A 57,671-nucleotide genomic window follows, 5' to 3' on the forward strand; every position below is an offset into this window, starting at 1 on the left:
ATATAGGACGCATGATCAGGATCGACCACAACACTTCCCGCTGGGGTATATACAGCACAGGCAGATAAAGACAAAGTGAATATCACACCTAAACCGAAAGGTATTTGTTTTATTTACCTAGCCTTTTGATATTTTATTTTTATGTGATGTAATATTTACTCATAATAATCAGTATTATTTCGTTACTTATCTAAATCTTAGGTATTACAGAACTACAAATCGCTACGGTTTTCAGCAGATTCAACTGCATAAATAATCATGAAACCCTATAATAAAAAATGTTTGTATAACACAGTGAATAGAATGTCATTAATTATTGGTATCGATCCTGGTTCTCGCCTAACTGGTTATGGAATTATTGAACATCAGGGTAGCCAGCTAAAATTTGTCGATGCGGGAACGATTCGCACAGAAACCCAAGAAATGCCCGAACGTCTAAAAAGAATTTTTGCAGGGGTTGAACGTATTGTAAAATTTCATGGCCCAACTGAAGCTGCTGTTGAACAAGTTTTTATGGCACAAAATCCTGATTCAGCACTCAAACTTGGGCAAGCGCGTGGTGCAGCCATTGCCGCTCTCGTCAATCTTGATTTGCAAGTTGCCGAATATACTGCCCGCCAAATCAAACAATCTGTGGTTGGTTATGGTGCTGCGGACAAAGAACAAGTGCAAATGATGGTCATGAGACTTTTAAAACTCGAAATTAAACCTCAAGCTGATGCTGCCGATGCACTTGCCGCAGCAATTTGCCATGCTCACGCTTCAGGTAGCATGAGCAAACTTGCAGTACTGAATGCTTTAGGGGGCATGGCTCGTGGGCGTAGCCGCTATAGTTCTCGTCGCCGCTAAATCGTTTATAGTTACTGAGCAACATTAACAACCTGATACACAGCCTGTGGCATGTGAGAGGCTTGAATCCCTCGCATGCCCTGTTTTGCAAGTAGATCTCCCGCCTGCGCATGCAAAGTCACCACTTGATGTAAAGCAACCTGCTCATGTAACTGTGCTTTTAGCCCTACGATCATGCCTGCTAACGTATCACCCATTCCACCTGTTCCCATGCCTGCATTACCTGCGGTACATACCCAGAGTTGCTGTTTTTCCAACACCAAACTTCCTGAACCTTTGAGTAACCATTGCCCTGAGAATTTGGCAGCTAATGCCTGGATTGCAGCTACTCGATCCAACTCTACCTCTGCACTACGACAACCCAACAAACGCGCAGCCTCACCAGAATGTGGAGTCAAATAGACCCGTTCAGACAGCCTGATTGGTTGTTCTGCCAAGAACCATAAAGCATCTGCATCCAAAACTACTTCTAAATGCGTATGTTGTAGCAAAGGCTTAAACCATGCCTGAAATATCTGCCTTGACCAATCATCTCGCCCAAGCCCCATCCCCAAACAAACGGCATCAACAGCTTGTAAAGTTTCATTAATTTTCTCAGCAGTAAAAGCCTCAATATCTCGTACCATTACATTTGGAGCACGTGCCAGTATGGCTGAATGATGTCGCCGATGACAAATTACACTCACCTTGCCTGCACCCACCGCAAAAGCAGCTTCGGCCGCCATAATGACTGCGCCGCCCATATCAGCATGCCCACCAATCACCAAAGCATGCCCATAAGTGCCTTTATGCCCAAAAGCCTGTCGCGAAGGTAAATTAATGATTGTTGGTGATAACTGCGCTAAAGCATTTAACTGTGAATCGGGTGGAATCAGGGAGAGTAATTGTACCTGCCCTGAAAATTCTTTGCCCTGCCCTGTAAACAATCCAATTTTATAACCTAAAGCAGTCAAGGTCAGATCGGCTTTAATGGCACAAGGTAAAGGCTGACCTGTATTGGCATGTAAACCACTGGGGATGTCGATACTGATTTTTAGCCCAGAGCATTGATTAAACCGCTGAATAGCCTGCTGCCAATTCTGATTTAGCTCACGATTTAGTCCGATACCAAACAAAGCATCGATATGAGCATCATAATGATTTGCTACATTAAAATGTGTATATAAGTTTTCAACTTTATCTTGTGCATACAAAAATGCCTGTTGCAATGCTGGAGAGTCACCACGTTCAGCCGCATAAATATCAACCTGATATCCCTGCTCTGCCAAGTAAGCAGCAATAAAATAACCATCTCCTGCATTATTGCCTGTACCGCACCAGACTGCGATACGTTTTATCATCTTAGACTGCTGTGCAAAATAACCCAGTAACTGTAAATGGCTCTGCCATGCAACCTGTTTCATCAAGCCCAATGCGCTATTATTCTGAGCAAACCAGCGTTGCTCCCATGCTTGAATTTCACGGCTATGGTACACTTGCTGCTGCATGTTTATTCCCCTTGTTGTTATGTCATCCACCATACCACTTCAACAATTTGATCCACAAGAATTAAAAGCATGGATTAAAGCTGAAGCTTTAGCACTTGGCTTTGCTGATTGTGTTATTGCCAAACCTACTCGCCAAGACAAAGAAATGCCGCGGTTTTTAGAGTATCTGGAGCGTGGCTATCATGGGGATATGCACTATTTAAACGACAATTTAGATAAACGCGCAGACCCGATCTTATTGGTACCTGGTACACAAAGCATTATTTGTGTACGTATGAATTATTTGGTTGAAACCCCGAAACCTCGTTATGTGCCTTTTGCCCCCAACAGTGCCATTATTGCCCGTTATGCACGTGGGCGTGATTATCACAAAGTCATGCGTGGGCGACTCAAGACTTTGACACAAAAAATCCGTGATCGTGTCGGTGACTTTGAAGCCCGACCTTTTGCTGACTCTGCCCCGATTTTTGAAAAGGCTATTCATGGAAGTGCAGGTATGGGCTGGACTGGCAAACACACACTACTGATTCAAAAAAAATCAGGGTCTTTTTTTGTGTTGGGTGAATTATTCACTTCACTCGACTTACCTGCTGATCCACCGACAACTGCTCATTGCGGCTCATGTTCAGCTTGCATCGACATTTGCCCAACGCGAGCGATTGTTGAACCTTATATGCTTGATGCACGTCGTTGTATCGCTTATTTAACCATTGAGTATAAAGGGATTATTCCTGAAGAATTTCGTGAAGGCATTGGTAACCGTATTTTTGGTTGTGATGACTGCCAACTTATTTGCCCGTGGAATAGTTTTGCCAAAATTACTCCAATTGAGGACTTTCATCCACGGCATGGACTTGATCAAGCATCCTTACTTGACCTTTGGCTATGGGATGAAGCTACATTTTTACAATGTACAGAAGGTAGCCCTATTCGGCGGACAGGATTCCAAAGTTTTAAACGCAATGTGGCGATTGGTTTAGGTAATGCACCTTATGATTCTGAAATTATTCAAGCTCTAGAACAAGGTAAAAACCTGCATGATGACATTGTCAATGTACATATCGACTGGGCAATTCAGCAACAACTTAAAAAAGCCACTTCAACGCATTTTTTTAAATAACAAAATATAAGATGAATAAACTTCTTCATTCCAGATTGGATCATTTTTCATCAAAATAAAAAATCCAACAGGTAAATTCGAGGTTTTTGCAATGATCTTGCAATCAATCGCTTTAAATTCACAAAAGATAAGCAATCAAATTTTTTAACAAATTTTGGAAAGTTTTGCCCTGTTGTTTTTATATGAACGAGTTAATATCATGTTATTAACTTGATGCACAACAGGGCGATTATGCACGTGAGAAACGATTGGACTCGTGAAGAAATCCAAAAGCTATATGAACAACCTTTTCTAGACTTGGTGTTTGAAGCTCAGCGTGTTCACCGCGAGAATTTTTCTGCCAATACTATTCAAGTCAGCACTTTACTTTCAATTAAAACAGGGAAATGCCCTGAAGACTGTAAATACTGCTCTCAGTCTGCACATTATGATTCTAAATTAGAAGCTGAAAAACGTATTGCTGTTGATAAAGTGATTGCTGAAGCTAAAGAAGCTAAAGAATCTGGTTCTTCACGTTTTTGTATGGGTGCAGCATGGCGTAACCCACATGAACGTGACATGCCTTATGTGTTAGAAATGGTTAAAGAAGTGAAAGCGCTTGGCATGGAAACATGTATGACTTTAGGTATGCTCAACCAGTCACAAGCTGAACGCTTACGAGATGCAGGTTTAGACTACTATAACCACAACCTAGACACGTCTCGCGAATACTATAGCAATATCATCAGTACACGCACCTTTGATGACCGTCTCAACACGTTAGACCACGTACGCAACGCAGGTTTAAAAGTATGTAGTGGTGGTATCGTTGGTCTAGGCGAACAAAAACAAGACCGTATTGGTTTGCTGCATGAATTAGCAACCCTGCCAATCCACCCTGAATCTGTGCCAATCAACATGCTTGTTCCAATTGAAGGCACACCACTTGAAGAAGTTGAAAAACTTGAAGTGACTGAATGGATTCGTACCATTGCGGTTGCACGTATTATCATGCCAAAAAGTTATATTCGCCTATCAGCAGGCCGTGAGTCACTGTCTGACACTGATCAAGCAATGGCATTTATGGCAGGTGCAAATTCACTGTTCTCTGGTGAAAAACTACTGACCACACCAAATGCAGGCGAAGGTCGCGACAAGGTCTTGTTCAGTAAATTAGGTTTAGTTGCGGAAAAACCAAAACTTACTGCGGCTGAACTTTCTGTCGATGCAATGACTGAATCAGCTTAAAATTCAAAAATAATTTAAAGAGGTGATTTATACGTATAAATCACCTCTTTTTTTCGCTTGTCAGGAAGTTACTAAAATTCCATACTTTGCGGTTAAATACATTCCTACACGAATCTGATCAACACCCGCTGCATGCGTCACAGTTAGTTCTTGCTGTTGTACATCAAAATGTAATTCATCAAAACATTCCTGATGCTGCAATAACCACAACATCGTGTCTGTAATATTTTCATCGACAATATATGTATCTGCCTGAAAATCTTTCATCATTTTTTCTCTTTTACCCAACGACACTACAACCGTATTTTATCGGATGATTCTCACAAGAAATCAATCTCATTTTTTAAATATCACACATAAAAAAACACCATCGGTAAAGATGGCGTTGGAAAACTGATATAATCTTAAAATATATTTTATATATATGTTAAATTGTATTAATATTTTAATTTCAAATATATTTTCAATAAAATATCCATAGACATAAAAGTAGCATGGGTTTTTTATAAAAACAATACAACTTAATAATAAACTTAAGATAACACATACTAAATTTTATATTTTAGCACCTAAAATAATCTTGTATCAGAACCAAATATTAAAAACAAAGTATTGATATTAAATAATATTATAAAAAATAAAAGTTAAGACTAATCATCAAAATAACACTTTTCAATATATTTGTAACAAAAAAATATCCTTGTTTGCTTCGTATTAATAAATACCATCACAATATTATTTATCTTTATAAAAATGCTAAAAAATCAAATCATTAACTACAAAAACACAATACAATGCACATAAATTATTACAGATAACAATATAATCACACTCTTCCTAATATTTTATTATTTTTATTTATTTCATAAAAAAGCCCACCAAAGTGAGCTTTTTTAAAACAGCAAAATTAATTAATAGATTGCCATATGGTTACGATGAATCATTTCCAAAGAACGTGCTTCACCCAGAACTTGAAAAACCTTATCCGATGCTAGGCCTTTGACAATATCTGCAGAACGAGAACTAAAATTCACACGACCTACAGCAACACGCTGCCCATTCGTATCGACGCATTCAACCACATCACCACGGTCGAAATGCCCTTCGATAGCTTTAACACCTACAGGCAACAAACTACGATGTTTTTTCTTAATCGCTTCTATCGCGCCATCATCAATCACTAGACGGCCTGCGGTTTGTAGATGTGCCGCAAGCCATTGTTGATGAGCGGTCATGCGGTCATTGTCTGTCACAAACAATGTTCCCAACATTTCACCAGACATAAGGCGCGACAACACCAGATCACTGTCACCACTTGCAATCAGCGTTGGACAACCTGATTTTGCTGCTAAACGTGCTGCACGAACTTTGGTGACCATACCACCACGCCCAAGCAAACCACCACCACCTGCCATTTCAAACAAGCTGTCGTCTAACGCACGGACGCTCGAGAGCAACTTAGCATTTGGATTGGAACGAGGATCTGCATCGAACATGCCTTGCTGATCTGTCAAGATAATCAATAAATCAGCATGCACCTGACCTGCAACCATAGCGGCCAAAGTATCGTTATCACCAAAACGGATTTCATCGGTAGATACCGTGTCATTTTCATTAATGACTGGAATCACGCGCCATTCGATCAAGTGTTGCAATGCATCACATGAGTTTAGATAACGACGGCGATCTGCCAAATCATCATGAGTCAATAACACCTGTGCCGTCTGAATGTGGTGTTTTTCAAGAACACTTGACCAAGTCTGAATCAAACCCATCTGCCCAATAGCAGCGCAGGCTTGTAGACTTGGCAAATCTGTGGGTCGTGCGGCAAGTTTCATGCGTACCATGCCTTCTGCTACAGCACCAGATGAAACCAGAATGATTTCATGCCCAGAACGATGCAAATCGGCAATTTGACTTGCCCAATGAGAAATTGCATCGAGGTCCAAGCCCTGACCATTTGCTGTAAGTAAAGAAGAGCCGATTTTCACAACGATACGTTTACAGCCAGTTAGCTGACGTTGCCCATTCACCACTTCAATCATTATGTCCTCAGTCGTACTTATCGTACGTATATCACTTCTACTTCGTCGTCTTCTTCATCGTCATCATCAAAGTCATCATCATCACCTTGACGTTGTGCTCTACGCATCGCACGATATGCTTCTTTAGCAGCCAATGTTTGCTCACGTGTTTCAGCTTCAAGCTGATCACGAAAGGCTTTCATTTCTGCTGCATACTCAGGATCTTCAACTTCACGCTCACGCTGTTGTTCAATCTGATCCATCAAATAGTACACAACTTCTTTGGTACCTTCCTCAAGCAACCCTGATGTTCTAAATACAGGTCCGTGCCAGTCCAGCTCAGTCAAAATATGCTGACACCATTCTTCACGGTTTTCTTCATCGATCTGATCAAGTTTGTTCAATACAAGAACGACTGGCAACTTAGCCAAAGTTGGAGAGAATTTTTTCAACTCAGCCGTAATCGCTTTGGCATTATGCGCAGGATCTGAGCCATCAATCGGTTGTACATCAACAATATGCAACAGGATACGCGTACGTGCCAAATGTTTCAGGAAGCGAATCCCCAAACCTGCGCCTTCTGCTGCGCCTTCGATCAACCCTGGAATATCAGCCATAACAAATGAGCGATGACGGTCAGCATCAACCACACCCAAGTTTGGCACCATCGTGGTAAATGGATAATCAGCCACTTTTGGTTTTGCTGCAGATACTGCTCGAATAAAAGTTGATTTTCCTGCATTTGGCATACCGAGTAAGCCAACGTCAGCAAGGACTTTCAACTCTAGGCGAATTTCACGGAATTCGCCTTTAATTCCTGTGGTAAATTTACGTGGGGAACGGTTGGTTGATGATTTAAAATGGGTATTCCCTAAACCACCATCACCACCTTGTGCAACAAGCACACGCTGACCATTTTCAATAAGGTCACCAATAATGTCACCAGACTCTGTATCTACAATAGTTGTTCCAACAGGAACCTTTAAAATAACGTCGGGCGCGCCACGACCAGCACAGTTTGCACCAGAACCATTTTTTCCACGTTCAGCGCGGAATTTACGGGTATATCGATAATCGACCAAGGTACTGGTGTCAGTATCAGCCTGAATATACACGCTGCCTCCACGACCACCATCCCCACCATCTGGACCACCAAATGGGACAAATTTTTCACGGCGAAAACTGGCTACGCCATTGCCACCGTCGCCAGCATCTACGGTAATGACTGCTTCATCAACAAAGCGCATTGGCCAATCCTCTAAATCTCTAAAACCGTCTATTCTGCCATATTTTAATAAATTTCTCGAATAGAAAAATGACACAATTGGTTTTTATCGTTATTACAACTCAAATTTTCTTATGTTGAAGAATAAATTCAAGATTTTGTTCAATTCACAATAAAAGAACATCGGAAAACTGAAGCTTCAATTAAACATGGTGATTTAAATTACATCTGCCTGCATTACAATTAGTACAGGATAAATTATTTGGCGAATCTGCCACAGATTAATAAGTAAGGTATTTTATATCGCGCAGCAGACAACAATAAAACTCGCTCAACTTCACACATCACTAACCTAAAATCGCAAATAAAAACCCAGTCAAAAGACTGGGTTTTTGTACAATAACAACAATTATGCTTGAGTTGTACTTGGAACTTTAGGGTAGCTAATACCACTCATTTGTTCAGCAATACGTAACACTTGGCAACTATAACCCACTTCGTTGTCATACCATACATAAGCAGTTAAACGGTTGCCAGAAACGATTGTTGCTTGCGCATCAAAAATACCTGCGCTGCGTGAACCGATAAAGTCGCTTGAAACCACTTCAGTCGAGTTGGTATAACCAATTTGACCTTGTAAGTTTGAATTGATGGAAATTTGGCGAACATATTCGTTCACTTCGTCACGATCAATTTCTTTATCTAATGTCAAGTTCAAGATTGCTAAAGATACGTTTGGTGTTGGAACGCGTACTGAGTTACCAGTCAACTTACCTTTCAATGCAGGCAATGCTTTCGCAACTGCTTTTGCTGCACCTGTTTCAGTAATAACCATGTTCAGCGTCGCAGCACGACCGCGGCGATCTGCTTTATGATAGTTATCAATCAGGTTTTGGTCATTGGTAAATGAGTGAACAGTTTCAACATGACCATTAAGAACTTTATATTTGTCGTCTAATACTTTCAACAACGGCGTGATCGCATTAGTTGTACAGCTTGCAGCAGAGATGATTTTGTCTTCATCTAGGATGTCTGCTTGGTTTACACCAAACACCACGTTTTTCATCTCGCCTTTACTTGGTGCAGTCAATACAACACGTGCAACACCTGCACATTTCAAGTGTTGAGCAAGACCTTCTGCATCACGCCATTTACCTGTATTGTCAATTAACAATGCATTTTCAATACCGTATTGTGTGTAATCAACTTCTGCTGGGTTAGATGCATAAATTACTTTAATGAAGTTACCATTGGCAATAATTGCTTCGTTTTCTTCATCAACTGAAATTGTGCCAGCAAAAGAACCGTGAATTGAATCACGACGCAACAAAGATGCACGTTTTGCTAAATCACCATCTGAAGTTTTACGTACAACAATCGCTTTTAGGCTTAAACCACGACCAATACCAGTTTGTTCGATGATTAAGCGTGCCAAGATACGACCAATGCGACCAAAACCATAAAGAACAACATCTTTAGGTTCAACTTCAGTAGCACGGTTTTGAATTGCCTGTACAGCATTTGCAACAAAGGCGTCTACATCACCACCTTTTTCTTTGTATTCTACAGCGAGTTTACCAAGATCAACTTCGGCAGAACCAATATTGTCGATTTTTGCTAATGCTTCTAAAATCGGGAAAGTATTAACAACAGACAATTCAACATCTACAATACGAGTACGACGATGTGCTTTTAAAATCTGAATCACTGAACGGTTAACTAAAGCGCGACCATATACAGAAGTGACGATGTTTTTTTCACGGTACAATTGACCGATTAAAACAATCATTTTTTCTGCGATTTCTTCGCGGTTCTTCCAGCGACCCTGATGTTCTGCATGTAGAGCGACAATCGTTTCTTTGCTCACAAGTACGTCCTCAAATTATAGAAGTGTTTATCGCGGATAATTTTAAAGGAAAACTGAGCAAGTTTAAATTAAAATAACGATAGTATTATCATAAAAAGATTATACTATCGTCATATTCATAAAAAAATATTATATATTTACAAAAAAAATGAATATAAAACTCATCTAATTAGTTGAATTTAATTATTTTTCTCGATTACTTCCAACACGTTCAGAGAATTTTTCAATATTGGTAATCAATGCATACCGTTTACGCTGTTGCAAGTAAATATGCCACATTCCTTCCAAAACTAAAATACCAACAGCACACCAAATTGGAATATAAGTAAACCATTCTTCTGCATGGATCTTCTCTCCTAAAATGACAGCAGAAATGGCTAAAAGCACAGGTTCAAGATAACTAAGCAACCCAAATAACACCATAGGCAAATAACGGCTTGCCAAAATATAGCTTCCAAGACCTATCGCACTCAAGATTCCCAAACCAATGATTGCAGCAATTAAATGGGGCTGCTCAAGAAATGTGCCCCAAGGTAAAGTCCATGTCTGCACAAAATAAATCGCGATAGGCAACATAAGCATGTTGTCCCACCAAAAACCACCCAGATGGTCGGTTTTAATAACTTTGCGTAAAAAGAAATAGGCTGAATAACCCAAGGCGACCAACAAGGTTTCCCATGGAATACTACCAACACGCCAAAATTCATGTGCTACACCCAGTACAGCACATAAAACAGCAATTTTTTGAAACCAAGACAGCTTTTCTTTGTAAAAAATACTACCAACCGAAACCAAGACTAAAGGCAATAAAAAATAACCCAAAGACACCTGCATGCCTCGCCCATGCATCGGCGCCCAGAGAAATAACCAAAGCTGCACAGCAGCCAGCATCGCTGTCAACAACAGTAATAAGAAAAATGTCGGTTTTTGTTTGACACGTTCATACACCTGACGAATCAGATGAAGATCACCACTCAACCACATAAACAGGGTTAAAAATGGCAATAATGCAATCATTCTCCAGCCAAAGGTTTGTGAACCATCAAAAATTTTAAGGAACTGACTGTAAAAATACAAAATCCCGAAAACTGTAGAGGCTAAAACAGAAAAAAATATGCCTTTAACCATCTACACCCCCGAGTGAAATATCACAAGAAAACATAGAATAACCAAATACTTTTAGAACAACGAACAGGGAGAAAGAGCACGGCTTAGATTTTTTAAAAATTTATACCGTTTACTCAAAAAAACACCAGCTAATTATATCGGGGTTTGGTTATTTTCTGTTGGTTTTTTAATTATTTTTTTCAGTTTGTAGCGTACGAATCAAATCGTTAGTGTTATAGCCAAGGCTTTGTGCATACTTGATATATTCCTGTACAACATCCTCCGACAAATGTGGTTCACGTGACAAAATCCAGAGGTATTTTCGCTTCGGTTCCCCCACAAGCACAGTATGGTAATTCGCATCAAGTTTCAAAATCCAGTAATCCCCTCGCCCTACAGGTAGCCAACGTAGCGATTCTGGCAAAAAACTCACACGCAATTTGCTGTTATGTGGCGCATTGACCACATAAGCCTCACCCTGCGCCTGCTCCAAGTGCCCATCCATATTGACGCAGCTATTTTCAACACTGATATTGCCATTCACATTCAGCGTATAAACCGCCTGCACATTACGCGCACATTGATTTTGGTAATACATTGGTTTTCGTGCAATTTCATACCAAACACCCAAGTATTTTGCCAAATCAACCTGCGCAATGGTCGGCATTGGCTTTTGTGCGTGTGTCATCACTGATGTACCGACGCCAAGCAGTACGGTTGCGACCACCAGTTTTTTGAACCATGATTTTGTTTTCAGTTTTTTATTCACTTTTGCCCATCCTCATCGATCCTCAAAAAGGATTTTTACTTTTTAAAACATAACTATAATCCAGCAACCACACTGTAAGAATTCTGTAAAACCCATTACATGATCAAATGACTTTTTAACCGTATAATTTCATCACGTAAACGAGCGGCCTGCTCAAACTGCAATTCTTTGGATGCTTTGAGCATTTCTTTTTCCAGTTTTGCCAAATGTTTAGTCAACAATTTTGGATCAGCAATCAAGTGTTGCTCATCAGCACTTAAACTTTGTAGTTGTTGATATTGCTGTTCAGCAGGTTCATCAGCAATGATTTCACCTGTATCGATTTCCTTAATAATCTGCCGTACAGCACTACGTGGCGTAATACCATGCATTTGGTTAAATTCAATTTGCTTATTGCGACGGCGGTCGGTTTCATCAATGGCTTTTTGCATCGAATCGGTGACGCGGTCAGCATATAAAATGGCTTTACCTTTTAAATGTCGTGCAGCACGCCCAATGGTTTGAATCAACGAGCGTTCTGAACGTAAAAAACCTTCTTTGTCCGCATCCAAAATGGCAACCAGTGATACTTCTGGCATATCCAGACCCTCACGCAACAGGTTAATGCCGACCAAAACATCATGCACACCTGTACGCAATTCATGAATAATTTTGACCCGTTCGACCGTATCGATATCCGAATGCAAATATGCAACCTTGATGCCGTATTCTTTTAAATAAGAGGTCAGGTCTTCTGCCATGCGTTTGGTTAATGTGGTGACCAAAACCCGCTCATTGAGTTGCTTACGAATGTTGATTTCAGACAAAACATCATCGACCTGAGTCAGGACAGGACGGATCTCGATTTCGGGGTCAATCAACCCTGTTGGACGCACCACCTGTTCAACCACTTGCTGTGATTTTTCAAGCTCATAATGGGCAGGTGTTGCAGTAACAAAAATGGTCGAAGGAACAATCCGTTCCCATTCTTCAAATTTCATCGGGCGATTGTCGAGTGCACTTGGCAAGCGAAAACCATAATTCACCAAGTTTTCTTTACGCGAACGGTCACCTTTATACATTGCGCCGATTTGTGGCACAGTTACATGGGATTCATCTATCAGCAATAACGCATCTTCAGGAATATAATCAAACAAGGTTGGTGGTGCTTCGCCTGCCTGTCGCCCTGACAAATGTCGTGAATAGTTTTCAATGCCGTTGGTATAACCCAGCTGTTGCATCATTTCCAGATCATAGCGCGTGCGCTGTTCAATGCGTTGAGCTTCGAGCAATTTGTCATTGGTTTTAAAAAATTCGATTTGCTGTTTGAGTTCGGTTTTGATCGTACCAATCGCGCGCTGCAAATGGTCTTGCGGTGTCACATAGTGGCTTTTTGGATAAATAGTCACACGTGGTACTTTACGCAGCATTTTCCCTGTCAGGGGATCAAACCAGCGAATCGAGTCGACTTCATCATCAAACAGTTCGATACGTATGGCTTGTTGTTCCGATTCCGCAGGGAAAATATCAATAATTTCACCACGAATACGGTATGTGCCTCGTACAAATTCCAGTTCATTACGACTGTACTGCATTTCAACCAGACGGCGAATAATTTCATCGCGATGAATGACATCGCCTTCGACCACATGCAGTAACATTTGCATATAGGCATTTGGGTCACCCAAACCATAAATCGCCGAGACCGATGCCACAATAATCGCGTCACGACGTTCTAGTAATGAACGTGTTGCGGAAAGGCGCATCTGGTCAATGTGGTCATTGATTGCCGCATCTTTTTCAATAAAGGTATCTGATGATGGAACATAGGCTTCAGGCTGATAGTAGTCATAATAACTGACAAAATATTCAACCGCATTGTTAGGAAAAAATGCCTTAAATTCACCATATAGCTGTGCAGCCAGTGTTTTGTTATGTGCCATGACAATGGTCGGGCGTTGCAACTGGGCAATCACATTTGCCATGGTGTAGGTTTTTCCCGACCCAGTAACACCCAGTAAAAGCTGATTCTTCAGCCCTTGCTGAACCCCCGTGACCAACTTTTCAATTGCTTGAGGCTGATCACCCGCAGGTGCATATTGGGTGACCAAATCAAAAGGCTGACTACTCACACTCTTCTCTCATTATTCATTTATAAATATAAATTGGACTGAACACAGATTATTCAAGTATTTTTTACTTGACCGCCTTGCCAATCAATTGCAACATGACAAACAAGAGCATAGCAAAAAACACAACGACGATGACTTACCAGTATCATGATGAAAGCATAATTAAAAGTTTACCTGAAGACACTGTTTTTGTTTTTGGCAGCAATCTTGCGGGTCAACACAATGATGGCGCAGCTCGTATCGCGCAACTGTTTTTTGGTGCAATGACAGGCATAGGGCGTGGCTGGTCAGGTCAGAGCTTTGCCATTCCAACCCTAAATGAACATTTGCAGCAAATGCCGATTTCACAAATTGCGCATTATATTGAAGATTTTAAAATCTATGCCCAAAATCACCTGACCACCCAATATTTTATTACCGCACTCGGCTGTGGTATTGCAGGTTATCAGGTGTCTGAGATTGCCCCACTGTTTCAGGGTATTTCCTCTAATGTCATTTTTCCTGAATCTTTCCGTCCATATGTGGAAAAAAATGCCAGCCGTTTGTTTCCGAACCTGACCAGTAAATTACTGCATAGCATTTTTAGTGAAGAAGTCATTTTGGCCGATGACTATGCTGAAGCACTCAAACATACAACGTTAAGCCGTGAACAAAAACAAATTGCGCTCAAAGTACTAGAAGAAAAAATGTATCCAGAAGACCAGTACGGACGCAACCGCAACTATGAAATTGAAGATATTTTAAAGCAGATCAACGGGAAGATTTTTCATTTGCCACCTCAATCTGATGAAAGCTATATCTATGGTGGTGTAATCCTCGCCTTGATGGAACTTTACGATTTCAATGAGCAAGATTTTATTCACGTCTGGAACGGCGAAATTGAAATTAAACATCCAATTAAACGCCATCACTAATTTTTGTATATTTTCTGACTTTTAAACTGCATTTGGGGATTGATTTAAGCCATGCCACATTTTGATTCTTCAATTTTTGATTTAGCGCCCATTCCCATGTGGCTTGAAGATTTTAGTGAGGTCAAACAGCAGTTTGATGCGTGGCGAGCACAAGGCGTTGAAGATATTGTGAGTTTTCTACAAGAAGACTTACAACGGGTAGTCGAGTCCACACAAAAGATTAAAGTACTCAAAGTCAATCAAAAAACCCTTGAAGTTTTTGAAGCAGAAAACCAAGAGCATTTGTGTGCCAATCTGGCGTTAATTTTTAAAGCAGACATGCTCGACACACATGTTTATGAACTGGCAGCGCTTTGGAATGGTGAAACCGAATTTTCCAGTACAGGCGTCAACTATACCCTTTCGGGTAAGCGTCTAGATGTTCAACTGCGTGCATCGGTTTTACCAGGCTTTGAACATGACTTATCTCGCGTGCTGTTTACTACCGAAGATATTACCGCTTATCAGGATGCACAGCGCCTTGAAGCCAAAAACCGTATTTTGGCAGAGTCGATGTTTACTTACTCTCCCGCTTCTTTGTGGGTTGAAGATTTCAGTCGCATCAAACGCCGCATTGACCAGATTCGTCAGCTTGGTATCGAAGACTTTCGGACGTTTCTGGATGTTCATCCCGATTTTATTCAGCAATGTATTGAAGACATTATTTTGCTTGATGTTAATCAAGCGACGCTGACACTGTTTAAAGCACCCGATAAACCGACATTGTTTAAAAATTTGCACAAAGTCTTTACGCAAGAAATGCAAAATACGTTTCGTGAACAACTCATCGAGTTATGGAAAGGCAATATTCATCATCAACGTGAAGCGGTCAACTATGCCCTCGATGGCACCATTCGTAATGTCCTGCTGCAATTTACGGTATTTCCAGGATATGAGCATGACTGGGGACTGGTACAAGTTGCACTGACCGATATTACCGCACGTAAAAAAGCTGAAAATTATCTGGAATATTTAGGCAAGCATGATGTGCTGACCAAGCTGTATAATCGTTCATTTTATACAGAAGAAATTAACCGCTTAGAGCGTAGTTTTGCTCGTCCTGTGTCTTGTATTTATCTAGATATGAATGGCTTAAAACAGATTAATGATGAATTAGGACATGATGTCGGAGATGGTTTATTACGGCGCGTTGGTGCTGTCTTGGGTCAGGTGATTTTAAATACGCCCTATACTGCCTCACGTATTGGTGGTGATGAGTTTGTAATTTTAATGCCATCTGCAGATGAAGTCGCAACATTATCCACATTACAAACCATTCATGAACTGTTTAATATCGACAATCAGTATTATTCTAGCCAGCCTATTAGCATTTCGATCGGCCATGCCACCACTGCGCCCAACGAAAGCATAGAAGCATTGCTCAGACGGGCAGATCAAGACATGTATTTGAGAAAGAAAAACTTTTACTCTAATCAAAATGTAAACGCTTAAAATCCGCCAAGCCAGTTATTTTCCAAGCTGGCTTTTTTCTTGGTGATCTAGGGAAAATCTGACTGTGTCTTACAGCTTGGGATACACTAATGAGCATTACATCCATCATCACAAAAAAGGAAAGAACATGAGCACCCAGCTACAAGTGGTTGAGCGTTGTCGAGTATTTTTGACTGAACAGCAAATTGCGATGGGCGATACCATCAATATTCGTCACTATACCGACTGGAGTAATTACAAACGCATTCAACCCTATGCTGTGCTCTTTCCTAAAAATACCGAACAAGTCTCACAAATTCTTTCAATCTGTAATGAACTCAAACAGGCGGTTGTGCCTCAAGGTGGCATGACAGGCGTTGCAGGTGCAGGTATCGCCAGTGCTGATGAAATTGTAATTGCTCTGGATAAAATGCATAAAATCGAAGAAATAGACCAATATGCTTCAACCATTACTGTACAGGCAGGCGTGACGCTTGAAGAGGTACAAAATGCTGCACGTCAGGCAGGTTTGTTTTTCCCTGTCGATGTGGGTGGGCGTGGCTCTTGCCAGATTGGTGGAAATATTGCTACCAATGCTGGCGGATTATCGGTGATTCGTTATGGCATGATGCGTGAACATGTCTTGGGCATGGAAGTGGTGCTTGCTGATGGGCGTGTACTGAATCTGATGAATAAAATGATCAAGAGCAATGCAGGCTATGACCTGAAGCAGAATTTTATTGGTTCTGAAGGCACACTGGGTATTGTAACGCGAGCAGTCTTAAAACTCTCGGCACCACCAAGTGAACTCAGTACCTGCTTATGTGCTTTCCCAGATTTTTTATCAGCAGTGCATCTGTTACGTCGTTTGCAAAAAAACCTGACCACACCAAATGCTTTTGAAGTGATGTGGAACGAATACTATCAGCTCAGTTTGTCATGGATGCAAAACAGCAGCAATCCACTGACTCAGCCCTACCCCGTATATGCAGTCTTTGATGTTGAAGCCCCTGCTGAAAGCCTGGAAAATCTGCTGGCTGAAATGTTTGAAACAGGCGAAATTTTAGATGCCGTAATTGCACAAAATCAGGCGCAAGCGCAGCAACTGTGGTTGATTCGTGAAACTGTGCCTGCTGAAATTTCTAGTACGGGACGACCATTATGCTTCGATATCAGTTTACCTATCGGTGAATTAGGCGAATTTAAAGAAGTCTGTCAGGCACGCTTGGATCAGTACTTTCCAGATTTGGTCAGCCTGTTCTTTGGGCATATCGGCGACAGCAATATGCATATTATTTTGGATTTAAAACATCTACCAGAAGATCAGCTTGAGTCTGTGATGACAGGAATTGATGACGTTGTCTATGGCGTGGTCCGCGAATTTAAAGGCTGTATTTCAGCAGAACATGGTATTGGACTGCTTAAACGTGATTATTTACATTATTCAGTCGATGAAAATACCCTGAACATGATGCGACAACTCAAACAACTGTTTGACCCAAACAAGATTTTAAATCCAAATAAAATTTTTAAATAAAAAACAAAAAAGCACGTCATCTGACGTGCTTTTTTAGCTATTTCAAGGGTAAATTAGCGTTTACCCATAGAACGACGTGTGCCACGTGGTGGTGCCCAAGTCCGATCAGCATAACGCTGTGGTTTTGGACGAACATGGTTATGTATCGTGCTATCTTCCTGATCTTGCTGCGTTGGCAGCGGAAAAGGCAACTGGACTTGCGGTTTATTTTGACTCATACAACAAACAAAACTCGAAATTTTGTCTATTTTAAGCTTTTTCGAGTACCTTGACGAGTGTGAATGCTCAAATAGCTCTCTGTAAGTTGCATAATTTAAAATTCCTATGAATTTTTCTCATTTTGAATGATTTGTATCTAACATGTTGGGTTTTTTACGTTAAGATAGGATGCTTTTATTTTTAATCCCACTAAAGAAGGAATATCGCAGTGGACGTACGTCTGTCAGATCGTGTAAACGCTATCAAACCGTCTCCTACGCTTGCCGTAACAAATAAAGCTGCTGAACTTAAAGCTGCTGGTAAGAATGTGATTGGTTTGGGTGCAGGTGAACCTGATTTCGATACCCCGCAACACATCAAAGATGCAGCTATTCAAGCGATTAACAATGGCTTTACAAAATACACTGCTGTTGATGGTACGCCAAGCTTAAAAAAAGCAATTATTGCTAAGCTGAAACGCGACAATAACCTTGACTACCAAGCAAACCAGATCCTGGTTTCTTGTGGTGGTAAACAATCATTCTTTAACTTGGCGCTTGCTTTGTTAAACAAAGGTGATGAAGTGATTATTCCTGCACCGTTCTGGGTAAGCTATCCAGACATGGTGATTATCGCTGAAGGTACACCTGTGATTGTGAAATGTGGTGAAGAACAACGTTTCAAAATTACCCCTGAACAATTAGAAGCTGCGATCACTGAAAATACTCGTTTAGTGGTATTGAACAGCCCATCTAACCCAACAGGCATGATCTATACCAAAGCAGAGCTAGAAGCTTTGGCTGAAGTATTGCGTCGCCACCCACAAGTATTGGTTGCATCTGACGACATGTACGAACCAATCCGTTGGGACGACGAATTCTATAACATCGCAACTGTTGCACCAGACCTTTACGATCGCGTAATCGTATTGAACGGTGTATCTAAAGCGTATGCGATGACTGGCTGGCGTATTGGCTATGCAGCGGGTCCGGCAAAGCTGATCGGTGCAATGAAAAAAATCCAGTCTCAATCAACTTCAAACCCAACTTCAATTTCACAAGTTGCTGCTGAAGCTGCATTGAATGGTCCTCAAGACGTCCTTAAACCAATGATCGAAGCCTTCAAACGCCGCCATGACTTGGTTGTAAACGGTTTGAATGACATTAAAGGGATTACTTGTCTACCTGCTGACGGCGCGTTCTATGCGTATGCAAATATCCGTCCGTTGATTCGTGCGAAAGGTTTAAAATCTTGCACAGAGTTCTCTGCATGGTTACTTGAAGAAACTGGTGTTGCCGTTGTTCCTGGCGATGCATTTGGTTTAGGCGGTTACATGCGTATTTCTTACGCGACTGCTGACGAAGTACTTGTTGATGCACTTGCACGTATCAAAAAAGCTGCTGAATCAATTGACGGCGTAGATGCTGCAATTGCTTCAATCGAAGCTGAGAAAAAAGCGTAATTCATTACGCTAAAACAAAAAAACCCATCAGTTCACTGATGGGTTTTTTATGATCTAAAGAAAAATGTACAAATAAACAGGGTGATTTAAACCGTACTATATTTTGGGCGTTCTAACGCAATAAAATTAAAATAATAGGGCAAGACACGATCTAAATAAATTTCACGGATTTGTGCATCATGCTGCGACCACGCCAATGCTTTGGCATGTTTGCCAATGCCTTGACCTTGGATTGCAAACACAAAAATATCATTAATTGAAGAATCCTGCTGTACAGGCTGCCAGTAATTACCTTCACTTCTTTGTAATTGCTGAGCTTGATGCTCTGTCCATTTATCACCAAACCAAAGCTGCAGCAAATCACCCAGATAGACTTTTTGCTCACTTAAAATGGCAAAGTGAATACAGGCATCAGCAACAGGTTGATAATAGCTTTGCGGATTTTTTAAAATGGAAAGATAGTTTTCTTGATAAAACTGGAAGTTTGCGAAAATATCTTGAACACGAAGAACTGGCATGTTGCGCCTCCGATTTAGCCATTTGTTGTGCTGGCAAGTTGGGTTAAATCCACACTGTTTAAAGCGAAAATACTTTAAACGACCTATGTTTTTTAATTTAGCAAAAAAAATGCAGAAAAAATAATTTTTTTAGATTTGACCTGACTATTTGTTTAAATATACGACATCCAAAAACCATAGCTAGATTTTCACTTGACCCTTATTAAAATCACATTATAATCTCTGGCAGATTCTCCAATAGCTCAGTCGGTAGAGCGACGGACTGTTAATCCGCAGGTCCCTGGTTCGAGCCCAGGTTGGAGAGCCAAAATTTTAAAAAGCCCGCAGCATTAAAGCGGGCTTTTTTATGTCTGCTATTTCGCTTCAAACTCCGTAATTGCTTCTTTAGCAATGCGAAATACCTACTTACTACGCAAATAGATTGCCTATCGTCAAGCACGTGCAGGTTGTGCCGATGTCATGATCAGTATTATTGCGGGATAAAAAATCGTCATACATGAATGACTTTAGGTACAATGAAAATTGTAGAAACAAAAATGACAGCAAAGACCAGTGCTTGCTGTCATTTAGGTCAGATCGGGGGTTAACATAACACTTCGACTTTATGGAACTGTTTCAACTGCAATAACGCAATAAATGGATTTTCAGATTGGCACAACTGATTCAAATGCTCATAAAACTGGTTCGATAAAGTAGCATTACACTGAATCACCCAGCCTTTCACTGAAGCTGTATCATTATGTTGCATATACAGCTCACAAGTACGCGGATCGGTCAGGCGAATATTTTTTATTTTAAACATACTCTGTTCAGTCATGGCGTGTTCTCCTTTGCGGGTTGTATGATTTAAAATGCAAGGGATATGCCAAAATAATAAACCATTGTTTTATATCATTTTTATATTAAGATATTTTAATTATTCCCTTCAGGAATTTTTATTGCATTAATATTGTGCAGTTTTCGCACAATACAAACCCATTTCATATAAGCGTCCCTGCTTTAGAAATGGTGATTGAGGTTTTTAAGCTTTTTGGCTCAATTTGTATAAGAACATGCCAAGCAACATCGGAATAATAAAATACAGTGCTTCCCAATGCCCTAGTCCAAGCAAAGTTAAACCTGGTGCAGGACAAATACCAGACAAGCCCCAACCAATACCAAACAGAATTGAACCCATAATTAATCGTGAATCAATCATCTTGCTTGTTGGCAAATCAATCGGCTCATTAAAAATGGTCTTTGGGCGCTCTTGACGCATTGCACGCTGAAATGGATAGAATGAAATCAACACTGCTCCACCCATCACAAACATCAGACGTGGACTCCATGCACCAAACACATCGAAGAATGCCTGTACCACCGCAGGGTTCGACATGCCTGAGAGCATCAGCCCCAGTGCAAATACGCCACCACAAATAAATGCAATCAGATTTTTCATGTTAGCCACCCAAAAGATAACGCGTAACCAATACAGTTAAAAACGCACATGCCATAAAGCAGCCCACTGCAACAAAAGAACGTGTCGACAAACGACTTAACCCACAAATCCCATGCCCACTGGTACAGCCCGAACCTAGACGTGTTCCAACACCCACCAGCAATCCACTCAACATCAGCACCCAAGGTGATGCTTTAACCTGTACAGGCAAGTCTAAAAACTGATGATAAACAAATGGCATACCAATTAGCCCAAGTAAAAACCAAAATGCGGGCGTACTAAACCAGTTTTTGGGTGTCAGCATCTGGGCAATCAATCCACTGACTCCAGCGATTTTCCCGACACTATACAAGTAACTAATGGTTGCTATTCCAAGCAGTAGACCGCCAAAGAATGCCAAAGCATATTCATGCATATTGTAAGACTCCTATAAGGCAAAAATAGCTTTAAGTGATTTAAACAGCATCAGTACAGCCACTAGTATGACCGTAATTGCAAAAATTCGCTGCACATAATGCGTTGAAATACGTGTTACGATTTGCCGACCGACCAATAGTCCAACTATACATGCACCAGCAAACACAAGTGTCACCGCTGTCGGATAAACAAAACCATCCAACACATGCAAGCCAATGCTTAATCCACCCACCAAGAAAATAATCATGAGTGAAGTTGCAACAATGCTATGCAAATCCAGATTCGTGGTTTTCTTCAGTGCTGGGACAATCACAAAACCACCACCCACACCAAGCAACCCCGTCAGAAATCCTGCGATTATACCAATCCCCCCTAAAATCAGGGCAGTTGGAATATCCCACTGCAACTTACCCGTATAAGGGTTGATTCGGCAAGGCGGATTATGAAAATCTTCATGCGGATGACTAAATAGTCGATATGCCACTACAAACATCACTAAAGCAAACAGTAAACTCAACCACATCGGTGAAGTATGCTGACTCGCCCAGATTCCTAAATGTGATGCAGGAATACCAACAAGTGCGATCCACAATGCTGCACGATAGCGAACAATTTTCTTGAACAAGCCTTGCAGCGTGCCAATAAATGTCGAAAAAGTTACAGCCAACAACCCCACTGGTGCAGCTTGTGCTACCGTCCAGCCCTGAGATGCCATCAGTGCAGGCACAGCCAATATACCACCACCTGCCCCTGTCAGCCCCAATAGACAACCAATGGCAAGACCTTCAACAACCAGTATCCACATGACGATTTTCTCTCATAACGCCAAATTAAGCTGCATGACGTTTTGGTTTGACGAGCCATTCATGCCCTTTAAGCATGCCTTTCCAGTAAATTTCTGGCAGCATACGAGCTTTTAAAAACCACGCCAGCTTGGTCGGTTTTTGCCCATCACATAACCAGCGAGGGAATGACGGCAACAATTTTCCACCATAGCCAAATTCTGCCAGTACGATTTTGCCGCGCTCAACGGTCAGTGGGCAGGAACCATAACCATCGTAATGACAAAAATCACTGCGTCCATTGAGGTAAGTTAAAACATTAACTGCCACAATCGGAGCTTGCTTTCGCGCAGCCGCAGCGGTTTTAGCATTACTGGCACTAATCACATCACCCAAACCAAAGACATTGGCATAACGAGGATGTTGCAATGTTTCAGGGTTAACCTCAAACCAGCCAGCAGCATCGGCAAATGCACTGTGACGAATAAAATCTGGTGCATGCTGAGGCGGAACAACATGCAGCATGTCAAATTGAGTCGAAACCTGAGTCGTTTCTCCGTCTTTTTTCACTTCAAACCATGCAGTTTTACTCGCACCATCTACTTTGACTAATTTATGTTCAAAATGTAAATGTGCTTTATAGCGCTGCATATATTCCATCAAGGCAGGCACATATTCTTTAACACCGAACAGTACTGCACCTGCATTGTAAAAATTCACTTCAATATTATTCAGCACATTGTTGTTTAACCAATAATCTGAAGATAAATACAACGCTTTTTGCGGCGCGCCCGCACATTTGATCGGCATTGGGGGTTGAGTAAAAATCGCTTTGCCCTGTTTTAACTGCTGTACCAGTTGCCACGTATACGGTGCTAAATCCTGACGGTAATTGGAAGTTACCCCATTTTTACCCAGAGTCTCACTCAAACCTTCAATCGCATCCCAGTTCAGCACCAACCCAGGACAAACAATCAGGGATTGATACTCAATCTGTTGACCATTTTGCAATATCAGTTGATTTTCCTCAGGTTCAAACGCTGCAACTGCTTGCTTGATCCAATTGGCACCGACTGGAATCACATCCGACATTGCACGACCTGTCGATTCCACCTTAAAAATACCGCCACCCACCATGGTCCAACCTGGCTGGTAGTAGTGGGTTTCAGCGGGATCAATAATCACCAGATTTAGATAAGGTGAACGTGCCAATAAACTTGATGCCACGGCAATCCCTGCCGAACCACCGCCGACGATCACAACGTCATGTTTAAGAACATGTGTAGCACTCGATTGTTGAAGTGGTTGCATAGTTTGTTCCTTATTACTTACAGTCTGCATCTACATTTCCACAGGCTTTATTTGCAGGGAGTGCCACATCAATTTTTGCAGGATATGGCAAATCCAAATGTTTCATCAGTTCAATAAAATCTTCGCGAGTTTTCTTACGACCTAAGCGCGCATTGAATTCGCGTTCATGACCAATACTTGAGTGGGTGCGGCCTTTATAATCATGCCCTGGATAAACCACAGTATCATCAGGCAAACTAAATAGTTGGTTATGAATGCTGTCGTATAACGTTCCCGCATCACCTTCCTGAAAGTCAGTTCGCCCACATCCATCAATCAAGAGCGCATCACCTGTGAAAGCCATGTTATCAACGACATAACTGGTGCAAGCATTGGTATGTCCTGGTGTATAGCGTGCTTCAACTTCAATTGAACCGATACGCAACAAACAGCCATCAGTGACTAAAATATCACCACATGGTACGCCTGAATTACGATGTAACACCGCTTTAGAACCTGCACGTTCTTTTAACAGTTTCGCTCCAGTCACATGATCCGCATGTACATGTGTATCTAGGCTATATACCAAGCTCAATCCGTACTGTTCAAGCAAGTCCAAATACGTCTCGATTTCTGATGCGACAGGGTCAATCAGAATTGCTTGTTTGGTATCCTCGCAAGCCAATAAATAAGTATAAGTAGAGCTTTCAGGTTCGAATAATTGTTTGAAGAGCATGGTCATGTTCCATTTCATTGTGCTTATATCAAATTTAGCAAAATTGATGCCAATTTTTAATTTAAAATAATAATATTATATTTCAATAACTTATTTTTAAAAATATTTAAAACAAAAAATATTGATGTTACATGTGAAATTTATTAAAATTATTTGAAACATTATTTGAAACATCAAAATTTATGAATTGTTTGTTTTTTGACTCATCATCATCTGCTCAGGCTTTTTTACAGCAGTTACAAGGTTTATTTCATCGCGCTACCGTCTTTGTTTTAGATGAAAAACAAGTCATCTGGCAAACTCCAAATGAACATGACTTGCATCAGCAAGCACTATTGCAATATTTACACTTACATCCAAGTGAAGATAGCTCTCAGGAAAGCTATGTCGATCAGTTGAATAGTTTTTATATTAAGCACCCTATTGAGATTGCAACCCAAGTCTATAGCCTGCATTTATTTCAGCCTTGCCCAAGTATTTGTACACCTGAAGCCACTACACAGTTACAACCCTCTCAAGCAGAACTCCAGCTTGCTGAACGCTTTAACAGCCAAACCCCACAAATGTTTGCTATGTTTTCAATTATTCAACGCGTGGCTTCAACACAGTTCCCAGTGTTAGTCCGTGGTGAATCTGGTAGTGGTAAAGAACTGGTCGCCCAAGCCATTCATGACTATAGCGAACGGCATAATCGCCCTTTCATCGCAGTTAACTGTGCCAGTTTAAATGCCAATATTTTAGAAAGTGAATTGTTTGGACATGTCAAAGGTGCTTTTACAGGCGCAATTCGTGACCATAAAGGCGTGTTTGAACGCGCGGCGGGCGGGACACTGTTTTTAGATGAGGTGGCAGAAATTCCACTGGAACTACAAGCCAAGTTACTACGTGTGCTCGAAACAGGCGAATATACGCAGCTTGGTGGTGAAAAGACTTTAAAAAGCGATGTGCGTATTATTGCGGCAACCCATCGCGCCTTACGTGAAGAAGCGCGTTTAGGGCGTTTCCGTCAGGATTTGCTGTATCGGTTACGAGTCATTCCGATTTTTGTACCACCACTACGGGAACGTAAAGCAGATATTCCTTTAATCATTAAAAAAATCTTGCAGGAAAACAGCCTACCACAAGACCAAGCTGCGCCGATGCTGACTCATCGCGCCATGCAAATCATGCTGCAATATGACTGGCCAGGAAATATCCGCGAACTGAAAAACACCTTACTTTATGCTTTAGCGATGTCACAAGGTCGAACGTATATTGATGTGAATGATTTGCCGTATGAAATTTCTAATGTTCAACATGGCAATACCCAAATTTCTGAACCGTTGTCAAACAAGAGCATTACAAAAGAATTACTGGCGCATTTGCTCGAGCAATATAACAAGGACTTACAGAAGGTTGCAGATGAACTGAATATTAGCCGAACTACGCTCTGGCGTTATCGGAAGAAGTGGGATATTTAAGAAATGGGCTTCTTTCATCATGATTTATGCCCTCTTTGTGTTTCTCCCATAGGAAGAAATGAAAAATGGTTTAATGAAAGAAATCTAATCAGTATGAATATGACGTGATTTATGTTTTAATACGAACAGTTTGAGATGAGCCTCATACAGTATATGACTTGATTCATATACGACTAGCCCCTAACCATGGGGCTTTTTATTGCCTATCTTTTAAACTCTATGCTCTGAATAAAAAATTTAATTTGGTTCGATGTCATAAACCCAGTTTCGTGCTTGTTGATCCGTCGTGGTTTCACAGACGTAGTAATCATGATCCCACGCATCTTGATGGAAAATTTCCATTTTTCGGTAAGCGACTTGTTTATTATTTTCGATACAGACAAAGCTATCACCTTGGTCTTTAACACTTGAACCGTTAAGAAAACCACCAATACAGAGGAGTCGGGATTGTTTAGGCATTAAGTTATACCATTTTTTAAATGCTAAATTTAGGGGATTAAACGAATCTATTGTTTAGTATAATTAGCCTTAGTCAAACTTTCAGACCACAAATTTTAAATCTGATTGAATTAAGCTATAATTATACTGATTCTTCCCATATGTCCGAAACTCTGGTCAAATAATCTTCAAAACTTTCTTCGAAAACCTTTTGGCCTCTCCAGACTCCAGCTTCTAAAAAGTTTATTACATCATAAAAATTTTGTAGATAATGAGTATCATTGATTTTCAAATAAGATTTACAGAAATAATATTCTATAATTGAAAAAAGTACTAAAGGAACAGCCGCATTAATAATTATTGACTGTTTAACACTAATTTTATCTTCTTTATATATTTGACCATTATGAAGCATAATATTTCTGACCCTATTCAAAGTTTTTAAATACTTATCATCAAAACTTTCATTATATAATTTTAGATGCTCTAAAAATTTTTGTATTTTATATAATGCAGAAGGTTGATTGCTAATATTCATTCTTGCCACTATATCATTGGCAATAGTTATGTCCGTTTGATTTTTTAATAGAAATTTTAAGACCTCATTTTTAAACTTCAATAAAATACTTTTTTCCAATTTATCAGTTAAATGACACTTAATTTTTTCAAATAACCTTTTATCTTTTAAGTTATAACTTGTAAATTTATTTTTTTTAGCCCATTTGGTAACAACTGCATCAAATGTAAAACTAGAATAAGCGATTAGAGAAGGCAGATCATTTAGACTCTGTCCAAAAGTAAAATTAAAAAACTGATGTTCTAAACCATCATTTTTTATACTTAACAAAGATTCATCTACATTCAAAAATTTAGAGCGTCCTGAAGAAAAATAATCATCTGAGACTACATTACTATAATATTTTTTATTCATCACACCTTTAAACTCACTTTTGTAAATTTGTCTCCCCGTTAAAAAACTTAAAATTAGGATAAGATCATCACTTAAATTAAACCCATTAAATTCACTATAAAGTATTGATACCTTATTAATATCCTCATCATCAAGTATTAAAATTGCAGTTACTTTAAAATCTCCCTCAGCTGCAGGATGTTCTGAATAATTTTTAACAACCTTATTATCTATAATTTCTGTATTAATACGAATACTAGAATTTTTTGAAATATTTTTTAAATTATCTATATGTTCCTCATTAACTAAAAATTTATATTTTCCAATATAATACTCACCTACTTTCATACAATTATGGTTGAAATTTAATAATTCTATTTCCATTTTATACTCAAAAAATAAGGGCTGAATTAATCAGCCCTTATTTTCACTCAATTAAATCTATTTTTCAATAAATTAGGTCAACTGAGCAGCAGCAATTTTCTTAGTATCTACTTTACCAGCAGCATCTGTATACTCGCCCATCTTGTCGAAGTTCAAGTATTGATAGATGTCAGCAGACATGCTGTCAATTTGAGCTGCATATTGTTGATATTCTTCTGGAGTTGGTAATTTACCAAGTACAGCAGCAACAGATGCAAGTTCAGCAGAAGCTAAGTAAACGTTCGCGCCTTGACCTAAACGGTTCGGGAAGTTACGAGTAGAAGTCGATACACAAGTAGTGTTTGGAGCTACACGTGCTTGGTTACCCATACATAATGAACAACCTGGCATTTCAGTACGAGCGCCAGCTTTACCATAAATGTTATAGAAACCCTCTTCCATCAATTGATGCTCATCCATACGAGTTGGTGGAGCCAACCATAAACGAGTAGACAATGAACCGCTTGGTACTTTGTCAAGCAACTGACCAGCAGCACGGAAGTGACCGATGTTAGTCATACATGAACCAACGAATACTTCGTCAATCTTAACGCCCTGAACGTCAGAAAGAAGTTTCGCATCATCTGGGTCGTTCGGGCAGCAAAGAACTGGTTCAGTGATTGTAGCTAGGTCGATTTCATACACTTTAGTGTATTCAGCGTCAGCATCAGCTTTAAGAAGTGATGGGTTAGCCAACCATTTTTCCATGTTTTCAACACGGCGAGCAATTGTACGCGCATCACCATAGCCTTGTGAAATCATCCACTTAAGCATTGTGATGTTTGAGCGTAGGTATTCAGCAACTTTTTCTTCAGAAAGAGTGATTGCACAACCAGCAGCAGAGCGTTCAGCAGAAGCATCTGAAAGTTCAAATGCTTGCTCAACAGTCAGTTGAGTTTCCATTTCTGTTAAGTCGATTTCTAAGATACGACCAGAGAAGATGTTTTTCTTACCTTTCTTCTCTACAGTTAAGTCGCCTTCTTGAATCGCACGGTAAGGAATCGCATGCACAAGGTCACGTAGAGTGATACCAGGTTGCATTTTACCTTTAAACTTCACAAGAATAGACTCAGGCATGTCAAGTGGCATAACACCAGTTGCAGCAGCAAACGCTACAAGACCAGAACCCGCTGGGAATGAAATACCAATTGGGAAACGAGTATGTGAGTCACCACCAGTACCTACGGTATCTGGAAGAAGCATACGGTTTAACCAAGAATGAATAATACCGTCACCTGGGCGTAAAGAAACACCACCACGGTTCATGATGAAATCAGGAAGCGTGTGTTGCATTTGTACGTCAACTGGTTTTGGATATGCAGCAGTGTGACAGAAAGACTGCATTACAAGGTCAGCAGAGAAGCCCAAGCAAGCTAAGTCTTTTAACTCGTCACGAGTCATAGGACCAGTTGTATCTTGAGAACCAACTGTAGTCATCTTAGGTTCACAGTAAGTACCAGGAATTACACCTTGACCTTCTGGAAGACCACAAGCACGACCAACCATTTTCTGAGCTAAAGTGAAACCTTTACCAGTTGCAGCAGGTTGTACTGGAGTACGGAACAATGTAGATGGTGCAAGACCTAAAGCTTCACGTGCTTTAGCAGTCAAACCACGACCAACGATTAAGTTGATACGACCGCCTGCACGTACTTCGTCAAGAAGCACTGGAGTTTTAAGTTCAGATTCAGCGATTTGTTCGCCGTTTTTGAACGCAGTTACTTTAGCAGCAGCATGATCGATTTTAAGAGTAACTTCGTCACCCATGTTCATGTTAGAAACATCGATCTCTACTGGCAATGCGCCTGCATCTTCCATTGTGTTAAAGAAGATCGGAGCAATTTTACCACCTAAGCAGTAACCACCATCTTTTTTGTTTGGAATGTGCGCGATTTCGTCACCGAAGAACCAAAGCACAGAGTTAGTTGCAGACTTACGAGAAGAACCTGTACCAACAACATCACCCACGTAAGCAACTTGGTTGCCTTTCGCGATAAGTTCTTTGATTTGGTTTAATGGACCAACTTCACCTGGTTTTTCAGGGTTGATACCATCACGTTCGTTTTTAAGCATTGCATTTGCATGCAATGGAATGTCTGGACGGCTCCAAGCATCTTGTGCAGGTGACAAGTCATCAGTGTTGGTTTCGCCAGTCACTTTAAATACAGTGATTTTGATTTCTTCTGGAACATCTGGACGCGATGTGAACCATTCAGCATCAGCCCAAGATTGAAGAACTGCTTTCGCATTTTCGTTACCCGCTTTCGCTTTGTCAGCAACGTCATGGAATGCATCAAATACAAGAAGGGTTTTTTTCAATGCTTCAGCAGCTAAGCTTGATAATTCAGCATCGTCCAAAAGTTCAACTAAAGGAGCTACGTTGTAACCACCAAGCATAGTGCCTAGCAAGTAAACCGCACGTTCTTTAGAAACCAGTGGAGAAGTCGCTTCACCTTTTGCAAGCGCTGCCAAGAAAGCAGCTTTAACATAAGCAGCTTGGTCTACACCTGCTGGAACGCGATTTTCAAGTAAGTCGACAAGGAATGCCTCTTCGCCTGCTGGTGGGTTTTTTAATAATTCGACTAATGCAGCAGTTTGAGCGTCATCAAGTGGCTTCGGTGGGACTCCGAGTGCGGCACGTTCTTCAACGTGTTGGCGGTAAGCTTCTAGCACAGTTTATTCCTCTTTTTTAAAAAATCACTTATGAGTTCCTGCTTTTCCAAAAGCTTCATAAGTAATATGGACAGCAAAATTCTACTAAACTTCCTGTTAAAAGTTAATGCAGACAACCTATTAGTTTTTAATGGTCATTATTTCCTGACGAAATATATAGACAATTAAGCACTCAAATATAGATTTCCTGCTTAACGCTTTATTTCTTTGGTAATCTCGATGATGTCATCCTTGATAAATCACCAAAGAAACATCAAGATATTGGCAGACTCTCTCTTTGATACCTATTCCACCTTAGTGGAAATAGATGACAAATTTACGAATTTTTCTTAATAAAATAAATAACTTAATGATAAAAATTATCATTAAGCCGCTTAAATTCACTATTCAATAGAAAAATGATGGCCGCTACCACCACTTTTCCTCAAACTTTTTGTGCTATTTATTTTGAGTAGTTTGCTTTAAGCATTCCTGTTCACGCCCCTGAATAAATGCATCTAGTGCTTTTTGGCGCTGGTCACTGTTGAGGTAAACAGGTACTTTGTACGCTTCCTTAATTAAAGACTCAAGATATTGTTGAGCATGCTGATCAGGGACTTTTTTCGCGTGTTCTAATGCATCAGCTTCTTTCACACCTTGCTGACGATCAGTCATGATGTTGGTCGCAGCACTTGGAATGACTGAACAAAATTTTTGCCATGCTTCTTGAGGAGGCAATTGTTTAGGTTTACTACAACCCACCAACGCCATTGCTGACATCGCCAATAGCAAAATCTTCTTCATTCAATGCTCCAAAATTTAAAATTAAAACCGCCAGTTATAGAATACATCAATTGCTCGTTCTAGAGACTGACTGGCTTCCAAGTATAAGCGTTTATTCATTTGATAACGCAAAGTTAACTTATTAACGTTGGTAAATACACCGACCCCATAACGTAAATACAGATCTGGCGTTAGATACCCTGTAACACTCACTTGTGTGTCATTGCCTGTACCCTCAGCATCTAAAGCCAGACCACTTAAACCAAAAGTTCGTCCAATCTGATTGGTAAATGCTCGCGTACCGCCTAAACCCAAACTGATTCCTGCTGCAGCAAGAGTGTTGTTGACATCTGATTTAAAAGTCGTGGTCTGGTTTAAACTGGTGCTACCTTCATTGATTCGTCCTGAAAGTAAGGCATTCAATGCTTCTTGTTCAGACAAACCACCATCATTATATACTTGAATATTTGGCGAAGATGCTGTTCCTGTAATACGCACCCCCACTGTTGTACCAGAAATATTCTTGGTGGTATCAATATCTAATGTCGGGTTACCTACAGGGCCATTGAAACGAACAATGGCACGGTTTAAATCGAGCGTTTGCCCATACGGTTCAATCTTGACTTTTTGGCTAACACCAATTGCCCCATTGGCACTCATGGCCGTTTCCAGACCACGCTGGGTGAGGTATAAACGCCCTACCAATGGAATGCGGCTATTAAAACCTTGGAAAATCACTTTATTGCCCAACTGCAAATCAACATCTGCTTGAATCTTCCAAGGCTTGGACTGACGCAACACCTGTAGCGCATCTTGGCCAGCTTTAAGAACACGAACATCAGAAGAAACATTGACCACGTTGGCACTCGATTCTGGCATATTCACCAAAGCACGTGGAATTTCGATATTACCTTTAACATTCAAGTTTTTCTGAAGCGGTAAAATATCAAAAGCCATATTGGTATTAATCACGGCTGTAACCAATGGTGCTTGACGAACCAACAGGTTATTACCTTGTAAATTCAACTGTACTCTTGGCTCACCAATCCAATCTACTTGACCATCAATTTTTCCAACGCCCTTGCCGCTATTAAATCCACCTTGAACCGTGGCATGGTTTTGTTGAATTGCCGAATAAAGTTGCAGATTGTGAATATTAACAGGCACAGAAACCAAACTAAGCGCACCATCTTTCAGGCGAAGGTTTCCTGCTAATAATGGCTTAGTCAAGGTTCCACTGACCTTTCCTGCAAATGCCAACGTACCACTAATTGAACGAATATCCTGTACAAATGGCTTTAAAAACTTCAGGTCAACACGATCAAATGCAACTTCACCCTGCATTGGCAATGCACTGTTATAAGGGTTAATCACGACATTGGCATAACCTGTACCAATATTTTCCGTTTTAACATCCAGACGTAGCAATAAACCTTGTGTCACACTCTTAGCAATCAAACTCAGTTGTTGATAACTGGTTGTTGTTGCAGGATCATCAGGATCATCTGCTGTGACGCCAATTTGACCATTTTTTGTGATGAGTTTTGCATCAATATTGGGATGTTTGCCTTGCGCCCAAGAAGCTTTGGCATAACCATTTAGCTGTCCTGTCATTGCCAAACCATCTGGCATAAACGCGGAGAAGTCATTTAAGTTTAAATCACTTGCGACAAACGAAACATTCCCTGCATTTTGACTCACCAAAATAGGCTGATCAAAACACAAATGACTTTGCTTGCTTGCCCAGCAATGCTGTCCAATATATAGCTGTCGAGTTGCACTACGATAAACAACATTTGCATTTTGCTGTTGGGTCAGCACTGCACGAACCGAGTCAAACACACCTCTTTGAATCTGCCCTGTCCAGTCATTATTTGGGTTAAAACCACCCGCCAATTGCACATAGAATTTAGAATAATTATTCCAGCCCTGTACTTGCAGTACATGTGCCTTTCGTGTTCCCGCAACAGTCACGGCACCATATTGAATCTGACGGTTGCCACGACGTAAATTAGTCATTTCTGCTTTAAGCATAGTTGGTGTGGTTTCGGATGTCGGCAACTCACCTCGTACCCTTAACTTCTGAATACTCAGCAAATCTTTAAAGGCAAAGTTGTCTACAGCAAGATTTGTCGTTGCTTTTAAATGTGGGCGGGTCTGCATATCCAAATAACCATACGCCCGACCACGCAAACCCGAATAAATCGCATATAAGGCAGGAGCATTCACCTGAAGATGTAAGTTTTGAGCATTACCCGTTGCCTGCACCTGATTACCAGCGTAGGCTAAAAATAGATTATTTGCTTCAAACTGCTGTGGCATCAATCCTTTTTGGTTGCTATTGATGACAACCGCCAAGTTCCCCTTACCACGTACAACTTGACGGTTAATTATCCCCGCCAGATTCAACTGTTGAATGCTGATACGCTTTAAAGCATCCGACCACAAACCTTCTGTTTTAACCACACCAGAAATTTCACCATTGAGACTGCTAATAAAATATTGCGGTTTAAAATGCACCAGTGCAGCATTGATTTTCCAGGCAATACCATTTTTCAGGCTAACCAGACCATCCGCTAAAATTTTGCCTGCAACACCATCATGACTCAAACGGGAAATTTTAATAAAATCAGGTGTTCCAGACAGATTTAACTGTAAAGTTCCTGCACTATTAGGCACACGACTTGACTGCAATGCACCATTGTAAAGAACAGCATAACCTTTTAAGCCGCCACCTGTTTTTTGATCATTGAAAATGACTGCAACAGTTGAAGTTCCTGTCAAATGAACCGTATCATGTGCCTGATCTGCCAACTGCCCATTTAAATCAACACCTTTAAATTCAATAATTTGCTGATTTTTATTAGCATAACCACTGGCGTTTAACTGACCATTTAACAAATTAACAGGGGCAACAGCAATCAGACTTTGTAGATTAAAGTTCTTGGCAACTACACCTGCATTCCACTTGAACTGGCGTTTGGCAGTTGGGAGTTGCAACACGGCATGACCAGTCAATCCACCTTCAGGAGTCACATATTTAAATTCAGGAATATTCAAGTCCTGATTTTTAAAATTCAGTTTCGCCTGATATTGTCCTGTAGGTAGCCAGCCTTGTTCATGCTTGATGACTTGTGTTGCTACCTGAATATTTTCTTGCCCTTTTTGCACCGTCACATCAACCTGACCTGATGGGCTATTTAACCCACCAATATAAGGCATCGAACGATTGATATTTTGCCAAGCTAGATTGATCAACATCGGTTGAACTTTTTTGTCTTTTACAGGTGCCTGATCGAGCTTTAACTTCCATGTTTCATATTTATCAAAACTGACCGATGCTGTCGTATGCAAACCTTTTTCCAGTGTTCCAGCAGATGCTAGGTTTCCATCCAGATTTGGTGGAAGGAAATCACGAATACTTACAGGTACCAATTTATCTTTTGGTTGCATACCTTGCATACGCCCTTGCGCTTCCCAACGTACTGCATGCTGCCAGTTAACCAGCCCTGTTGCATGAAGATCGCCCTGCATCACCTGACCATTGAACTTACTAATATTTAACTGATGCAAATAATCAGTAAACATTTCAACTTGGTAATTACCTTCTGGAAGATGTTTACCACGCAAGTCAGTCTTGACGTGAATATTCATACCTGAGGCATTACCATCAACTTTGGCAACCCCAGTTTTTGACCACAGTTTTTCACCTGTCAAAAGCGGCCAATTGTAATTTTTTAAATTCAACTGCCCCCACATCGGCACGTATGCATGCAAAGGCTGAATAATCATACGTGCTGACAATAAATCAGGGGTATGGGTTGCTGCGCCCGCTGTAATGGTATCCAGCGTTCCACCTGCATGTACGGTAATATCATGAATATTTAAAGCATGTAATGCTGGAATATTGAGCTTACCTATTGCTTGCAGCGGGTATTTCTGTTCAAACTTCATTTGTCCTGAAGCCTGTTTCACAGATAAATACCCCATATTAAAACTGGAATCTTTAAACTTCAGCTCAGTGCCAGACCATAATGCTTTATGTAGTTGAATATCATAAAAATTAACAACAGTCTTTCTGACCCGAATCTGTAAATGATCAAGTGTTGCTGCATCTAAACGCAAGGTAAATGGCAACTTAATCTGGTTGTATTTGAAAGGCTGATTGCTTGGCGGTCTTTGATCAATAATTTCTAATGATTCAACTTCAGCATGACTAAAATGCAGCTCTTTTTCTACAATTGCCCGCCAGCCAATGACCACTTTGGCACGTTTAACCTTAACCTCAATCCCATTAATATTAATGTCCATTTTACGCAGGGTTAATCCTTTAAGGAAATTTCCCCCTTCGTATTCATAACTTATTATTTTTTGACTTTGTAAAACTCGATCCAGTAAAAACTGGCTACCGCGATCGGTAGAAAACATAACTGCCAGTGCTACAACCAAAAGCAATATAATTCCCAAAAAGCTCAGGGCAACAGTACGCAAAATATGACGTTTAGGTTGGGTAGCTAAATTTTCTGGTTGCTGTTGTTGTTCAGTCATGTGAGTTGAAAAGCCTTATTGTAATTGTGAACCAATAAAGAAATGTAAACGAATCGGATGATTTGGGTCAGAAAGTCCTGAAGCCACATCTAAGCGAATTGGGCCAATCGGTGACTGCCAACGAATTCCCAAGCCCATACTATATGCAGTTGAGTTCGAAAAACGCTTGTCATAAGCATTCCCTACATCAGAGAAAATCGCAGCACGCCAACCTTCTTTAAATTGATAGTTATACTCTAAAGATCCGACAGCCAGCGCTTGCCCCCCAATCTTGTAACCATTTTCAGTGGGAGAGAGACTCTTATAGTCAAAACCGCGAACGCTTTGATCCCCACCAGCAAAGAAACGTAGGTTATATGGCACATTAGCAAAATCATTCGTAAAAATGTAGCCTAAATGCAAACCACCGACAAACTGGTGATCATAATTTTGCCCTATAGAATAAATAAAATTCCAATCTGCATTGGCAATTGCCATATCAGCATCAGAAATAACCGATTTTGAACCTAACTGAATTTTATAGGTTTGCTTAAAACCTTTATTCGGATTCACAGGATTATTACTGTCCGTGCGAGAAATTTGATAACCAAACAATAAAGCCTGCTGCTGTGGATTCGATCCAGGCTGCAAGAAAGCATCTGGAACATTAGCGCTGTTCACTTGTCCAATCTGCTGAATCTGATCAAGACGGTAACGGAAACCGTAGATTTGCTGCCAGTTCCCAATTGGGTTTTTAATCAAATGTTCTGCACCCATCACGGCAGATTCTGTAGTCAGGCTCATGCCTGGCCCTACACCATTAAACTTCTCCCGCTCATAGCCACCCACTAAACTAAAATAATCATTTAACGGGTCTTTATTGGGAATGCTATAACGGGTATCGATTGCCTGACGGATCTGTGACACCTCTAGGTTGGCATCAAAAGAATGCCCTGAGCTATTCACAATGCCACGGCGATATTGAGCGCGGACACGTGGACCTGTATCGGTTCCCCAACCAGCCCCTAGCTCGGCACTATTTAATTTATCGGTATTTAAAGTCACAATCACAGGTACTTTTTTCTCTACGCGCGCCTGATCCTGCAACTGCTCTTTTTCAGATTTTTGCTGAACTTGCTGGGACTGACTTTGCAAAGCTTCATCTGGTACATTTTGACTCGTACCCGCGAACTGGTTTTCATCTACGACGTTTTGTGTGACTTCTTTATTGGAATATTTGGCACGTTTTATTGTGTTATCTTGAGATTGTTGAACGGCTTCGACTTCTTGCAGCTTTTGTTCATCGACAAGCTTCTGAATATCCGGTGCTAACTCAAGCTGTTTCACAATCGGATTAGGTTTAATCGTATCAACCAGACTCCAGTTAAAATAACGGGAATTGGTCAAATTATTCGCAAGAGTATTAACACGCCAAAAGGTATAATCATCACCTTCTTTCCACGGCACCATACTTTGCAATACTTTGAGCTTGAGTGGCAGTGGTTTCGATGGGTCACTCATACGAAACTCGACATTCGCAACCTTATAGCGCTCACCAGTTTCATAACGCAAATTAATATCTGCTTTATTGTCGGGTAATTGCACCTTCACATCATGCAAACGCCAGTAAGCATCAAAAAAACCATTTTCACTGGCCGCATCATTAATACGGTTTTTGGTCTGTTCATATAAACCATGATTAAAAATACTCCCCACATCCAAATCAGGAATGAGGCGAATGACCTGAAATTGCGGGTTGTTTTGCCCTGCGCCAGAAAATTCAATATTTTGTGTTGCCACTTTTACAGGTTCATTTGGAGTCACCTGAACCGTTACATGATCAGTACCTGTTTTACTGAATTTAAACTTGGCATTGTAATATCCCACCGCCTGAGCGGCTTGGTTTGCCATCGCTCGAAGTTGGGGTAATGCCGAGTTGTAATCCGCATAAGCTTCTGTAGTAAAAGTTTCCAGTTTATTTTTTATATTATCCTGCAAAGCTTTAGGCGCACCGTTTACAGTGACTGAAATTTTTGGAGTAGTCACCGCATTTACATCTTTTTTTGGTTTAATTTTAGCGATCACTTTTTGCAAAAAACCTTTTGGTTTTTGCTGCGCCATATTTGCACTGGCAAGTTCAAACGCTCTATCATTTTCAGCATTTTTATTGGCAGTTTCAGCAGCCACTGTCGTGTTTTGATCAGTCTGAATCTGATGCATTAACACATCAACATTGACTGGAGACTGTTGTAGTTCAGTTACCTGCTGCGCAGTTTGTGCAATCGGCTGGCTTGAGATTACAGGAGTTGATGAAGTCGAACGAGAGGCTTGTGCTTCTTTCTTGGCTTGTTCCGCTTCACGTTCAATTTCATTTGCCATAGAAGCATCAATGCTACTTGTCGGCATTTTATCTAGATCATCAAAACTGATGGGCTTAAAATCAGTCAAATTTTGATTTTGTTGCTGCTGTTGCAGCATCTGCATGCTGTCTTCTGTGGTATCGCTGGCTGTTGTGTTAAGATTACTGCTGTTTGTCACAGTATTTGCATTATTTATATTGGTTGTCGTTTCTTCAGCCCAAGCGTAATGCTGGCAAAAACCATATAGTAAACTCACACACACAACTTTATGAATCTGATTTATTTTTAAAATTGTTTGTAAGTTTTCGACCAAGATTGTTTTTTGAAATCGTGTGCAAACATGCATAAAAACAACAACCACTGTGATTTTAAAAGATCAATTTTTTACTTAAGCAGTTTTACGCTCAAGCTCTGCAGTATGATACATGATTTTATTTATGAGATACTCTTCACTAACAATTCTTCATTAAATTAGAGTGCAGAATGCATGGAAAAACCGCAAAACTTGCTTGCTTCCCGTCGTTTTCTACCAATGTTTCTGACGCAGTTCTTTGGAGCATTGAATGACAATGTTTATAAGCAGTCGCTCTTATTGGTTATTACCTATGGTTTGATTCAACATAGCTCGGGCAACATCAGCACCTTAAATAATCTGGCGGCTTTGCTGTTTATTTCTCCCTATTTTATATTTTCAGCAACGGCTGGGCAAATTGCAGACAAATTTGAACGCGCGCAACTGGTTCGCGGTATTAAAGTCCTAGAAATCATCATTATGTCGATTGGCAGTGCTGGCTTTATGCTCGGTCAAATCTGGCTATTGTTGCTGGCACTGTTTTTGATGGGAGTACATTCGACTTTTTTTGGTCCAATCAAATACGCCATTTTGCCCGAAATCCTGCATACCAATGAACTCATGTCAGGCAATGCCCTATTCCAGACAGGAACCTCTCTTGCCATTTTATTTGGTATGATTTTGGGTGGTGCAGTCATTCCCATTTCTCATGACACACTGATTTGGGTATGCTTAACCGTACTGATTATTGCAATTTTGGGTTATATCTCCAGCCGCTTTATTTTGACCCAGCGTGTCAGTGCTTCTGAACTGAAAATTGACTGGAATTTTTTCCGTACCAGTTGGCAAACGATTCAATATGCCAAAGATATTAAAATCATATTTCTTATTTTAATGGGAAATTCCTGGTACTGGTTTTATGGCGCATCTTACCTTACTCAAATTCCTGAGCTGACCCACAAGTATTTATATGCCTCAGAAAATGTAGTGAGTTTATTGCTCACATTTTTTTCGGTGGGGATTGGCGTTGGCTCGTTGCTGTGCCGTAAAATTGGAGGAGCGGAAGTCAATATTAAAATGGTGCCTGTAGGCGCTATTGGGCTGACTGTTTTTGCCTTTTATTTGGCATGGGCAATGTATCAATTACCCGTGCATCACACGCTGTTCAGTATTCAGGACATTTTTTCGCATGGTTTGATCTATTATCATGTCATGCTGGCCATTATTCTACTTGGGATCAGTGGCGGTTTTTATATTGTGCCCCTCTATGCCATGATGCAAGCCTATTCACCTGTATCACACCGCGCTCGTGTCGTCGCTGCCAACAACATTTTTAATGCGATTTTTATGGTCGCTTCAGCTATTTTCTCAATTTTAATTTTGAGTGTCTTCCAACTCGATATGCAAATTTTATTCTGCATGACTGCTGTATTTAGTGCTATCTTTTGCACTGGATTACTATTGAAATTAAAACCATTATTAAATGGTATAAACAATGCTTTAGAGGATTAAGTTATGCGCCATTATTCAGGTATTGATCGTCTTATTCAGTCCTTTGATCAGGGTTTACGCAGTTTAGTCCCTGGAGCAACCGCAGCTCACCGCAACAACCCAGCACAAACAAACAAAGCACCGCTCTCAGTGAGTGAAGCGCGCCATGTCGCGGGCTTAATGCGCGTCAATCATAGTGGCGAGGTTTGCGCACAAGCGTTATATCATGGGCAAGCACTGACCGCAAAATTACCCAATGTGCGTCGTGAAATGGAACAAGCAGCGATTGAAGAACAAGACCACTTGGCATGGTGTGAAGACCGCTTAAAAGAATTAGATAGTGTTCCTAGTATTTTAAATCCTGTGTGGTATGGACTGTCATTTGCGATGGGTGCAGCAGCAGGTGTTGCAGGTGACAAATACAGCCTTGGTTTTGTGGCTGAAACTGAACGCCAAGTGAGTTTGCATTTAACAGATCATCTCAATCAGTTACCGCAACAAGATGAGCGTTCACGTAAAATTTTAGAACAGATGAATGAAGATGAACTGCATCATCGCGATACTGCGTTACATGCAGGCGGCGTTGATTTACCACTTCCTGTACGTATTACCATGACTGCGATTTCCAAACTCATGACCAAAACCAGTTATTATATTTAATATAAAAATCATCGTTTATAGCCAATAAAAAAGCCAAGTCACAACTTGGCTTTTTAGCTTTAGGATGCAGCAATTGCAGAATCGGTAGACTCCAGTGACAACCTGATTTTCGGATAATTCACCGTTTCAGTATAGCTAAAATCATCACTAGCAATCAGCTCGTACATTGGAATTTTTACATCGGGCGCAAATGGCATTTTTTTCTGATTCAGCTGTAATTCTGAAAGTTGCTTACCCCATGCAATCAGATCAATATCCAATGAGATTTTATGCGAAGGTCGCACCCGCCCCGCATGCTGTTCCAAATCTTTTAGCAGATCTTGCAGATCCTGACTTGATAAATGACAGCGTAGTACACAGGCACAATTTAAGTAGTCTTCTCCAACCCCATCTCGACATGGAATTTGGTAGACATGTGATAATTCAAGTGTCCCCAAACAAGCCAATTGTTGAATTGCCCAAGTTAAATGTTGCTTGGGCTGAAAATTACTCGCCAGTGCGAGAGCAAAAATCGTGTCGTTGGCGTTCAAGACGAATTCCTACTGAATTGGCTTGCGCGATAATCGCAGGCTTACGAATAGTGAGTGTGATCGTTTGAATACCTTCAAACTCATGAAATAGGCGCTGCATCACCAACTGCGCCGCATGTTCAATCAACTTGGGCTGAGCCGTCTGAATCACTTCAGCGCTCAGTTCGCAAATTTGTGCATAATTAATCGTGTCATTAAGTTCATCAGACTGAGCTGCTTGTGACAAATCATGGTGAATAATCAAATCCAGCATTAATGGCTGATGAATCTGTCTTTCCCAAGCAAAGCAACCGACTACGGTATCTACTTTTAGCCCTTCAATAATGATGGCATCCATACATCTTTTCCAGCATTAGTGTTTTAGCAATGGCACATCAACATCCTGAACCATTTTCAGGCGCTGATCGGCATAAATATCGACATATGGCGCAAGTACACGCATAAACCGATCAAAATATAACATTTGCTTAAATAATAAAGCAAAATCTCGCGGGAAATGAATGCCGTGGCGCTCACCAATTGAAACCATATCGAGCATAATGTCATTTAAGTCGGCTGGATTACTTGAAAGGATTTTTTGTGGATCAGTCAACATCACACCACTAAACAAACGCTCAATATCTTTGGCAAGTACGGCGGTATCGACCGAAGTTTTGGTCATCCCCATTTTTAGCATACTTTCTGCCATAGCGTGATAATCGGTATGCTGCAAGGCATCCATGAATGCCATACAAGCCGTCCAGACTTCTGGGTTTAATTGACCAACGATTCCAAAATCGATAAAGCCCACACGACCATCTTCGAGCAACATCAAGTTACCCGCATGCAAGTCAGCATGAAAGCTCTTACACATCATGAGACTACTGAACCATGTATTCATGGCGGTAATCAACACTTGTGACGGGTCTTTGGCATAGTGTTTGACCACATCAAAATCGGTCAATGGCACACCGTACAAACGCTGCATGGTCAGCACACGGCGCGTTGAATACTGATGATAAACTTTAGGTGCTGTTGCTGCATGATTCTGCGTTGTATTCAAATACTCAACAAAATCATCAATATTTTGCGCTTCTTCAATAAAGTCGACTTCTCGTACCATCCGCGTTTTAATTTCTTCAACAATATCTGCTAAAGACGCGAATTTGACTTTGGGAACCACTTTTTCCAAGACTTTTGTTGCCCAGTGCAAGACATTTAAGTCGGTATACAAAATGGTTTCGACACCTGGCTTCTGTACTTTAATGACCACATCTTCACCGCTGACCAGTTTGGCAGCATGGACTTGGGCAATCGATGCAGAAGCCAGCGGAATTTCTTCAATTGAAGCAAAAATATCATGCAGGTTTCGATCTGCAAATTCTTGTTGCAAAACTTCTTCAATATAACTAAACGGAAGTTTTGGCGTCTGATCCAGACAGCCCTGAAACTCTTCTACATATTCACGCGGAAACAATGAAGGCGTACTGGCAATAAACTGTCCGAGTTTAATATAAGTCGAACCCAGTTCCTCAAAGGTTTCTCGCATCAGCTTGGCATTGCTTGGTTTTACGGTGGCATACTTATAGCCTGCTTTTGCCGCCACGACTGCGGTTTCCCCCATACGAGCAACCGAGCGTAAACTATCAACCAGAATATTTTTTTTCATAAGCAGTTCATGCCAATTCAAATCTAGGGCTAGTGTAGCAAAAAAAACTTTCTGTCATACAGTTCTTGCCTGACAGTTTGGACAATTTATATCTTTTTCAAATTTAACAATGCGTTGCTGCATGGTCAAACCATTCCAAAGGAGTAGTTTTTGTTTTAAAGGCGTTAAATTCAAGCCTAAATATAACAAAGCATGATGTGCTTGCAAACTCGCCATCACATTTGGCGTGGTCGCCAACACGCCCGAATTGGCACAGCGTAAACTTTCGTCCTGACTTTCGGTTTTTGGGAAAATACATTCATAGCAAGCTGAGTCTGCTGTGACCATAAACAGTTGCCCTTCATAGGCAATCGCCGATGCACTAATGAATGGCACAGCCAACTGAGTACAGACCTGATTTACCAAATAACGCGTGGCAAATTGGTCACAACCATCGAGCACCAAATCTTGCGATGCAATAAAATCTGCTGCGTTATCTTCGGTGAGTCGGATATTATGCGCTTCAATTTGAATATGTGGATTAATCTGTTTTAAGCGTTTTGCCAGTGTTTCTGCTTTATAAAAACCAATATCTTGGGGTTTAAATGCCACTTGACGCTGTAAATTACTGGTTTCAATCTGATCAGCATCTAGAATTGTCAGCTTACCCACACCTGCCCGTGCAAGCAGTTCCGCAGTCAGACAGCCCAGTCCGCCAGCCCCAATCAGTAATACATTGGCGAGTTTGAGCTTTTCCTGAGCATCAATATCCCAGCCATCTAGTAATATTTGTCGGCTATAAAAATGCATTTCCTCATCACTGAGCTGTTGCCAGATTTCGGTTTGCTGATCCATCATTAAAAATAACCCAATTTATCTTGCTGAAAGCTAGGGGCTAAGTTTAGCCTGTTTAAACAAAAAAACTCACCTATCTCTCCCTAAAAAACCAAGTAGTTAATGTAACTTTTCTACCAAAATGAGCCTCCACACCATAATTCCCCTGTGTATGTTTTACTTTTCTTCATGTCAGAAACAGTGTAAAACAGCAATTTAAGTCATTGGATTTCAGTGGTTATGTCGTTTCATCTCTGGTTATCTTTCTTTGCTGCGTGTTGGGTGATTAGTTTATTTCCTGGCGCGGGTGCAATTGCATCTATGAGCAATGGTTTAAGTCACGGCTTTTTACGCGGACTTTGGAATATTCTGGGTTTGCAACTGGCACTACTGCTTCAGATTCTGATTGTAGCAACAGGTTTGGGGATGTTGCTTAACGCCTTTCCTGTGATTTTTCTTGCTGTGAAATGGCTTGGGGTTTTATATTTAATTTACTTGGCATATATGCAGTGGAAGGCACCTGTTAACCGTATTGCGATTCACAAAGATCAGCAGCAGTTTTCAGGGTCAATGGCAACATTCAAAGGCTTTTTAATCAATATCAGCAATCCCAAAGCCATTGTATTCTTTTTGGCTATTTTTCCGCAGTTTATTGACCTTAAAGCACCTCAGTTTAAACAATATATGATTATGGCACTGACCATGATTCCAATTGATGTGATTGTAATGTTAGGTTATACGGGTTTAGCTTCGAAGGCTTCAAGCGTGTTTCAATCTTATAAAAAGTTAAAAATCGTCAATCGTTTTTTTGCTTCCATGTATGGCGTTGCTGCCATGCTTTTAAGTTTGGTTCGACAAAAAATCTAAATCTGATAGGAATATCTCGGCATGAACGTATTTTATTGTGAGAATTGCAAACATCAGGTGTTTTTCCACAATACAGTATGCCAATACTGTTCGACGGTTTTAGGTTTTCAAGTCGAAACGAACAGCATGGGATCTTTCGCTAAAATCGATGCACAAACATGGCGAAACCTGAATCCAGAAGATCCCCATCTTTATTATCATCCTTGTTATAATTATTCGACTTATCAGGCATGTAACTGGGTCATTCCTGCCGAATACGATCAACTGTACTGTGAATCCTGTCAGCTAACACATATCATTCCAGACTTATCTGTCGAAAAGAATTTACATTACTGGCGCCATATTGAATCCGCCAAACGCTATTTTTTATATCTCACCAAACAACTGGGAATATTCCCTAAACCTAAAAAACATCCTGACGATCATCTTGGTTTGCAGTTTAATTTCTTAATGCCTTACGAGGGGCAACCTGTTATGACAGGTCATGCTCATGGTGTGATTACACTCGATGCCAGTGAAGCCGATACTGTGATTCGAGTAAAAACCCGACTGGATATGGCAGAGAATTATCGAACTTTAGTTGGGCATTTTCGTCATGAAAGTGGGCATTATTATTTTGACTTAATGCAGCATTTTTTCCCAGAGTGGCTCGATGGGTTTCGCCAACACTTCGGTGATGAACGCCAGGATTATGCTCAAGCACTTGAGCAATATTATGAACATGGAGCAGCTAAAAACTGGTCAGATTTTTATGTCAGTCGATACGCCTGTGCGCACCCTTGGGAAGATTGGGCAGAAACATGGGCACATTATTTACATATGATGGACACGCTCGATACAGCTTATCATGCGGGTCTGAAAATGCAGGGGCAACATGCAATTGACCCAGATATCCATTTTAAAGAACCACCATTATTGTCTCAGGACTTTGAACATACTTTAAGCAACTGGTTTGCATTAACGTATATTTTAAATGGCTTAAATCGGAGCATCGGACAAGAAGATGCTTACCCATTTACTCTTTCTGGAATTGTACTGAAGAAATTGCACTTTATTCATCGTAGTCTGCTCGATATCCATCAACGAATTTTCACCCATCAAAACACATATAAAGTATAAAAAAGCCTTGAGGTTAACCGAGCAAAAATACGTTTAAAATAAATAGCAATTATTGCAAAGATGTTCCCCAATTAAATAACCATGCCGATTTCGCACCTAAGCTATTATCATCTTGAATTTTCTTTTTTAATTCACTAGCCGTCTGGTAGTCATTTGGCCCAACCATCACTCGAACACCTTTCGATGTCATACTTTTCTTAGTAGGATAACCTTTAGCTTTTAATTTAGATACGATACTGTCTGCATTGGCTTCATTGGCAGCCAGTGCAATCTGAATCATCCATGTTTTGTCACCATGTTCGAGTAGATTACGGGCTTCTGCACTGGTTAAGCGCTTATTTTTAGCAAGCACCGGTGCTGTGGCTGCCTCTAAGGCCGTATTTAAATCTTCAACTGTCTCAATTTGCACTTTACTACCAGCTGGAGTTGCTGCCCATTCTGACCATGGTTTACACACATAAACACCTTGTTTTTGTGGTAAGGAGAAACAGTAAATATTTTCTTTTTCTAAGTTTGTTGCCGCAAAGCAGTTTGCAGAAAAAACCATAGCAAGTGTATAAATAAATATTTTTTTCATAAAGTGTTACTTGGTTCACATTTTTAACCATTATATACAAAAAACTACATTTTAAAAACAATTAAAAAATATCAATCATCTATATGATATTTATATTTTTTTAAAAAATTAATCAATGTTATACAGTTTTTTATTTATATATTTTTTATCCACATCTTTTTCACATGGCTTTCTTCATGTAAGCATGAACATAAAACATTAATTATAAAAATACATAAAAATCAATAATATAAATAAATTTTATTTAAAATATTAAAAAAACACTACAGTAAAAACAAAGTCATTTCGATTGCATAACTGAAAAATATTACAGATCTTTTATTACATTATAGTGAAATAGCCTTTTTATTGAACAAAAGAGCGTATGCGCATAAAAACACAAACCCAATATAGAGTGTTTTGTTAATTGATTACTAGCGTACAGTTATATCGAACACTACAACTTTACGCATCAATCGATCACTGCATTTTTTAATGCCTAAATAAAAATGACCATGAGTCGCGGAATTTTTTTGCAAATTGTAGCATCTTGTATAATATAAATAGAGGTAAATGGTTTTAGTCACATTTTAATCATAGGAACGAATTAATCGACTTGCTTCATACGACCATTTTATTTCTCTTGGGCTTGATTGAAATATATTTAAATATTGTTTGCTCAGTGAGAAAAAAAGCTAAACAATGGTAAGAGAAGCCTTATCCACTGATCTGGCATAGCATTTGGAGTGTCTCAATTTATAAAAAAATAAATCATTAAATTGTTGATAATCAAAACCTAAGATTAATTCCTATGCTTTGGAAAAAGTATAATGACAGATAAAGTTAAGCTAACCTCAGCGAAGCGAACAGCAACACCGACTTTACAGCTCTCAGCATTAGAAAAAACAATTGCTATTGCTGAGTTTTCTCCAGATGGGGTTTTGCAATGGGCGAATAAAAACTATCTCTCTCTATTTCATATGACTGAAAGTCAGGCAATTGGACGTGCTCATTGTAGTTTTTGTCCTACTTCTTTTGTAGAAACAGAAGATTACGATACTTTTTGGTTATCCTTATGCCAAGGTATTCCCTATTCAGGTTTTGTTGAACGGATTCGGGGAGATAATAGTAGCTGTTGGCTTGAAGCGACCTATACCCCTGTGTTAGATCAAGATGGAACAGTGATTCAAATTTTAAAAATTGCGACAGATATCAGTGCCCGCTTACAGCATGAGCGAGAACAGCAACTGTATTTGGACCATCTATCACTTGCAGCAGATATTAATGATACAGCAGTTCTCATTACAGATAGTTCTTCTCGAATTGTATATTGTAATAAAGGTTTTAACCGTATGTTTGGCTGGGAAAAACATGAGATTTTAGATAAAAGCCCATTCTCTTTATTTACGCATCAACCGCAGACCAGTGAGTTAAATAAAAACAATTCACAGATAGATGAAGAGTTGGTTGTTGCAAAAAATCGACGTTACTGGGCAAAAATTATAAAAAAACCAATCCTTGATCCAGATAATAACCGAAAATATACGATTATCACCTTTTCGGATATTTCCATCACCAAGTTACGTGAAACATTGCAACACAAAGTTTTAGAAGCAATATCTAAAGAATCTTCTCTTACCAATGTTCTTGATATTATTTGTAATGAAGTTGAATTGCTTGCACCAGAAATTACAGCATCCATTGTAGAAGTCGATACACAAGGATTATTGCATCCTATCTCTGCACCCAATTTACCAGCGCATTATGGTCAAATCATTAACAATTTGCGTATTGGCCCTAGTGTTGGCTCATGTGGTACAGCAGCTTGGCGTGGCAAACCTGTGATTGTAGATGATATTGCAACAGACCCTTTATGGGATCATTATCGTGATGCCATGCATCCTTTTGAGCATACTGCATGTTGGTCAACACCTGTTTTTAACAATCAGCATCAAGTGATTGGTACTTTTGCTTTCTATTTTAAACAGCCTCGAAATTTGGAGCTGGAGGATTTTCACCAACAGATTATCAATGCTTGCAGCAATCTTTGTTCATTGGCATTTGAGCGTGAAAAGACTAAACAGCGCATTCAGCAATTGGCTTTTTATGATGAATTGACAGGTTTGCCCAATCGCAGTTTATTGCTGAGCAAGGCTGATCAGCTTATTGTTTCAAGCATTCGAAATAATACACCTATCGCTGTTTTATATGTTGATCTTGATCGCTTCAAAATAATCAATGATTCATATGGGCATTTTGTTGGGGATGAATTATTGTGTCAGGTTGCTGAACTCTTAAAAAGAAATTTAGGCAGTAATGATATTATTGGACGAATATCAAGTGATGAATTTGTCATTATCTTGCCCGAAAGTAACCATCAGCAAGCACAAATTGTGATTGAAGAGTTACAACTTCATTTAGCTAAACCCATTAAGATCCAGAACTCTATTACGCTGACTATAAGTGCCAGTATCGGGATTGCGATGTTCCCAGATGATGGTCATAACATTGAAGATCTGCTACATCGCGCAGATATTGCGATGGATCAGGCAAAAAATAGTGGGCGAAATCAGTTCTGTTTTTTTAGTCATGAAATGAACGAATTATTGCAAGGTCATCTCAAACTGGAAAGAGACCTTCGCCATGCGCTCTTCAATCATGAATTAAACCTGCATTATCAACCACAAATTGATTTGGTAACAGGCGAGCTATACGGCATCGAAGCATTGGCTCGCTGGACTCACCCTGAACTTGGTGAAATCTCACCAGAGCGTTTTATTTCAATTGCAGAAGAAAGTGGTTTAATTACCGAATTTGGCTATTGGGTGATTCAAGAAGCTTGTCGCCAACTTACAGAGTGGCGTATGAAAGGTCGGAATGTTCCATCCGTTTCGGTAAACCTATCGCCGACCAGCTTTCACTGTATAAAACTTCCAAATACTCTTGCAGAAATTTTACGGCTGCATGGTTTACAACCACAGGATTTAACCATAGAACTTACGGAAAATGTTTTATTGGATAATCATCCATGTACTACAAAAATCATTCATGACATTCATCACTTAGGCGTACACCTTTCTATGGACGATTTTGGTACAGGCTACTCAAGTTTAAGTTACTTGCGCCGCCTACCTATTTCAGAATTTAAACTTGATCGGAGCTTTGTCGCAGACCTCGAATATGATGAAGTTGCTCGAGCTTTAAGTCAGGCGATTTTAAGTATCGCTAGAACTCTAAAGTTAACCATTATCGCCGAAGGCATTGAAACACAAGAACAATACCAAATTTTATATCAACAAGGATATTCAGTTGCTCAAGGTTATTTATTTGCTCGCCCACTGTCCGCTTCTGCTTTTGAAACTTGGTTAGACGAATGGGATTTCTCTAACAAAAGATAGATATTCATTAGGCTGCTTTTATCATGATTTATACCTATTTTTTATTTTTCTCGCCGAGCAAGATTGAAACAGATTTCAATAAGGCATAAGAAAAATAAAATTGCTTGATGAAAATCAATAAATCAGCTTGTGATCGATTAAATATTACAGTTTTTTATAGTCACAAAGAGAAATTTTTTTCTAACCCTCTCTTGATTATTTAGAATTTAGGTAAATAAAAAGTTTTGAGCGTTTCTCAAATATAGATTTTAAATGTAGTGAATATATGCCTTCTCCTTCAAAAAGCTTATGGCGTGAAAACCTGACACCTGCCTCCTTTATTATTTTGGCGAGCACTGGTTTTGTTATTTTTGCAATTGTAATTTACTGGATCATTTTTTTTAACACACAACGTACCCTTTATCAGCAAACTGAGCAGCAGGCTTGGATTCGGGTGCGTCAAATATCCAATGCTGTTTCTGTTCAAGTCCAAACATTGTTTACAGGTTTGAACTACAGTATGATTGACATGAAAAATAATTATGAATTGCAAAATAATGTAGCATTTCAACGTGCAATCTACAATGTTAGCCATAGCTATCCGCGAGGCTCTATCACTCAAATTTCGATTGCCGATGCTCAAGGCAAACTGATTTATTCCAATATAAAACAAATTAAAAACGATAAAAATGCGATGTATATTACAGACCGTGAATATTTTCAGGTTCATTTACATCAAAAAATTGATTTCTATATTAGCTCGCCAATCAAAGAAAAGTTTTCCAATCAATGGACAATCCAGTTAACCAAGCCATTGTATCGTAACCATAAATTTATTGGCGTGATGATTTTATCATTATCTCCAAACTACATTTCACAATATTTCCAAAATATTTTTGATAATCCTATCGATGTCATTTTGCTGGCACGTGAAGATGGAACTTATTTAGCTCGCTCGCAGTATCAAGATAAAGTTTTAGGAAAAACGCTTCCCAAAGAGCGGCTTAAACTATTTCGAAATAATGTACAAAATGGTTCTTATGAAGCAAAAACTGGCCCTGACCAGTTACAACGCATGTATGCCTGGAAGCGAGTTGATGGCTTTCCTCTGATTATCAGCTCAGGAATTGAAAGGCAGCATACCTTTGCTGCTTTAGACAATGCTTATCAGCGCAACCTGACCTACAACCTAATTGGTACAGGCTTATTATTGGTGATTGTATTGATTAGTGCATGGCTCGCCTTACAGCGACAGCGCAACCTCGCCATGTTGGTACAACAAAGGCGTCATTTTATGTATTTGGCAAATGAAGTTCCAGGTGGGCTCTTTCAAGTATGTATTCATCCTGATGGTTCTTTATCACTACCTTTTACCAATCCGAGCTTCTTTGAATTACATGGCATTGCGCCTTTTTCAGAGCAAAATTTTAAACTGGATTATTTGACTAAATGCATTCACCCTGAAGACATTACTCATTTGTACACTGTGATTGGTGATAGTTTACATAACCAAAAAGAGTGGGATGTCAAATATCGGGTGATTTGCCCAGATGGTTCTATTCGCTGGCTACGCAACCACGCCAAAGCCCAAATCGAAGAAGATCACGGTATTTTATGGCATGGTTATATCCTTGATATTACTCAAGATGAGATATTACAGGAAACATTACGGCAAAAAGAAGAACATCTACGCCTGACATTTATGGCAGTACAAGACGGTTTATGGCAATGGAACTACATTACCGATGAATTGAAATGGGATAAACGCTGCTATGAAATGCTGGGATATGCACATAACGCATTCAAACTGTCTTTTGAAGATTTTCTCGATCTTTTTCTGCATCCACAAGATCGTGAAATCTTTATGCAACAGCTTTCTCAACATTTAAAACATGAGCATGAATTTCGTATTGAAGCTCGTTTAAAAACAGCAGATGGTAGATGGTTATGGGTGGAACTTCGAGGGAAAGTTACCCAACGAGATGCATCGTCTTCACCCACTAAAATGTTAGGAACATACACTGATATTCAAAAGCGAGTTGAACATTCACACTTGGTCAAAGCCGTACTGGATCGTAGTAACTCTCTGATTGTCGTCACAAGCGCCAAACATGAAATTTTGTATGCCAATGAACGGGCAGCCAAAATTTTTCATTTACCTTATGGCGAACAAAAAACACATATTAGCTTTAGTCATCTACATAAAAATGACAATACCAATGAGAAATTAATTGAATTATTCAACATCGTACAACAAACAGGTTACGTTCGTGACGAATGGCCTCTGTATATGTATAACAGCACGTTAAACTGGTTCGATATTCAAGGTGCTTTACTCGACCCTGAAGACCATTCGGGGAACGCAATCTGGACACTCAATGATGTCGATGCCCGCCATCGCGCAGAATCTGATTTAGCGAAAACCCAACAGCGTCTTGAGGCACTCGTTGAACAGTTTCCTTCAGGAATTCTAGTTGTTGATACCAGTATCGGAGAACGGCACCATACTGTTGCAGCGAATCAGATGCTGATTTCAACTTTACAACTTAATTTGTCATTAAATGAGCTCATCGAGCTGCCTACTCATGAACTTGAAAAAACCCTCTATCGTGTGACTGGATATCACCTCAACCTCACACACAATCATCTAGATGAGAATTTCAAAAAAACCATTATGCTAACAGATGGTCGTTATCTCGAAATTGAAAACCTATCTTTAATCAATTCATGCCATTTCCTTGGGCAATGCTGGATTTTCCATGATATCACTCCACAAAAAGAGCGAGAGTCACAACTTGAAATACTGGCATCAACCGATGCACTCACAGGAATCAGTAACCGCCGCGCATTTATCAACCGCTTAGAGATTGAACTTGAGGACATTTCAAAAGGTCTTACAACCTCCTCTGCCCTGATCATGATTGATATTGACCACTTTAAAACTGTTAATGATACGTATGGGCATGCGATTGGTGACTTAGTTCTCAAGCATTTGGTCAATGTTTTATCCAAACAATTAGGAAAAAATGACTTACTTGGGCGCTTGGGCGGTGAGGAATTTGTGATTTTACTCTCAAATACAAATACAACAAAAGCCTTTGAGCGTGCAGAATTTTTCAGAGAAATGATCATGTCTAACCCCACCACTGTTGTAAACCTTGGCATGATTAACTTTACAGTCAGCTTAGGTATTTACATCATTAAACAGCCTGAAAACTCAATTGAAAATAGTCTGGAACGTGCAGATAGCGCCTTATATTTTTCAAAACGAAATGGTCGGAACCGTTCAACTTTATGGCAGGAAAACATGCCAAAAAATAGTAAAAAAATATAGCTAGGAGGCCTAGGATCTTTTGGACATTGAGAGAAAAAGATGATTATTTTATTTTTACTTTCAATCAGATTAAAAAAAGCCAGCTATATCAGTGCACTGGTAAAATACTCTGATCGAAACCAAATTGTCATCTTATATTCGAAGTACAACTCATGCCTCTAATTCGATCACAGGAAGCCGAAATCAATTAAGAAAGCAGCCATAGCAAACTTCTATAGTTATTTTAGTGCAATCATTAATACACCCGTTGTAATCAGTGCAATACCTACATACTCTTGCCCGCTTGGACGTTCTCCCAAAAATATCACAGCAAAAATTGCAACCAACACCACACTCAGTTTATCAACTGGTGCCACCTGAGAGGCATGCCCCATTTGCAAAGCACGAAAATAACATAACCAAGATGCGCCTGTCGCCACAGCAGAAAGGCTGAGAAACAACCACGTTTTTCCACTCAGCCACAATGGGTTCTGCCATTTTCCTAAAAAACTCACCCATGCCAGTAAAATCAGCACAATCAAAATAGTACGAATCAGGGTGGCAAAATCCGAATCTACACCTTGTAGCCCAACTTTGGCAAAAATTGCGGTTAATGCAGCAAAACTTGCAGACAAAATTGCCTAAAATAACCAATTCGATAACATCAATCGCCTCTCTACATTGCATTTCAACCGATTCAGCATGCATCATCAAACTTAAGTCAGGCTTGGCAAAGTCTCAGGTATTGTTTTTTGGCATACTCTCAAATTTCCTTATGGTTTAAATACGATAAGAGATAAATTATTGTTACGAAATAATCAGAATATTTTCTGTAATTTTATGAAGGTAAGCTAAATTGCGATATCTGTAACTTGCAGCATCAACAACTTGTGCTACAGTAAAACCAAGAATTAGACCTAAGAGTGTCAACTCAAAGAGAGGCTATAATGAAACGTGTGATTGCTTGTATAGATTCTTCACCGTGTATCAATGCCATTGCAGATGCTGCGGCATGGGTCGCGAAGCAGACACATCGAGAATTGGTACTATTACAAATTTTGGATTACTATCCAGCCAGCTATCACTTAGGGGAAATCAGTGGTGTCATCGGGTTCGAAAGCAATGCCATGTTGCTCAAAGAACTTGCTGAACTTGAACAAAAACAAAGTGAGCTTGCTGTCAACTACAGCAATAATCTCTTGAATCACATCTCCAACATGATTAAAGAAAAACATGACATTGATGTCAGTATTATTCAGGAAAAAGGTGACTTTCTTGAACAAAGCTTCAATATTTTAAAAGAAGATGATATTGCAATTATTGGTCGAGTTGGGGAACGCGCTGCAGAAAAAAATAAAGCAATTGGAAGCAATGTTGAAAACTTTATCCGTGGGGCAAAATGTACCATCATGACGATTGGTGATCATTTTAAAGCACCCACCCGATTCATCTTTGCTTATGAATATTCACCAACCTGTTTAAAAATGATGCATCGTATTGCCGAAAGCGATTTACTACGCCAACTTCAATGTCACTTGCTTTATGTTGGTGATCATCCTGAAGTGCTTAAAGAACCTGAACATTTCCTCAAAGCACAAGGTTTAGATGTCGTAGTTGAAGCACGTTATGGCGATGTTGCGGAAAGTATCATGGAATATCAGTGCCAGCATGGCATTCAATTGGTTTTACTTGGCGCATTTAGTCACAGTAAAATTCATCAATTTTTCTTGGGCAGTATTACCACCACTATTTTCCGAAACTTAAATGTGCCGCTCATTGTCGCCAAATAGCTTTTCTAAAAAGTTGTCCATAGTTATCCGCATAATCTGTGGATAACTCTATGGACAGAATACTTAAGCTATTTATTTTTATACAAAAAAATCAATTGGTGATTTTTTGTTACATTCGCTGTTATTTGACAATTGCAATCGCAAAACCATCATGCCCTTTACTGCCGACAGTTTGTAAGGCAGTGCATGACAACAAGCGTGGATGGTCTTTTAATGCACTAAACGTTTCACGAATTCCTTCAATACTCGGTTTATGATTGTCTGGATTAATAATATCGCCTGCACGAATCACATTATCGAGCACAATAACGGTACCAGAGCGTGAAAATTGTAAACTTAGTTCCAGATACTCTGGGTAGCTTTGCTTGTCGGCATCAATAAAAATAAAATCAAATGGCTGAGTTTCAGCAGGCAAAGCGCGTAACACATCCGCAGCACGCCCGACTTTAAGTTCAACTTTTACAGGATAATTGGCTTGATCAATATTGTGCTGAGCCATGGCAGCATGGGTATCTCGCCCTTCAATCGTGAGCAAATAACCATCTTCAGGCAATGCTCGCGCCAACCATGCTGTACTATATGCAGCAAAAGTACCTAATTCTAAAACACGTTTACAGTGATTCATCTGAATCAGCATTTGCAACAACATGCCTTGATTTGGCGCCACTGCTAAATGGTTGGAAAGACCATGTTCAGTTGTATTTTGAATAATTTGTTGCAGTTTTGGATCTTCAGAAATTAAATGTGACTCGATGTATTCATCTAACGCTGTCCACATTTCTTGCATGATTGGCACACCTTATTTACGATCAGGTCATTGTATACATTTATGCTATGAGTTCAATTTCTCAGAAAAAAAAGAGATCAAAATGATCTCTTTTAAGCACGAGCTAAGTAGCCACTACACATAGAAGAGCTACGACTCAAGTTAGGTCCCCAAGTTCGATAGCCTTGTGTATCAATATGAATTTGCCCTGATGCATACAGTCCCAAGCCCATATTCAGGTTTTGCCCATACTGTGTCCAAAACTGACACAACTTGAACTTGGTATTTTCAATAAATGCCAGATCCCTCGGTTGTGGATACTTCTCACCAATGCGGAAATCGATTGCTGAATTAAATAAATGACGTGAAGAGTTGGCTCCACCTGCACAATGGTTGGTTGGCATGTCACGATAGACCGATGTCACTTCAAAGTCAGTCAACACTTTGGTTGCAACCAAGTATTTAAACACACGCAATGTGGCAACCTGATTTTCCCATAATTCGCGATTTGGTACGGCGTATTCGGAACTACTACATTTTTGCCAGTCACGCGCACTACGCAATAATTCAAACGCTGGAATAATATTGCCCACATGTTGCTGATCTAAAAATTTTTCATATTCATAAGCATGTTGACGATTATTACCTTGCGCTAGCCACAGATTATAAGAGTCAGGCACAACTTTCGGTGGAACGAGTCGTTCATTGGAGACCTGTTCCTCGGGAATATGGATGCGTTTACCCGTTTGTGAATAATTGTAGCCTGTTTGTTGCGTTGTAGTGGTACAGCTCACCAGAAATAACGAAACCACACCTGTGGTGAACAGATGCTTTGATACAGATTTAATCATTGGAGATAAAAGAGAGGGAGTACAATATAACAATTATTGTAATCCAATTCAGAGTAGCAATATTGAATTTTTTTAAACTAAATGTGATTTTTTTGTATAAAAAAAGATCAGCAAATGCTGATCTTTTACAATTATTTTTGTAAATATTGTAATTTATCTGCTTTACCGTTCCACTCTTCACGGTCTGCTGGCTGTTCACCAATTTGGGTGATGTTCGGCCATTTCTGTGAAAGATCAGCATTCAATTCAATAAATACGTCTTGACCTTCTGGCAACTCATCTTCTGAGAAAATTGCATTGGCTGGGCATTCTGGTTCACATAGTGCGCAGTCGATACATTCATCAGGGTTAATGACAAGGAAATTTGGACCTTCATAGAAGCAGTCTACTGGGCATACTTCAACGCAGTCTTGATATTTACATTTAATACAGTTTTCAGTGACAACAAAGGTCATGGCGACAGCTACCTAAAAAATATGGTTTCGATCAATTGCGCTATTGTAGGCAAAAAACCCCTGAACAAACAATTCCTTTTATTGATATTAATTATATAAAAGGCTGTTAATTTAAATTAAAACTGATTGATTCTCATTCACAACCAGTTTTATCTTAAACAAATCGGATTATTCAACAGGCTTTTTGGCTAAAGCTTTTAATTCATACAGTTGTTCAAGTGCCTGACGTGGCGTCAGGTTATCGACATCAAGCTGTTGTAAGTAATCCAAAGCGGGCGAAGCCACCTCAATTTCAACCGTTTTTTCAACAATTTCAATTTCAGGCTCAAGCTGCATAAACAAATCATTTTGTACCGAGGTCTGTAAATGTTGTTGCTGCTGCTTTTCCAAAATCTTGAGACGCTTTTGAGCATCCTTAATGACACTCGCAGGAATCCCCGCCAGTTTTGCCACTTGCAAACCATGACTTTGACTGGCTGGGCCTTGTTGCACTTTATGCAGCAAGATGAGCTGACCATTAAGTTCTTTTGCCGTGACATGATAGTTGTCAATGCCCGCTTCTTGTGCCAGTTCCGTCAGTTCAAAATAATGCGTGGCAAACAAACATAGACATTTCACCCGCTTGGTCAAGTCAAGTACACATGCCCACGCCAATGACAACCCATCATAGGTACTGGTTCCGCGCCCGACTTCATCCATGAGCACCAAGGACTGATGTGTTGCATGATGTAGAATTTGTGAGGTTTCGGTCATTTCCACCATAAAGGTCGATTTGCCTGTAGACAAATCATCGGCTGAGCCAATACGGGTAAATATACGATCAATTGGTCCAAGCTGTACTGCCTGTGCAGGGACAAAACTACCGCAATATGCCAGTAAGCTAATCAGTGCAGTTTGGCGCATAAAGGTCGATTTACCACCCATGTTCGGACCAGTCACAATCGCCATGCGGTGTTGTACATCCAAGAAAGTATCGTTTGGCGTATACGGTGCTTTATTGAGTGCTTCCACCACAGGATGACGACCTGCTGTGATTTTAATA

Annotated in this window: 45 protein-coding genes, 1 tRNA gene and 3 pseudogenes (2 of these 49 cut by a window edge); 16 read left to right on the top strand and 33 right to left on the bottom strand. The window is 40.0% G+C overall.

Going from position 1 to position 57,671, the window contains the following annotated elements; translation table 11 throughout:
• A pseudogene (locus F975_RS16025) lies at positions 1 to 113 on the bottom strand (hypothetical protein); it reaches 69 nt to the left of the window's first position.
• A 190-nt stretch (positions 114 to 303) separates the two neighbouring features.
• On the opposite strand from F975_RS16025, the gene ruvC reads away from it, so the two are divergent.
• Complete coding sequence (gene ruvC / locus F975_RS09635) at positions 304 to 849, top strand: crossover junction endodeoxyribonuclease RuvC (RefSeq protein WP_004752762.1); 546 nt, start codon at positions 304 to 306, stop codon at positions 847 to 849.
• A gap of 11 nt (positions 850 to 860) precedes the next feature.
• On the opposite strand, the gene F975_RS09640 is transcribed toward ruvC, so the two are convergent.
• Complete coding sequence (locus tag F975_RS09640; RefSeq protein WP_004752763.1) at positions 861 to 2,336, bottom strand: bifunctional ADP-dependent NAD(P)H-hydrate dehydratase/NAD(P)H-hydrate epimerase; 1,476 nt, start codon at positions 2,334 to 2,336, stop codon at positions 861 to 863.
• A gap of 19 nt (positions 2,337 to 2,355) precedes the next feature.
• On the opposite strand from F975_RS09640, the gene queG reads away from it, so the two are divergent.
• Complete coding sequence (gene queG, locus F975_RS09645) at positions 2,356 to 3,456, top strand: tRNA epoxyqueuosine(34) reductase QueG (RefSeq protein WP_004752764.1); 1,101 nt, start codon at positions 2,356 to 2,358, stop codon at positions 3,454 to 3,456.
• 231 nt (positions 3,457 to 3,687) lie between these two features.
• Complete coding sequence (bioB, locus tag F975_RS09650) at positions 3,688 to 4,683, top strand: biotin synthase BioB (RefSeq protein ID WP_004752765.1); 996 nt, start codon at positions 3,688 to 3,690, stop codon at positions 4,681 to 4,683.
• Positions 4,684 to 4,743: 60 nt separating this feature from the next.
• Here bioB and F975_RS09655 read toward each other — a convergent pair whose 3' ends face one another.
• From F975_RS09655 to uvrB, 7 genes are all read right to left on the bottom strand, one after another.
• Positions 4,744 to 4,953, bottom strand: a complete 210-nt coding sequence (locus F975_RS09655; protein ID WP_004752766.1) for a hypothetical protein — start codon at positions 4,951 to 4,953, stop codon at positions 4,744 to 4,746.
• 641 nt (positions 4,954 to 5,594) lie between these two features.
• Entirely contained in the window at positions 5,595 to 6,728 is a 1,134-nt protein-coding gene (gene proB / locus F975_RS09660; protein WP_004752767.1) for a glutamate 5-kinase, read from the bottom strand.
• 17 nt (positions 6,729 to 6,745) lie between these two features.
• Positions 6,746 to 7,954 carry an Obg family GTPase CgtA gene (cgtA, locus tag F975_RS09665; protein WP_004752768.1) on the bottom strand — a complete coding sequence of 403 codons (1,209 nt, stop codon included), beginning with the start codon at positions 7,952 to 7,954 and terminating at the stop codon, positions 6,746 to 6,748.
• 387 nt (positions 7,955 to 8,341) lie between these two features.
• Positions 8,342 to 9,799 carry a glyceraldehyde-3-phosphate dehydrogenase gene (locus tag F975_RS09670; RefSeq protein WP_004752769.1) on the bottom strand — a complete coding sequence of 486 codons (1,458 nt, stop codon included), beginning with the start codon at positions 9,797 to 9,799 and terminating at the stop codon, positions 8,342 to 8,344.
• A gap of 183 nt (positions 9,800 to 9,982) precedes the next feature.
• Positions 9,983 to 10,927, bottom strand: coding sequence for an EamA family transporter RarD (gene rarD / locus F975_RS09675; RefSeq protein ID WP_004752770.1), 945 nt, complete (start codon positions 10,925 to 10,927; stop codon positions 9,983 to 9,985).
• A gap of 166 nt (positions 10,928 to 11,093) precedes the next feature.
• Positions 11,094 to 11,675: a lipocalin family protein gene (locus F975_RS09680; RefSeq protein ID WP_004752771.1), complete on the bottom strand. Its 582-nt coding sequence runs from the start codon at positions 11,673 to 11,675 to the stop codon at positions 11,094 to 11,096.
• Positions 11,676 to 11,770: 95 nt separating this feature from the next.
• Positions 11,771 to 13,786, bottom strand: a complete 2,016-nt coding sequence (uvrB, locus tag F975_RS09685) for an excinuclease ABC subunit UvrB (protein WP_004752772.1) — start codon at positions 13,784 to 13,786, stop codon at positions 11,771 to 11,773.
• Between the two features lie 131 nt (positions 13,787 to 13,917).
• Here uvrB and F975_RS09690 point away from each other — a divergent pair, with 131 nt between their 5' ends.
• The 3 genes from F975_RS09690 to F975_RS09700 all read left to right on the top strand — a co-directional run bounded on the left by F975_RS09690 (position 13,918) and on the right by F975_RS09700 (position 17,707).
• A complete protein-coding gene (locus tag F975_RS09690) occupies positions 13,918 to 14,700 on the top strand; it encodes an A1S_2505 family phage non-structural protein (protein ID WP_004752773.1) in 783 nt (260 codons plus the stop codon).
• A 51-nt stretch (positions 14,701 to 14,751) separates the two neighbouring features.
• Positions 14,752 to 16,191 (top strand): sensor domain-containing diguanylate cyclase, encoded by a 1,440-nt coding sequence (locus tag F975_RS09695; RefSeq protein ID WP_004752774.1) that lies wholly within the window; start codon positions 14,752 to 14,754, stop codon positions 16,189 to 16,191.
• A 127-nt stretch (positions 16,192 to 16,318) separates the two neighbouring features.
• On the top strand, positions 16,319 to 17,707 hold the full coding sequence (locus tag F975_RS09700; protein ID WP_004752775.1) for an FAD-binding oxidoreductase: 1,389 nt from the start codon (positions 16,319 to 16,321) through the stop codon (positions 17,705 to 17,707).
• 53 nt (positions 17,708 to 17,760) lie between these two features.
• Here F975_RS09700 and F975_RS15860 read toward each other — a convergent pair whose 3' ends face one another.
• Entirely contained in the window at positions 17,761 to 17,925 is a 165-nt protein-coding gene (locus F975_RS15860; protein ID WP_004752776.1) for a hypothetical protein, read from the bottom strand.
• A 209-nt stretch (positions 17,926 to 18,134) separates the two neighbouring features.
• Here F975_RS15860 and F975_RS09705 point away from each other — a divergent pair, with 209 nt between their 5' ends.
• A complete protein-coding gene (locus F975_RS09705; RefSeq protein ID WP_004752777.1) occupies positions 18,135 to 19,367 on the top strand; it encodes a pyridoxal phosphate-dependent aminotransferase in 1,233 nt (410 codons plus the stop codon).
• Between the two features lie 86 nt (positions 19,368 to 19,453).
• On the opposite strand, the gene F975_RS09710 is transcribed toward F975_RS09705, so the two are convergent.
• A complete protein-coding gene (locus F975_RS09710; RefSeq protein ID WP_004752778.1) occupies positions 19,454 to 19,885 on the bottom strand; it encodes a hypothetical protein in 432 nt (143 codons plus the stop codon).
• Between the two features lie 231 nt (positions 19,886 to 20,116).
• Between F975_RS09710 and F975_RS09715 the strand changes: the two genes are divergently transcribed.
• Positions 20,117 to 20,192 (top strand) — tRNA-Asn (locus F975_RS09715).
• Positions 20,193 to 20,468: 276 nt separating this feature from the next.
• On the opposite strand, the gene F975_RS09720 is transcribed toward F975_RS09715, so the two are convergent.
• The 6 genes and pseudogenes from F975_RS09720 to F975_RS09745 form a co-directional block, all read right to left on the bottom strand.
• Positions 20,469 to 20,702: a hypothetical protein gene (locus F975_RS09720; RefSeq protein WP_004752779.1), complete on the bottom strand. Its 234-nt coding sequence runs from the start codon at positions 20,700 to 20,702 to the stop codon at positions 20,469 to 20,471.
• Positions 20,703 to 20,906: 204 nt separating this feature from the next.
• Complete coding sequence (locus tag F975_RS09725; RefSeq protein WP_004752780.1) at positions 20,907 to 21,323, bottom strand: DUF6691 family protein; 417 nt, start codon at positions 21,321 to 21,323, stop codon at positions 20,907 to 20,909.
• A gap of 1 nt (position 21,324) precedes the next feature.
• Positions 21,325 to 21,738 carry a YeeE/YedE family protein gene (locus tag F975_RS09730; protein WP_004752781.1) on the bottom strand — a complete coding sequence of 138 codons (414 nt, stop codon included), beginning with the start codon at positions 21,736 to 21,738 and terminating at the stop codon, positions 21,325 to 21,327.
• Between the two features lie 12 nt (positions 21,739 to 21,750).
• On the bottom strand, positions 21,751 to 22,545 hold the full coding sequence (locus F975_RS09735; protein WP_004752782.1) for a sulfite exporter TauE/SafE family protein: 795 nt from the start codon (positions 22,543 to 22,545) through the stop codon (positions 21,751 to 21,753).
• A 25-nt stretch (positions 22,546 to 22,570) separates the two neighbouring features.
• Positions 22,571 to 23,791, bottom strand: a pseudogene (locus tag F975_RS09740) (NAD(P)/FAD-dependent oxidoreductase); the annotation flags it as partial.
• A 55-nt stretch (positions 23,792 to 23,846) separates the two neighbouring features.
• The gene (locus tag F975_RS09745; RefSeq protein WP_004752784.1) at positions 23,847 to 24,548 is read right to left on the bottom strand and encodes an MBL fold metallo-hydrolase; all 702 of its coding nucleotides are present in this window, start codon (positions 24,546 to 24,548) and stop codon (positions 23,847 to 23,849) included.
• Between the two features lie 182 nt (positions 24,549 to 24,730).
• Here F975_RS09745 and F975_RS09750 point away from each other — a divergent pair, with 182 nt between their 5' ends.
• Positions 24,731 to 26,008, top strand: a complete 1,278-nt coding sequence (locus F975_RS09750; protein WP_004752785.1) for a sigma-54 interaction domain-containing protein — start codon at positions 24,731 to 24,733, stop codon at positions 26,006 to 26,008.
• Positions 26,009 to 26,245: 237 nt separating this feature from the next.
• On the opposite strand, the gene F975_RS09755 is transcribed toward F975_RS09750, so the two are convergent.
• From F975_RS09755 to F975_RS09780, 6 genes are all read right to left on the bottom strand, one after another.
• On the bottom strand, positions 26,246 to 26,467 hold the full coding sequence (locus F975_RS09755; RefSeq protein ID WP_004752786.1) for a hypothetical protein: 222 nt from the start codon (positions 26,465 to 26,467) through the stop codon (positions 26,246 to 26,248).
• A gap of 121 nt (positions 26,468 to 26,588) precedes the next feature.
• Positions 26,589 to 27,740: a hypothetical protein gene (locus tag F975_RS09760; protein WP_004752787.1), complete on the bottom strand. Its 1,152-nt coding sequence runs from the start codon at positions 27,738 to 27,740 to the stop codon at positions 26,589 to 26,591.
• A 72-nt stretch (positions 27,741 to 27,812) separates the two neighbouring features.
• Positions 27,813 to 30,452, bottom strand: coding sequence for a bifunctional aconitate hydratase 2/2-methylisocitrate dehydratase (locus tag F975_RS09765; RefSeq protein WP_004752790.1), 2,640 nt, complete (start codon positions 30,450 to 30,452; stop codon positions 27,813 to 27,815).
• Between the two features lie 438 nt (positions 30,453 to 30,890).
• Entirely contained in the window at positions 30,891 to 31,235 is a 345-nt protein-coding gene (locus F975_RS09770; RefSeq protein ID WP_004752792.1) for a hypothetical protein, read from the bottom strand.
• Between the two features lie 21 nt (positions 31,236 to 31,256).
• Positions 31,257 to 35,762 (bottom strand): translocation/assembly module TamB domain-containing protein, encoded by a 4,506-nt coding sequence (locus tag F975_RS09775; RefSeq protein WP_004752794.1) that lies wholly within the window; start codon positions 35,760 to 35,762, stop codon positions 31,257 to 31,259.
• Positions 35,763 to 35,777: 15 nt separating this feature from the next.
• Positions 35,778 to 38,447: an autotransporter assembly complex protein TamA gene (locus F975_RS09780; protein ID WP_004752797.1), complete on the bottom strand. Its 2,670-nt coding sequence runs from the start codon at positions 38,445 to 38,447 to the stop codon at positions 35,778 to 35,780.
• A 141-nt stretch (positions 38,448 to 38,588) separates the two neighbouring features.
• Here F975_RS09780 and F975_RS09785 point away from each other — a divergent pair, with 141 nt between their 5' ends.
• Complete coding sequence (locus F975_RS09785; protein WP_004752798.1) at positions 38,589 to 39,905, top strand: MFS transporter; 1,317 nt, start codon at positions 38,589 to 38,591, stop codon at positions 39,903 to 39,905.
• 3 nt (positions 39,906 to 39,908) lie between these two features.
• Entirely contained in the window at positions 39,909 to 40,544 is a 636-nt protein-coding gene (gene coq7, locus F975_RS09790; RefSeq protein ID WP_004752800.1) for a 2-polyprenyl-3-methyl-6-methoxy-1,4-benzoquinone monooxygenase, read from the top strand.
• 59 nt (positions 40,545 to 40,603) lie between these two features.
• Here the strand turns inward: coq7 and F975_RS09795 are convergent, their stop codons facing one another.
• The 4 genes from F975_RS09795 to F975_RS09810 are packed head-to-tail and all read right to left on the bottom strand — an operon-like array spanning position 40,604 to position 43,556.
• On the bottom strand, positions 40,604 to 41,074 hold the full coding sequence (locus tag F975_RS09795; RefSeq protein WP_004752802.1) for a 2-amino-4-hydroxy-6-hydroxymethyldihydropteridine diphosphokinase: 471 nt from the start codon (positions 41,072 to 41,074) through the stop codon (positions 40,604 to 40,606).
• Positions 41,031 to 41,411, bottom strand: coding sequence for a dihydroneopterin aldolase (folB, locus tag F975_RS09800; protein WP_004752805.1), 381 nt, complete (start codon positions 41,409 to 41,411; stop codon positions 41,031 to 41,033). The genes F975_RS09795 and folB overlap by 44 nt, the downstream gene beginning before the upstream one ends.
• Before the next feature lie 15 nt (positions 41,412 to 41,426).
• Positions 41,427 to 42,722, bottom strand: coding sequence for an ABC1 kinase family protein (locus F975_RS09805; protein ID WP_004752806.1), 1,296 nt, complete (start codon positions 42,720 to 42,722; stop codon positions 41,427 to 41,429).
• Between the two features lie 54 nt (positions 42,723 to 42,776).
• Positions 42,777 to 43,556, bottom strand: coding sequence for a HesA/MoeB/ThiF family protein (locus tag F975_RS09810; RefSeq protein WP_155757312.1), 780 nt, complete (start codon positions 43,554 to 43,556; stop codon positions 42,777 to 42,779).
• Positions 43,557 to 43,775: 219 nt separating this feature from the next.
• Here F975_RS09810 and F975_RS09815 point away from each other — a divergent pair, with 219 nt between their 5' ends.
• Both F975_RS09815 and F975_RS09820 read left to right on the top strand, forming a co-directional pair.
• On the top strand, positions 43,776 to 44,402 hold the full coding sequence (locus tag F975_RS09815; RefSeq protein ID WP_004752811.1) for a LysE family transporter: 627 nt from the start codon (positions 43,776 to 43,778) through the stop codon (positions 44,400 to 44,402).
• Between the two features lie 21 nt (positions 44,403 to 44,423).
• Positions 44,424 to 45,521, top strand: coding sequence for a zinc-binding metallopeptidase family protein (locus F975_RS09820; protein WP_004752814.1), 1,098 nt, complete (start codon positions 44,424 to 44,426; stop codon positions 45,519 to 45,521).
• Positions 45,522 to 45,570: 49 nt separating this feature from the next.
• Here the strand turns inward: F975_RS09820 and F975_RS16185 are convergent.
• A pseudogene (locus F975_RS16185) lies at positions 45,571 to 45,837 on the bottom strand (SPOR domain-containing protein); the annotation flags it as partial.
• 1,070 nt (positions 45,838 to 46,907) lie between these two features.
• On the opposite strand from F975_RS16185, the gene F975_RS09830 reads away from it, so the two are divergent.
• Together F975_RS09830 and F975_RS09835 are read left to right on the top strand one after the other, a co-directional pair.
• Positions 46,908 to 49,475: a bifunctional diguanylate cyclase/phosphodiesterase gene (locus F975_RS09830; protein ID WP_004752818.1), complete on the top strand. Its 2,568-nt coding sequence runs from the start codon at positions 46,908 to 46,910 to the stop codon at positions 49,473 to 49,475.
• Positions 49,476 to 49,740: 265 nt separating this feature from the next.
• Entirely contained in the window at positions 49,741 to 52,788 is a 3,048-nt protein-coding gene (locus F975_RS09835; RefSeq protein WP_004752820.1) for a diguanylate cyclase, read from the top strand.
• Positions 52,789 to 53,006: 218 nt separating this feature from the next.
• On the opposite strand, the gene F975_RS09840 is transcribed toward F975_RS09835, so the two are convergent.
• Positions 53,007 to 53,402 (bottom strand): EamA family transporter, encoded by a 396-nt coding sequence (locus F975_RS09840; protein ID WP_004752821.1) that lies wholly within the window; start codon positions 53,400 to 53,402, stop codon positions 53,007 to 53,009.
• Between the two features lie 312 nt (positions 53,403 to 53,714).
• Between F975_RS09840 and F975_RS09845 the strand changes: the two genes are divergently transcribed.
• Complete coding sequence (locus F975_RS09845; RefSeq protein WP_004752822.1) at positions 53,715 to 54,557, top strand: universal stress protein; 843 nt, start codon at positions 53,715 to 53,717, stop codon at positions 54,555 to 54,557.
• A gap of 121 nt (positions 54,558 to 54,678) precedes the next feature.
• Here F975_RS09845 and F975_RS09850 read toward each other — a convergent pair whose 3' ends face one another.
• The 4 genes from F975_RS09850 to mutS form a co-directional block, all read right to left on the bottom strand.
• The gene (locus F975_RS09850; RefSeq protein WP_004752823.1) at positions 54,679 to 55,344 is read right to left on the bottom strand and encodes an O-methyltransferase; all 666 of its coding nucleotides are present in this window, start codon (positions 55,342 to 55,344) and stop codon (positions 54,679 to 54,681) included.
• A 92-nt stretch (positions 55,345 to 55,436) separates the two neighbouring features.
• On the bottom strand, positions 55,437 to 56,174 hold the full coding sequence (locus F975_RS09855; RefSeq protein WP_081399812.1) for a D-Ala-D-Ala carboxypeptidase family metallohydrolase: 738 nt from the start codon (positions 56,172 to 56,174) through the stop codon (positions 55,437 to 55,439).
• Positions 56,175 to 56,305: 131 nt separating this feature from the next.
• Positions 56,306 to 56,629 carry a ferredoxin FdxA gene (gene fdxA / locus F975_RS09860; protein ID WP_004752825.1) on the bottom strand — a complete coding sequence of 108 codons (324 nt, stop codon included), beginning with the start codon at positions 56,627 to 56,629 and terminating at the stop codon, positions 56,306 to 56,308.
• Positions 56,630 to 56,797: 168 nt separating this feature from the next.
• Positions 56,798 to 57,671, bottom strand: the end of a protein-coding gene (gene mutS / locus F975_RS09865) for a DNA mismatch repair protein MutS (protein ID WP_004752826.1). 1,769 nt of this gene lie beyond the right edge of the window; 874 of the gene's 2,643 nt are visible here — the last part of the coding sequence; its start codon lies beyond the right edge, outside the window — the gene reads right to left on this strand; it ends in the stop codon at positions 56,798 to 56,800.

The organism is Acinetobacter brisouisimilis (assembly GCF_000368265.1).
In the GTDB taxonomy this organism is placed as follows: Bacteria; Pseudomonadota; Gammaproteobacteria; order Pseudomonadales; family Moraxellaceae; genus Acinetobacter.

Bases quoted from the DNA above. Each gene is read 5' to 3' on its own strand.
- ruvC (WP_004752762.1), top strand. From the start codon at position 304: ATGTCATTAATTATTGGTATCGATCCTGGTTCTCGCCTAACTGGTTAT.
- F975_RS09640 (WP_004752763.1), bottom strand. From the start codon at position 2,336: ATGCAGCAGCAAGTGTACCATAGCCGTGAAATTCAAGCATGGGAGCAA.
- queG (WP_004752764.1), top strand. From the start codon at position 2,356: ATGTCATCCACCATACCACTTCAACAATTTGATCCACAAGAATTAAAA.
- bioB (WP_004752765.1), top strand. From the start codon at position 3,688: ATGCACGTGAGAAACGATTGGACTCGTGAAGAAATCCAAAAGCTATAT.
- F975_RS09655 (WP_004752766.1), bottom strand. From the start codon at position 4,953: ATGATGAAAGATTTTCAGGCAGATACATATATTGTCGATGAAAATATT.
- proB (WP_004752767.1), bottom strand. From the start codon at position 6,728: ATGATTGAAGTGGTGAATGGGCAACGTCAGCTAACTGGCTGTAAACGT.
- cgtA (WP_004752768.1), bottom strand. From the start codon at position 7,954: ATGCGCTTTGTTGATGAAGCAGTCATTACCGTAGATGCTGGCGACGGT.
- rarD (WP_004752770.1), bottom strand. From the start codon at position 10,927: ATGGTTAAAGGCATATTTTTTTCTGTTTTAGCCTCTACAGTTTTCGGG.
- F975_RS09690 (WP_004752773.1), top strand. From the start codon at position 13,918: ATGACTTACCAGTATCATGATGAAAGCATAATTAAAAGTTTACCTGAA.
- F975_RS09695 (WP_004752774.1), top strand. From the start codon at position 14,752: ATGCCACATTTTGATTCTTCAATTTTTGATTTAGCGCCCATTCCCATG.
- F975_RS09700 (WP_004752775.1), top strand. From the start codon at position 16,319: ATGAGCACCCAGCTACAAGTGGTTGAGCGTTGTCGAGTATTTTTGACT.
- F975_RS15860 (WP_004752776.1), bottom strand. From the start codon at position 17,925: ATGAGTCAAAATAAACCGCAAGTCCAGTTGCCTTTTCCGCTGCCAACG.
- F975_RS09710 (WP_004752778.1), bottom strand. From the start codon at position 19,885: ATGCCAGTTCTTCGTGTTCAAGATATTTTCGCAAACTTCCAGTTTTAT.
- F975_RS09720 (WP_004752779.1), bottom strand. From the start codon at position 20,702: ATGACTGAACAGAGTATGTTTAAAATAAAAAATATTCGCCTGACCGAT.
- F975_RS09725 (WP_004752780.1), bottom strand. From the start codon at position 21,323: ATGAAAAATCTGATTGCATTTATTTGTGGTGGCGTATTTGCACTGGGG.
- F975_RS09730 (WP_004752781.1), bottom strand. From the start codon at position 21,738: ATGCATGAATATGCTTTGGCATTCTTTGGCGGTCTACTGCTTGGAATA.
- F975_RS09735 (WP_004752782.1), bottom strand. From the start codon at position 22,545: ATGTGGATACTGGTTGTTGAAGGTCTTGCCATTGGTTGTCTATTGGGG.
- F975_RS09745 (WP_004752784.1), bottom strand. From the start codon at position 24,548: ATGCTCTTCAAACAATTATTCGAACCTGAAAGCTCTACTTATACTTAT.
- F975_RS09750 (WP_004752785.1), top strand. From the start codon at position 24,731: ATGAATTGTTTGTTTTTTGACTCATCATCATCTGCTCAGGCTTTTTTA.
- F975_RS09755 (WP_004752786.1), bottom strand. From the start codon at position 26,467: ATGCCTAAACAATCCCGACTCCTCTGTATTGGTGGTTTTCTTAACGGT.
- F975_RS09760 (WP_004752787.1), bottom strand. From the start codon at position 27,740: ATGGAAATAGAATTATTAAATTTCAACCATAATTGTATGAAAGTAGGT.
- F975_RS09770 (WP_004752792.1), bottom strand. From the start codon at position 31,235: ATGAAGAAGATTTTGCTATTGGCGATGTCAGCAATGGCGTTGGTGGGT.
- F975_RS09775 (WP_004752794.1), bottom strand. From the start codon at position 35,762: ATGACTGAACAACAACAGCAACCAGAAAATTTAGCTACCCAACCTAAA.
- F975_RS09780 (WP_004752797.1), bottom strand. From the start codon at position 38,447: ATGCATGTTTGCACACGATTTCAAAAAACAATCTTGGTCGAAAACTTA.
- F975_RS09785 (WP_004752798.1), top strand. From the start codon at position 38,589: ATGGAAAAACCGCAAAACTTGCTTGCTTCCCGTCGTTTTCTACCAATG.
- coq7 (WP_004752800.1), top strand. From the start codon at position 39,909: ATGCGCCATTATTCAGGTATTGATCGTCTTATTCAGTCCTTTGATCAG.
- folB (WP_004752805.1), bottom strand. From the start codon at position 41,411: ATGGATGCCATCATTATTGAAGGGCTAAAAGTAGATACCGTAGTCGGT.
- F975_RS09805 (WP_004752806.1), bottom strand. From the start codon at position 42,722: ATGAAAAAAAATATTCTGGTTGATAGTTTACGCTCGGTTGCTCGTATG.
- F975_RS09810 (WP_155757312.1), bottom strand. From the start codon at position 43,556: ATGGATCAGCAAACCGAAATCTGGCAACAGCTCAGTGATGAGGAAATG.
- F975_RS09815 (WP_004752811.1), top strand. From the start codon at position 43,776: ATGTCGTTTCATCTCTGGTTATCTTTCTTTGCTGCGTGTTGGGTGATT.
- F975_RS09820 (WP_004752814.1), top strand. From the start codon at position 44,424: ATGAACGTATTTTATTGTGAGAATTGCAAACATCAGGTGTTTTTCCAC.
- F975_RS09830 (WP_004752818.1), top strand. From the start codon at position 46,908: ATGACAGATAAAGTTAAGCTAACCTCAGCGAAGCGAACAGCAACACCG.
- F975_RS09835 (WP_004752820.1), top strand. From the start codon at position 49,741: ATGCCTTCTCCTTCAAAAAGCTTATGGCGTGAAAACCTGACACCTGCC.
- F975_RS09845 (WP_004752822.1), top strand. From the start codon at position 53,715: ATGAAACGTGTGATTGCTTGTATAGATTCTTCACCGTGTATCAATGCC.
- F975_RS09850 (WP_004752823.1), bottom strand. From the start codon at position 55,344: ATGCAAGAAATGTGGACAGCGTTAGATGAATACATCGAGTCACATTTA.
- F975_RS09855 (WP_081399812.1), bottom strand. From the start codon at position 56,174: ATGATTAAATCTGTATCAAAGCATCTGTTCACCACAGGTGTGGTTTCG.
- fdxA (WP_004752825.1), bottom strand. From the start codon at position 56,629: ATGACCTTTGTTGTCACTGAAAACTGTATTAAATGTAAATATCAAGAC.